The sequence below is a fragment of the Stenomitos frigidus ULC18 genome (genome assembly GCF_003003795.1).
Classification (GTDB): Bacteria; Cyanobacteriota; Cyanobacteriia; order Leptolyngbyales; family Leptolyngbyaceae; genus Stenomitos; species Stenomitos frigidus_A.
On record NZ_PVWK01000031.1, the window covers coordinates 115,343 to 157,123 of the forward strand.

The 41,781-nt window shown below is 50.9% G+C and carries 37 protein-coding genes; 18 read left to right on the top strand and 19 right to left on the bottom strand.

What is annotated here, in order from left to right; translation table 11 throughout:
* Positions 1 to 149 precede the first annotated feature (149 nt).
* The 7 genes from C7B82_RS06800 to C7B82_RS06830 all read right to left on the bottom strand — a co-directional run bounded on the left by C7B82_RS06800 (position 150) and on the right by C7B82_RS06830 (position 5,972).
* Positions 150 to 509 carry a thioredoxin family protein gene (locus tag C7B82_RS06800; protein ID WP_106255543.1) on the bottom strand — a complete coding sequence of 120 codons (360 nt, stop codon included), beginning with the start codon at positions 507 to 509 and terminating at the stop codon, positions 150 to 152.
* Between the two features lie 55 nt (positions 510 to 564).
* Positions 565 to 1,278 (bottom strand): NnrU family protein, encoded by a 714-nt coding sequence (locus C7B82_RS06805; protein WP_106255544.1) that lies wholly within the window; start codon positions 1,276 to 1,278, stop codon positions 565 to 567.
* A gap of 106 nt (positions 1,279 to 1,384) precedes the next feature.
* On the bottom strand, positions 1,385 to 3,397 hold the full coding sequence (locus tag C7B82_RS06810; protein ID WP_106255545.1) for a serine/threonine-protein kinase: 2,013 nt from the start codon (positions 3,395 to 3,397) through the stop codon (positions 1,385 to 1,387).
* A 156-nt stretch (positions 3,398 to 3,553) separates the two neighbouring features.
* The gene (locus C7B82_RS06815) at positions 3,554 to 4,210 is read right to left on the bottom strand and encodes a V4R domain-containing protein (protein WP_106255546.1); all 657 of its coding nucleotides are present in this window, start codon (positions 4,208 to 4,210) and stop codon (positions 3,554 to 3,556) included.
* A 227-nt stretch (positions 4,211 to 4,437) separates the two neighbouring features.
* Positions 4,438 to 4,923 (bottom strand): globin family protein, encoded by a 486-nt coding sequence (locus tag C7B82_RS06820; RefSeq protein WP_106255547.1) that lies wholly within the window; start codon positions 4,921 to 4,923, stop codon positions 4,438 to 4,440.
* Positions 4,924 to 4,980: 57 nt separating this feature from the next.
* Positions 4,981 to 5,292, bottom strand: coding sequence for a hypothetical protein (locus tag C7B82_RS06825; RefSeq protein WP_106255548.1), 312 nt, complete (start codon positions 5,290 to 5,292; stop codon positions 4,981 to 4,983).
* The gene (locus C7B82_RS06830) at positions 5,289 to 5,972 is read right to left on the bottom strand and encodes a V4R domain-containing protein (protein WP_106255549.1); all 684 of its coding nucleotides are present in this window, start codon (positions 5,970 to 5,972) and stop codon (positions 5,289 to 5,291) included. Before C7B82_RS06830 ends, C7B82_RS06825 begins: the two co-directional genes overlap by 4 nt.
* Positions 5,973 to 6,852: 880 nt before the next feature.
* Here C7B82_RS06830 and C7B82_RS06835 point away from each other — a divergent pair.
* Positions 6,853 to 8,646 (top strand): polysaccharide deacetylase family protein, encoded by a 1,794-nt coding sequence (locus tag C7B82_RS06835; protein ID WP_245939769.1) that lies wholly within the window; start codon positions 6,853 to 6,855, stop codon positions 8,644 to 8,646.
* Between the two features lie 231 nt (positions 8,647 to 8,877).
* Here C7B82_RS06835 and C7B82_RS06840 read toward each other — a convergent pair whose 3' ends face one another.
* Positions 8,878 to 9,864, bottom strand: a complete 987-nt coding sequence (locus C7B82_RS06840; RefSeq protein ID WP_106255551.1) for an Hpt domain-containing protein — start codon at positions 9,862 to 9,864, stop codon at positions 8,878 to 8,880.
* A gap of 139 nt (positions 9,865 to 10,003) precedes the next feature.
* Here C7B82_RS06840 and C7B82_RS32000 point away from each other — a divergent pair, with 139 nt between their 5' ends.
* The 4 genes from C7B82_RS32000 to C7B82_RS06855 all read left to right on the top strand — a co-directional run bounded on the left by C7B82_RS32000 (position 10,004) and on the right by C7B82_RS06855 (position 13,468).
* A complete protein-coding gene (locus tag C7B82_RS32000) occupies positions 10,004 to 10,165 on the top strand; it encodes a hypothetical protein (protein ID WP_181357373.1) in 162 nt (53 codons plus the stop codon).
* A gap of 165 nt (positions 10,166 to 10,330) precedes the next feature.
* Positions 10,331 to 11,629 (top strand): glucose-1-phosphate adenylyltransferase, encoded by a 1,299-nt coding sequence (locus C7B82_RS06845; protein WP_106255552.1) that lies wholly within the window; start codon positions 10,331 to 10,333, stop codon positions 11,627 to 11,629.
* A 116-nt stretch (positions 11,630 to 11,745) separates the two neighbouring features.
* The gene (locus C7B82_RS06850) at positions 11,746 to 12,219 is read left to right on the top strand and encodes an AAA family ATPase (protein WP_106255553.1); all 474 of its coding nucleotides are present in this window, start codon (positions 11,746 to 11,748) and stop codon (positions 12,217 to 12,219) included.
* A gap of 250 nt (positions 12,220 to 12,469) precedes the next feature.
* Positions 12,470 to 13,468 carry a DnaJ C-terminal domain-containing protein gene (locus C7B82_RS06855; RefSeq protein WP_106255554.1) on the top strand — a complete coding sequence of 333 codons (999 nt, stop codon included), beginning with the start codon at positions 12,470 to 12,472 and terminating at the stop codon, positions 13,466 to 13,468.
* Positions 13,469 to 13,511: 43 nt separating this feature from the next.
* Here C7B82_RS06855 and C7B82_RS06860 read toward each other — a convergent pair whose 3' ends face one another.
* The 5 genes from C7B82_RS06860 to C7B82_RS06880 all read right to left on the bottom strand — a co-directional run bounded on the left by C7B82_RS06860 (position 13,512) and on the right by C7B82_RS06880 (position 20,352).
* Positions 13,512 to 16,301, bottom strand: coding sequence for a toll/interleukin-1 receptor domain-containing protein (locus C7B82_RS06860; RefSeq protein ID WP_106255555.1), 2,790 nt, complete (start codon positions 16,299 to 16,301; stop codon positions 13,512 to 13,514).
* A gap of 148 nt (positions 16,302 to 16,449) precedes the next feature.
* The gene (biuH, locus tag C7B82_RS06865) at positions 16,450 to 17,130 is read right to left on the bottom strand and encodes a biuret amidohydrolase (protein ID WP_106255556.1); all 681 of its coding nucleotides are present in this window, start codon (positions 17,128 to 17,130) and stop codon (positions 16,450 to 16,452) included.
* 130 nt (positions 17,131 to 17,260) lie between these two features.
* Positions 17,261 to 18,280 (bottom strand): formamidase, encoded by a 1,020-nt coding sequence (locus tag C7B82_RS06870; protein WP_106255557.1) that lies wholly within the window; start codon positions 18,278 to 18,280, stop codon positions 17,261 to 17,263.
* A gap of 265 nt (positions 18,281 to 18,545) precedes the next feature.
* A complete protein-coding gene (locus tag C7B82_RS06875) occupies positions 18,546 to 19,019 on the bottom strand; it encodes a DUF4168 domain-containing protein (protein ID WP_146141073.1) in 474 nt (157 codons plus the stop codon).
* Between the two features lie 547 nt (positions 19,020 to 19,566).
* On the bottom strand, positions 19,567 to 20,352 hold the full coding sequence (locus C7B82_RS06880; protein ID WP_106255559.1) for a DUF1868 domain-containing protein: 786 nt from the start codon (positions 20,350 to 20,352) through the stop codon (positions 19,567 to 19,569).
* Between the two features lie 210 nt (positions 20,353 to 20,562).
* On the opposite strand from C7B82_RS06880, the gene holA reads away from it, so the two are divergent.
* Entirely contained in the window at positions 20,563 to 21,543 is a 981-nt protein-coding gene (gene holA / locus C7B82_RS06885; RefSeq protein ID WP_106255560.1) for a DNA polymerase III subunit delta, read from the top strand.
* A 267-nt stretch (positions 21,544 to 21,810) separates the two neighbouring features.
* The gene (locus C7B82_RS06890; RefSeq protein ID WP_106255561.1) at positions 21,811 to 22,134 is read left to right on the top strand and encodes a DUF1825 family protein; all 324 of its coding nucleotides are present in this window, start codon (positions 21,811 to 21,813) and stop codon (positions 22,132 to 22,134) included.
* 66 nt (positions 22,135 to 22,200) lie between these two features.
* On the opposite strand, the gene C7B82_RS06895 is transcribed toward C7B82_RS06890, so the two are convergent.
* The gene (locus C7B82_RS06895; protein ID WP_106255562.1) at positions 22,201 to 24,114 is read right to left on the bottom strand and encodes a transglycosylase domain-containing protein; all 1,914 of its coding nucleotides are present in this window, start codon (positions 24,112 to 24,114) and stop codon (positions 22,201 to 22,203) included.
* 451 nt (positions 24,115 to 24,565) lie between these two features.
* Between C7B82_RS06895 and tyrS the strand changes: the two genes are divergently transcribed.
* From tyrS to C7B82_RS06910, 4 genes are all read left to right on the top strand, one after another.
* The gene (gene tyrS, locus C7B82_RS06900; protein WP_339375231.1) at positions 24,566 to 25,771 is read left to right on the top strand and encodes a tyrosine--tRNA ligase; all 1,206 of its coding nucleotides are present in this window, start codon (positions 24,566 to 24,568) and stop codon (positions 25,769 to 25,771) included.
* A gap of 6 nt (positions 25,772 to 25,777) precedes the next feature.
* The gene (locus C7B82_RS34180) at positions 25,778 to 25,906 is read left to right on the top strand and encodes a hypothetical protein (RefSeq protein WP_281258935.1); all 129 of its coding nucleotides are present in this window, start codon (positions 25,778 to 25,780) and stop codon (positions 25,904 to 25,906) included.
* Between the two features lie 164 nt (positions 25,907 to 26,070).
* Entirely contained in the window at positions 26,071 to 26,463 is a 393-nt protein-coding gene (locus C7B82_RS06905) for a hypothetical protein (protein WP_106255564.1), read from the top strand.
* A gap of 361 nt (positions 26,464 to 26,824) precedes the next feature.
* A complete protein-coding gene (locus tag C7B82_RS06910) occupies positions 26,825 to 27,751 on the top strand; it encodes a branched-chain amino acid ABC transporter permease (protein WP_106255565.1) in 927 nt (308 codons plus the stop codon).
* A gap of 238 nt (positions 27,752 to 27,989) precedes the next feature.
* Here C7B82_RS06910 and C7B82_RS06915 read toward each other — a convergent pair whose 3' ends face one another.
* Positions 27,990 to 29,213, bottom strand: coding sequence for an acyltransferase family protein (locus tag C7B82_RS06915; protein WP_106255566.1), 1,224 nt, complete (start codon positions 29,211 to 29,213; stop codon positions 27,990 to 27,992).
* A 113-nt stretch (positions 29,214 to 29,326) separates the two neighbouring features.
* Here C7B82_RS06915 and C7B82_RS06920 point away from each other — a divergent pair, with 113 nt between their 5' ends.
* From C7B82_RS06920 to C7B82_RS06940, 4 genes are all read left to right on the top strand, one after another.
* Entirely contained in the window at positions 29,327 to 30,133 is an 807-nt protein-coding gene (locus C7B82_RS06920) for an ABC transporter ATP-binding protein (protein ID WP_106255567.1), read from the top strand.
* A 38-nt stretch (positions 30,134 to 30,171) separates the two neighbouring features.
* On the top strand, positions 30,172 to 30,885 hold the full coding sequence (locus tag C7B82_RS06925; protein WP_219904092.1) for an ABC transporter ATP-binding protein: 714 nt from the start codon (positions 30,172 to 30,174) through the stop codon (positions 30,883 to 30,885).
* A 781-nt stretch (positions 30,886 to 31,666) separates the two neighbouring features.
* Positions 31,667 to 32,554, top strand: a complete 888-nt coding sequence (locus tag C7B82_RS06935) for a hypothetical protein (protein WP_106255570.1) — start codon at positions 31,667 to 31,669, stop codon at positions 32,552 to 32,554.
* Positions 32,555 to 33,092: 538 nt separating this feature from the next.
* Positions 33,093 to 33,626: a phycobiliprotein lyase gene (locus C7B82_RS06940; RefSeq protein ID WP_106255571.1), complete on the top strand. Its 534-nt coding sequence runs from the start codon at positions 33,093 to 33,095 to the stop codon at positions 33,624 to 33,626.
* A gap of 81 nt (positions 33,627 to 33,707) precedes the next feature.
* Here C7B82_RS06940 and C7B82_RS06945 read toward each other — a convergent pair whose 3' ends face one another.
* The 3 genes from C7B82_RS06945 to C7B82_RS06955 form a co-directional block, all read right to left on the bottom strand.
* Complete coding sequence (locus C7B82_RS06945; protein WP_106255572.1) at positions 33,708 to 34,202, bottom strand: DUF427 domain-containing protein; 495 nt, start codon at positions 34,200 to 34,202, stop codon at positions 33,708 to 33,710.
* A 114-nt stretch (positions 34,203 to 34,316) separates the two neighbouring features.
* Positions 34,317 to 34,946 carry a ribonuclease H-like domain-containing protein gene (locus tag C7B82_RS06950; RefSeq protein ID WP_106255573.1) on the bottom strand — a complete coding sequence of 210 codons (630 nt, stop codon included), beginning with the start codon at positions 34,944 to 34,946 and terminating at the stop codon, positions 34,317 to 34,319.
* A gap of 241 nt (positions 34,947 to 35,187) precedes the next feature.
* Positions 35,188 to 35,727, bottom strand: a complete 540-nt coding sequence (locus C7B82_RS06955) for a CAP domain-containing protein (RefSeq protein WP_245939770.1) — start codon at positions 35,725 to 35,727, stop codon at positions 35,188 to 35,190.
* A gap of 358 nt (positions 35,728 to 36,085) precedes the next feature.
* Between C7B82_RS06955 and C7B82_RS06960 the strand changes: the two genes are divergently transcribed.
* Complete coding sequence (locus tag C7B82_RS06960; protein ID WP_106255575.1) at positions 36,086 to 36,427, top strand: hypothetical protein; 342 nt, start codon at positions 36,086 to 36,088, stop codon at positions 36,425 to 36,427.
* 231 nt (positions 36,428 to 36,658) lie between these two features.
* On the opposite strand, the gene C7B82_RS06965 is transcribed toward C7B82_RS06960, so the two are convergent.
* Positions 36,659 to 37,294 carry a peroxiredoxin gene (locus tag C7B82_RS06965; RefSeq protein ID WP_106255576.1) on the bottom strand — a complete coding sequence of 212 codons (636 nt, stop codon included), beginning with the start codon at positions 37,292 to 37,294 and terminating at the stop codon, positions 36,659 to 36,661.
* 660 nt (positions 37,295 to 37,954) lie between these two features.
* On the opposite strand from C7B82_RS06965, the gene C7B82_RS06970 reads away from it, so the two are divergent.
* Both C7B82_RS06970 and C7B82_RS06975 read left to right on the top strand, forming a co-directional pair.
* Complete coding sequence (locus C7B82_RS06970; protein ID WP_106255577.1) at positions 37,955 to 38,731, top strand: peptidylprolyl isomerase; 777 nt, start codon at positions 37,955 to 37,957, stop codon at positions 38,729 to 38,731.
* Positions 38,728 to 41,322, top strand: a complete 2,595-nt coding sequence (locus C7B82_RS06975; protein ID WP_106255578.1) for a type I secretion system permease/ATPase — start codon at positions 38,728 to 38,730, stop codon at positions 41,320 to 41,322. The genes C7B82_RS06970 and C7B82_RS06975 overlap by 4 nt, the downstream gene beginning before the upstream one ends.
* The last annotated feature ends 459 nt before the right edge of the window (positions 41,323 to 41,781 follow it).

Here is a 41,781-nt window from a genome sequence, read left to right on the forward strand (position 1 = left end):
TCTGAGTCTTGCAGAGACAGGGTCGTTTAGATGAGGAGCGACTTTTTGGAGGAGTAAAAATATAAAGCTTTGTCCAGAAAAAAGCCGTATACGAAAGTAGACGCGCCCCCAAGATCGACGCACCTTAATGGTTTCTAAAGCCCTCAGCGTTAGCTGCGCTCAGACGAAATCGTTTCAGGCTGAATCTTAGAGGAGGACGGATTGACCAGCACTCTCTGCAACTCTGCCCAGAGATCGTCTCGACGATGAAACCCTTCTAGCCGATGCAGCACCTCGCCCCCTTCAAAGAGAAGAATCGTGGGTAAAGTGGTGATGCGATAGCGGCTTGATAATTTAAGGTTTTCATCGGCATTGATCCCAACGAGCTTAAACTGCTTCCCCCATTCCGCTTGAAAGCGCGCTAAAAGGGGTTCAATCATCTTGCAAGGACCACACCAGGGTGCCCCAAAATGCACGACGACAGGCGTAGGAGATGCCAAAACTTCTTCTACAAAGGTTTGTTCGCCCATTGCAGGTTTATCATTCCTTAATGATTAGATGCTTAATATTTACCTTGGGATCATCCTACCAGCCAACGCTACTTGTTGCACGGATCAAAAAGGGATGTGCCCACCAAAAAAGTAGAACAAAACCAGCAACACCTAAATAGGCAGGACGAATAAATTCTTGTAGGTGGAGCGCTTGCTGACCCTCGATGATCGCCTGAAAGGGCACCAACGAGGTTCTCGCTTTGACAACTGCAAAGGCATCACCATAACGCGAAAGCAAGCGACGATCGCCATGCCAAACGCCAAACAAATGGTGCATGATTAACCCGATTGAGGTCACGACCATAAATGATGTTCCCAGCCATAGCGTATGGGCAACACACCAAATCACTTGACCCACCATTTGTGGATGCCGTGTAATGCGGATGATGCCAGTCTCGTAAAGATGGACTTCAGGCTTTTGGATCGCTGCCACTTCTAGCAGATTGAACGTAGCTGGATAAAGGAAGAGAAAGGAGATTGCCGATAAGATCCAAACCGTTGTCTGCACACCGGGTGCCCCTTGCAACTGCCACAGTTGCTTACCGTCGTAGCGGTGATTGAAAAAGTAAATAATCAGCACCACTGCCAGGCTTAAACTCACCAGCGCAAACAGAACCCGATAAAGCCGGGGACCGATCTGCTTTTCGCCCCAAGGACGCAACGCTGCCAGACCACTGTGGGCGATCGCAAAACTCAACAGCAACCCCAACATAATCCAATGGCTCGGTGTCAACCAGTCGAAAGACATAAGCACCAGTAGAGGAACAACGATCAAACGCTAATCTACCATCTTATCGCTTCTGCCCTTTCCATTTGCCCCATCGCTTTGCCGCCTCCCTTTCCCCTTGCCTGACTCAGAACACAAGGCCCACATCTAACTGTCGTAAGTCGATTGTATAGAGGGCTCCCTCACCATTGCCCCAGGTAGCAATGAGCAGCCCATAGGGTTCAAGCACGGCAATCGCTGTGGGACTGGCCGGTCCTGCAAAGCGTCCAGTAACCCGACCACAACGGTCTAACAGGACAATCTGCCCATCTGCCGCCATCAAAACGTAACCCCAAGACGCTGATGCTACAAAAATCGGCACAATGTCTACCCCAATGCGCAGGAGTTTGAGGGGCTTCAAACTAATGAGTAATACTGAGTGGGTATGTCCTGGTTCCAATGCCACTATGTGATATGGAGTTTCGCTGTCAACAACCTGGCGCAAAGGCACCGGTAAACTGAAGGCGCTAACAGCATCCCCTCGACGAGTAAAAATTTCTAGCAGTACGCCAGTGATGTACGAATGGGTGCCCTGATCGACAATGTGGGAGAAGGCAACAACATAGCGTGAGTCTGCGATCGCCAAATGAAATGGAGGCGCAGTCAGGCAGGGGGAATGAATGGCACTACCGCTGCGACTACCACTACTACTGCTGCGACTACCAGGTTTAAGCGCTTGCATCTGCGACAAATTCCAGAAGCCCAAAGCGCTGGTCACTTTGTCAGGCTCTAGCACTGCTACTGCCATCCAACGCCCTTGTGCGTCAATGGCAGCAAGGAAGTCTCGGCTAAATTCAGCAACCAGCTCAGGCACTGCATGTTGTAACGGCACGATCGTACTTGCTGCATGTTGCTGAGCCATCTGAGTGTGCTGCGCCACACCTTGCTGGAACAACTCGATCGGAAAACGATAGATCGAGCGTTGCGTCATCGCAAAGCAACCTTGAGAGCGGACTAGTAGCTTTTTGACCGCTTTGGGTAACCGCACGGAGGCTAAGCTCGATCGTCCCTCATTCTCCAAGGGAACCGCCCCAGCAGCCCAAAAACCTCCTGGATAAGTCCGGCAACCAATGTAGCGCCTGCAAACCTGATAGACCTGCTCATGCTTTTCACCCAAGCCACCTCCAGCCAAGGTTGATGGGTTAGTAGCCACAGTAAGTATAGGAACTGTAACTAACTGTTGCACTTCAGCCTGTAGCGCATCCTTTTGCACAGATCGGCACACACTACTGGGTAAGGTGAGGGGCGATCGCAGTAACCTCGAATCTGCCCATGTCTGCTCAAGTTCAAGCTGTGCAGCGTTTGCAGCCACTTGCACCGCTGCCACCATTTGTGCGGCAGATTGGAACCGTCGTGCTGGCAGTTTTTGTAAGGCCGTGAGAATCACCGCTTGAAGTGCAGTCGGAATCGTTGCAGGAATTTTAACCGGCTGATTGAGGTGCGCAGACATCATGGCGGCGGGCACGCCAGAAAACGGTCGATGACCTGCCAGCAATTCAAACAGCATAATCCCGACAGCATACAGATCCGATTTGACAGAGTACTGCCCATAAAACCGTTCGGGAGCCATGTAGGCAGGTGAACCCGTGTTACCACTAGCGTCGCCTAAGCTTTCTTGGTGTAAATGGGCAATACCAAAATCAGACACGCGAGCCGTCCAACCATCTGCTTGCAACGTCAGCAGAATATTTTCTGGTTTGATGTCGCAATGTACGATGCCACGGCTGTGAGCATGGTCTAGTCCCAACAGCACATCGACAGTTAATTTCAAGCACTGAACCGGATGTAACTGTATCTCTTCTTCCATCAAACCACGTAAGGTGCCACCCTCGCAGTAATCCATAACGAGATAGCGCCCCGTCGGCGTATGCTCTAGGGCGTGACAGGTCACAATGTTGGCATGCTGCAAACTCAGCAGAAAACGTAGTTCACGCAAGAACTTATGAGTGGGAAACCGATACTTATCGAGCTCTTTGAGCGCAACAAGGCGACCCGTTTTGCGATGACTGGCGCAGTAAACTCGTCCAAACTGCCCCTGCCCCACTAGTCCCAACAGTCGATATTTTGAACGCTTTAACTCTCTTACAAGAAGGTATGACACATCATGAAATTAATAGCTGACGTTTTTCTTCTTAGTAATTAATCACTATACTTTTGTTCTAAAAGCAAAAATAATAGAACACTCCTTATTTTTAGTTTGAAGCGAACTCACGCAACTGAACTTGAAGCTAATAACTGTCAGCATCAGCCTCCAACGCTAGGCACAAAGCTTCTGTAGAATAGAGTCGTGATCTAAGCGATTTTCAATCATCGTTTCTGCGGGCTGTAAGCGATTGGTTAAGCCTAATAGAAAGCGGTTGTGCTCTGCACCTAATGATTCGCAGGTTGTTTGTATACAGTGCAGCTCGCGCCCAGTTAACTGACTGAAAAACGCACTCAAAACGCCCGCTTCGAGGGAACAGGAAGGTGCTTCACCTTGAGGCGCTTGGCTAGCGAAAGGAGAGCCTGACGTTTTAATGGTGAGAAAGCCTCGGTGCTGGTGTGACTGGTCTAACTCGATTTTGCCCCAACCATAAGCGACCCAACAGGATTGCAGGCTGTTGAGAAACTCCAGCATTGACATGTCGGCTAGAGCCGTACCGTAGTAGTCAGTTAGCTCTTCACGAAAGCGTGTATAAAAGTTTTTGCCCCACCAGCGTCCACAGTTGAACAACACCAGTCGTGCGGCACAACCTGTTTCTTTTTGTAGCCCTGCATAGATTGCCTGGATGAGGGTTTCGGGAAGTGCGAGCAAGCGATCGCCGCGACGATTCTCCAACAAGCCCATTTCCAGGTCCCCCTGCACATAGGCATCGACGGCAAAGTAGTTACCAGGAACGCGGTTATTTGTTAATAAATCGGCGACAGAAATCATAGAGGAATACCAGGGAGTAATTTTGACTGGAAAGAGTTGAAGTGACTGTAGATCTTACAGCCGTTTGCAAATGGATCAGCCACAGTGCGAACTTCTTGCTCGCAGGTGTGAGCGAGACGCTCATACTCAGTTGATGTGGCTTATTCAAACGACAATTGCTGTAAGATATAGATCATGGGCTCTCATTCAACATCCTGATCGGTCATCTTTAGTCGAGAACTACATGTTTAGTTCCCAGCAGCAGCAAGCGTCGGTGATTGCAGGATTGCCGTTTGCACTTTTGCAATGTATGGACCCAGCAGGTTGATCTGCTTAGCTGTGAGCGCTTGCGTCAGGCGTTGGTTGAGCAGGCGGAAAAGCGAAGTATCGATTGCTTGGGTGTTGTGAATGCTGATCGTTGTCGTGAGCCAACTTAGTAGCCGCGACTGTACAAACGCTTCGTCGTTCAGCAACATGCCCATGGCAGAATAACGCAGCAGCAGGAGAGCATTTTTAAGGCTGCGCTCTAAATTTTCAACTGGTTCATTCGGTAGCGTTGCTTCTAGTTGGTCTGCTACCTGCTGCATGATTTCGAGTTCGCGATCGCGCAACGTGCGGTACGCATCCAGTCGCTCAGGCAGTGAGTTGACGTATTGATTGATCACGCCTAGCTCTTCAGGCTTGAGATAACGATGTTCAGCTTCGTCAAAGATCGTTTCGATTTGTGGGTGCATACACTTTATTAGGGATGAAGGATGAAGACTAAGTTGATTGAGACTTTAGCCTTTCCTTTAGAAAAGTCCAGAAAAGCCGTCTAGAGTGAGCTCGTCGGCAGCGGGCGGTGGCGTCGGTTGAACAGGCGTGGGAGCGGCGATCGCAATCCCGTCCCAATTGACTGCAGCGAAGAATTGACAGACGCTCAGCTTAAGCTTTAGAGGGGCGTTGCCACCTTCACCTAAGCCCAGCTTGATTTCTTGAACAGCAGGTGCATAGTCTTCCCAATTAACGCCCGTGAAAAAGGTTCTTACGGAGTCTCGTTGCCATGGCTGAGCGGCAGGAAACGCTTTGGAACCATTGGTTTGGGGCAGAGTCAGCGTACTCATCGCAATAAGTCTCCTGTCCGTAAGCGCTTCTCAATATCCCTAGCGGTTGCTCCTTCGTTAAGCCAGAAGGACGCTGCATCAATCCGGTCTTGACTGCCCAAAAGAAACTTGCAGTAGGTTTCGCCCATGGAGTAGCACTGAATTTCGATGCAACTCAGCTGCTTTTTCACCATTTCTGTAAAGAAGCCAGCGAATAGCCCGGCATATAGGAAACAGACAGGCTTGCCCACATCTCCCAAGCTGCGAGCGACAGCAGAGTCAAACACGTTGATGAACATAAAGCCTTGCTTGCGATCGCCCATATCTACTTCCCAGCGTCCCCAACCTTGAGAGGTGAAGGGCCACCACCACGTTTCAAGTAGAAACAGGAGATTGGTTTGCCGCAGATTGCGATCAAATTCTTTTTCAAACCACTTTTCAAAGAAGAACGCGTCTTTTTGTCCCCATTCGCAGCCGATTGTATACATCGTGGCGGCTGAGGCATCTCCAACCTCTTCTTCTAGCCCTTCAACCAGACCAATGATGAAATCTTCGGTTGTCAGCACATTTCTGCTGCCGTTCCAATCGACGATCGTGCCCTTGTCTTGGTCAAATTGGAAGAAATCTCGAAACCCATAATGATTGTGCTTCTTGGGATTTCTCAACTTGACAGAGTTTTCTTGAGGCGTTGCAATCACCATAGTCTTTTCTCAGCGGAATCTAAGTAGTAGGAATGAGGCACGCAAACGGCAAAGTGAGCTACCAGCGGCGCTGAAGGCTAAAAAGCTGAATCATGACCGTAGCAGATAGTATCCACTGCTGGGGCAAACTGACTGGCAGTAGTAGTAGTGAAGAAGGGTTGCCTTGAATCAGCTGTTATTCTGTTATTGTTGCTTCTGGTTTAATGTTCCCTGGGCTGGAAAGATCTAACCCATCACCATCAGCTGGTTGAAAATCTTCACAAAAAACAGTCGTTTGAGGGCGATGAGAACCGATCGTGACGTTGCGCTCACAATGTTAGAGAAGCCGTACAATTCGCCTCCAAAAACCCTTCACGAGCAAATTTTGCCTATAGCAAGCGATCATTTATACAGTTTTTGGACTCGACGATCGAACAGTATGGAATTGTCCTAGAGTCAAATCACCATAACTAAAGCCTTCCTTTGGGGAGGCTTTTATTTTTCTGGGTGTCTGGGCGGATGTTTGAAAAGTCCTCGCCCATGGCGACATCTGCGCGTCATTGAAAATCACAGACGGGATAGCAACAAAGTGACGAGGTTGTCAACTAATTGGACGGTAAGCAGTCGCGAAGTGGATGATCGGCTTTAAGGGCGATCGTGTCCAAATAAAGTCCGCTAAAACAGGTATGCTGAAAAACCTGACAAACGCTCAGAAATAGGGTAGATCTAGCAAGGGTATTTCGGGGTTATTGGCGCGGTGCTACTGCTAAGTAAAGGGTTGACAAGCGCTGAACTGAATCGATCTCGTCTACGAATGCTGGTGGCTGCCAATTCGTCTCGATCAACTTAGCTAAAAACGTGTGTGGTAGGTGGGGTCGTGCAAAACAAGCAAACATTGATGATGAGAGCTTTAATTAAAGCGCTAGCAAAGTACCAGGTTCGCAATTGCAAAGTGCTTTTGATCAGTGGTTTGGCAACACTGCTGCCACTCTACAGCGGGTTCTCTAACCTAGCGTGGGCTTATGAGCCCAGTACAGAAAACCCTACTGGCACACCAACTGAGGTTGCCCCAACACCCTGCCAGCCGATACGGTCTGCTCAAGCTGGCGGTTTAACCCGGTTTGTGAATGATGTCACTCAAACGGCAACGTTGATTGAACAACCGGCGATCGGCATGGGTACCTTGCTTGAACAGGTGGCGCCGCAAATGCTGGCGTATTTGAATGCGTCTCCCTTCCCCGAAATCAATCAACGCGCCCGGTTAGCTAGAGTGCCTGTGATCATGTATCACGACATCTTGCCGGAAAAGAAGGTGTTTTTTGATGTCACTCCTGAAGAGTTTGAGCAACGTCTCAAGCTGATTCAGCAGAAGGGTTTGACCCCGATCAGCATGGATCAGTTAGTCACCCATCTACGGACGGGCCTCCCCTTACCCGAAAAACCCATTCTATTGACCTTCGACGATGGCTACAGTGGACATTACGAATACGTTTACCCACTGCTAAAAAAATATAACTACCCTGCTCTCTTTGCGATTTACACGGCCAAAGTGGGCAAACAAATGGGTCGATCGAGCCTAACCTGGGAGCAACTACGGGAGATGGCAAAAGATCCGTTGATCACGATCTCATCTCACAGTGTTAGCCACAAAGTAATGGAAGGGCTGACACCTGATGAACTTGCGATCGAAACCCAAGAATCAAAACGCCTTTTGGAAATGGAGTTGGGCGTTCCGATCCGTTATTTCACCTATCCCGAAGGAAAGTATGACACTCAAGCAGTCGAGGCTGTGAAACAGGCAGGGTATGCTGCAGCTTTAACGATGGATGATAACAATGAAAAACTGGCAGGACAGTCAGATAACCTGTTTGCGATCGGCCGGGTTGGACAATCGCGACTGGCCGAAATGGTTGACGTTGTCTGGGGCGGCCCAAAGCTGCCAGCCTTTAGTCAGGCCTTTGACTTTTCGTCTCCCGTCGTCCGGACGAATACCACTGTTGACAATACACCGTTCATTTTTATTTCCGGTGGTAAACCGATGACGATTCATGCCAAAACGCGTGACCAGGTACCCAAGATTTTAGAGGGCACTGAGGCGATCGCGGCTGTCGACGGCGGTTTTTTCTCTCTGGAGTTTTTAGACTCTAACGCAATGCTGGGGCCTGTCTTGAGCCAGTCTGAGGGCGAATTTATCCCCGGTAAGCGGGGAGAGATCCCCTTCCTTGCCAAACGCCCACTGGTTTTGATTGGTCCCAAGTCCGTCAAATTCGTGCCTTTTGATTACATCAAGCACAATACCCTCGAAGGTATTCAGGCAGAAATGCCGGATGTCACGGATGCGTTTGTGGCGGCTGGTTGGCTGGTGGAAAACGAGCAGCCTCAACCCATTGAACGCTTTGGTCGTTTATATAGCGTCAACGAACTACGGCACCGCGCCTTTTGGGGCATTAATCAGGCTGGGCAACCTCAAATTGGGGTTTCTCAAGAACCGATCGGCTCCGTCGATTTGGGTGCGGCACTGGCAAAAGCTGGCTTTCGGGACGCTGTCATGCTTGACTCTGGTGCCAGTACCTCTCTCGCCTATAAAGGTGCTTCGTTAGTAGGCTATACCCCTCGCCCTGTACCCCATGTTGTGGCATTGGTTCCGCCTGCGGGTGCATTGAACGCAAGCTGTGCGTTGGTTTCCTCCCGTTAGGTTGAGTGCTGGGTGTTGATCGCGTCAGCTCTCGGCCATAGCGCGTCTCAACAAGTGCGGTACAAGCAACTGAGAAAGAGGTGTCAGGAGTCAGAATCCATCAGTCAGCAGTGGTCTACCATACTCACTTTTAAATCCTGAATACTTACGTCAAAATGTCCAGCACGTGAGTAAGAGCCGCTGATAGCTACAGCTAGCGATTGCTGCTGGTTACTGACTACTGACTTCTTGTTACTGGATCGCTTTCATCAAAAATTCTGCCAGCTCAATCAGTTGGGACTTGTTAAACGCCTCTAAAAGCGCTCTAGCAGCTGCTCTTGGCTCAGCAGGGATGATAATCTGATTGGCTTTAGCTGTGGTTACTTCTCGGACAGCGGGTTGGTGAGTTGCTTCGGGAAGTGGCAGCTTCGCAACGAGCTGAGGCGTAGGAGCAGGGTGTATCGTGAGCTGCTGTAGGGCAGTGCTGGGAATGATCTCGCTAGCTCGTCCGACCAGCAACAGATCGCCAGCTAACTTAAGCTCCTTAATGACCAGAGGCGCCATGATGGCATAGGTGTTACGAGGATGAGCCAGGGCGCTGTGCACTGCCTGTAGCAGTCTGCGCCATTCTGCTGAACTATTGAGTTGCACCATACGGCTGCAGAGGGTGGCCAGTTGCTGTCGGTTAGCGGGTGTATCTCCTTGCTTGAAGAGTTGCAACATCATCTTGAGAGCACCATGCAGCCGATTCGCCAATTCTGGGTTGGCAGGTACAGGCTGGACTACGGCGATCGCAGGTTTGCCAGCATTACGTTCTTCTTGCAGTAAACGGTTGAGATAATTTTGCAGCTCTGCAAAGGTTGGTTCTGCTGCCTGAACCCGCTGAGCGGCATCTTCTTCTTTGAGACCATACGGTGACTGCAGTTCTTCAACCAGCTCTTTGAGAATGTCAAACCCTTGTAAAAACAAGTTCTCGAGCGATTGGTCAATCTTGACGGGGTGATCGGTCAGAAGCTTAAAGCAATCTTCCAGATGATGGCCCACCTTGTGAATGCTGGTAAAGCCCAACATGGCAGCTCCCCCTTTAACCGAATGAGCAGCGCGAAACAGCTCATTGAGTCGCTCTGTATCTGCCATCGTGGCTTGTAAATCTAATAAGCCTCGCTCGATCGTATCGAGGTGCTCTTTAGCTTCCTCAATGAAGTAACCCAAGATTTGCTGCTGTTTCGTCGCCTGCACGAGCCTATCCCTCAGAGTGCTAACTTGTACGAGCTCAAGCGGTTCGTTATGATACCGCACCTTTTCTCAGTGTTCCCATTCTAATGAGGCTTTTATCTTGCTTTCTGAGGAATCGTTTTGCGTCATAAGCACCATTACGATGAAGATTGCGATGAAGGCAGTTACTGTTTTAAAGCGATCTGATTTCAAAGTAAGCTTGATGAGCCAGGAAAGAAAACGCCGAAAGGCTGTGGCCCAATATAGCGCCAAGAAGAAATGTTGCCGTCAAGAGGGGTTGCCTTTAATCCTGCTGTTCGGCTGACATCTTCATGTCTTATGTCAGCCAGAACACATGATCGTGCCTGTTGCAAAGCCTCTTCCCTTCAACAGATCCAAAATTTTGAGGCTTCTTTCTTTCAGCCCTTGCAAACTTAACCATACAGGCTCACACTAGACTTGAGCAGGCTGGGAAGATGAGAGGTTTGTTGTGAAAAAAGTTTTAGCCATTATTTTGGGAGGCGGTGCTGGCACTCGCCTTTATCCATTGACAAAGCTGCGAGCTAAGCCTGCTGTGCCGATCGCAGGCAAGTATCGTCTTATTGATATTCCAGTTAGTAATTGTATTAATTCAGACATTTTTAAGATCTACGTCTTGACTCAGTTCAATTCGGCTTCGTTAAATCGTCATATTTCCCGCGCTTACAATTTCACGACAGGCTTCACTGAGGGTTTTGTCGAGGTTCTGGCCGCTCAACAGACACCAGAAAATCCCAACTGGTTTCAGGGCACTGCTGATGCTGTACGACAGTATCTTTGGTTGTTTCAAGAATGGAACGCTGACGAGTATCTAATTTTATCAGGTGATCATCTTTACCGGATGGATTATGGAGACTTTGTCCGTCGTCATCGTGAAACGGGCGCGGATGTCACGATATCGGTAGTGCCGATGGATCACCGTCGGGCGTCTGACTTTGGTTTGATGAAGATTGACGGTTCTGGGCGCATTGTTGACTTTAGCGAAAAGCCAAAAGGAGATGCGCTGACTGCAATGTCAGTAGATACGACAGTCTTGGGGCTCACGCCAGAAGAGGCGAAGCAGAATCCCTACATTGCCTCAATGGGGATTTATGTCTTCAAGCGGGAGGCCTTGGTTAAACTGCTGAGAGATTTTCCTGAGCAGACTGATTTCGGTAAAGAAATCATTCCTGTCTCGTCCAAAGACTACAATCTCCAGGCATACCTCTTTAACGATTATTGGGAAGATATTGGGACGATCGAGGCCTTTTATGACGCGAATCTAGCGTTGACGCAGCAACCGCGTCCACCCTTTAGCTTCTACGATGAAGATGCACCGATTTATACCCGTCAACGCTATTTACCGCCCAGTAAGCTACTCGACTGCCACATACGGGAATCGATCATCAGCGAAGGCTGCATTTTAAAAAACTGCTCTGTGACCCATTCGGTGCTGGGTGTGCGATCGCGCCTTGAATCAGGTTGCACGATCGAAGACACCCTGATTATGGGAGCCGATTACTATCAGCCGTTTGCTGAACGCCAGTCTGAAGCATCTTCTCAGGGTGATCAGATTCCATTAGGTATTGGTTCTGACACCATTGTTCGCCGTGCCATTATTGACAAAAATGCCCGTATTGGCAGCAATGTGCAAATTGTCAACAAAGATCGCGTCGAAGAAGCCGAACGGGAGAACCAGGGCTTCTACATTCGTAGTGGCATTGTTGTCGTGTTGAAGAATGCGGTTATTCCTGACGGGACAGTCATCTAAAGGTTAGGGAACCAGGGTGACAGAGTGTTTTAGATTAAGCCTTTTACGACCCGTCAGCCTTAATCTAAACTCGTCTTGGCTCCAACTTCCGCGTTCCATCGCCGTAGCCTCCAGCAATGCGTCTGATTTTGTTGATTGGGTTACCTGGCAGCGGTAAGTCAACCTTTGCCGCGCTCCGTTTGCAGGCGTGCCCACAACGGCAACTGATTTCGACTGATGCCATTCGATCGTGCCTGTTTGGTGACGAAGCGGTACAAGAAAACTGGCTCAAGGTGTGGCGAGAAGTCGGTCGGCAGTTTCAGCAAACAGTCCAGCAAGGTAGGATGGAGCACACATCGGAGGCGATTTATGATGCGACCAATGCTGTTCGCCGCGATCGCCGTCGGGCGATCGGGCTTGCTCGTACCTGCGGCTTTACCGACATTACTGGCGTCTGGCTGAATACACCACTAGACATCTGCCTTCAACGCAATCAGCAGCGCTACCGACGGGTGCCTGATGCCGTCATTTTACGCATGCATCGTCGGTTAATGGGTGCTCCACCAAGTGTCAGCGATGGATGCGATCGTTTAATTGAAGTGAGTTGGTGACGTGAAACGTAGAGTACGGCCATTGCGCCTTCAGCCAGTGCAAGAGCCGGACCCGCGAAACTCGACGTTTTTGGTAGATTGAGCGCAAAGAGAACGGCAAAGTAACAGGAATTGGTTGGAATACGGGGTTAGAGTAGAGAGAATGCAAATGCTTCGTGCTTTGCTAGGAGCTATAAAGGACATCTCACCCTGAAAACGTTGCTAAGACGTTCTTAGAGAAATAAGCTGAATCCTCAGAGGAGAAGGATTAATGGCTGCAACTGACTTTAAAGACTACTACGCCATTCTGGGAGTGGATAAGACCGTCAGTGCTGATGAGCTGAAAAAAGCCTATCGCAAGCTAGCACGGAAGTATCATCCAGATATGAACCCCGGAGACAAAGCGGCCGAAGCTCGATTCAAGGAAGTCAGTGAAGCTTACGAGGTTTTGTCCGATCCAGAGAAGCGGCAGAAATACGACCAGTTTGGCCAATATTGGAAGCAGGCAGGGCCGGGGGGTTCCCCGTTTGGCTCTCAGTCTCGTGGCTCCAATACTGACTTTGAAAACTTTGAATTTGGGCAGTACCGCAACTTCGACGACTTTATCAATGAGCTACTGGGCCGCATGGGCAGTGACCCCGGTTTTGGACGGTCTGGAGCGGGCGCTCGTGCCTCTAGAAGTGCCCCTGGCGGCTTTAGCGATTTTTCTGGATATGACTCAGGTGGCGCCGGGCTGGATGCTGAAGCAACCATTACGTTGACGTTTGCGGATGCGTTTCGTGGGGTGCAAAAGCGCCTGATGTTAGGCAATGAGGAGTTTGAGGTTCGCATTCCTCCCGGTGCTAAACCAGGCAGTCGCATTCGGATTAAAGGGAAAGGGCGAAGCAGTCCATATGCCCCGAATCAACGTGGCGATTTGTATCTCATGGTGGCGATCGCGCCTCATCCCTTTTTCCAATTTGAGGGTGACAATCTCACCTGCGAAGTGGCGATCGCGCCGGACGAAGCCGTTTTAGGTGCCCAAATTGACGTACCGACACCGGATGGCAGCGTCACGGTGAATGTTCCTGCTGGCATCCGCTCTGGTCAATCGCTACGGCTAAAAGGCAAGGGCTGGCGGAATCCCAAGGGCGATCGCACCGATCAAATGGTTCGCATTGTGATTGCAACGCCAAAGGAAATTAGCGCGATCGAACGCGAATACTACGAAAAGATTCGCTCCAACCGCAGCTTCGACCCGCGCAGCAATCTAAAGGATGTGCGGCTGTAACACGTCACCTGAGTAGAGACGTTACATGTAACGTCTCTACGAATCAACCAGCCTCTAACTGCTGCAACAGTCGCTCGGCTGCGTCGTACGTCACTTTGTAGGTATACTCACCCCCGTCACAGGTCGCCAACGCCCGCGCCTGCCGCGCATACGCCAACGCCTGTGCCCGTTCTCCCCGCCCTAGCGCCCGCTCTGCCAGAAACAACTGCACATCTGCCCCTCGTAGCACATAGCCACTGCGCTCCGCAATCGCCTGCGCCTCCTCTGCCAGCCGCAGCGCTTCGTCTGGTTGCCCCTGGTCTACCCGCAACCGTGCCAGAGCCAGCAGAATATCGGCTTCGTGATCCACCACATTGATGGCGCGGCAACGGGTCAATGCCTCGCTCAGGTGATGGTCGCTCTCGGTCAGGTTGCCGTTGACCCGGTGGGCGGCTCCCAGCAGCCAGTGCGATCGCACATAGAAATGTTCAACTGGATAACTGGTACGAGCAAATTCATCCGCCAGTGCCAGCGATCGCTGAGCCGCTGTCAGCGCCATTGCTGCTGACTCAGTCTCCCCCATCCGCACTCTTAGCAGGGCACTCAATGATCGATAAAACCAGGTATTGCAGTTGATCTGGATCGCGTTTTGCTTCTCGGCTAGATCTAGAGCCTTATCCAATTCTACTTCTGCTTCTGTCCACACTCCCCGATACGCCAGCAGTCTCCCCAATTCCTGATGCCCGATCGCCTCTTTGAACTCACCCTCAAGCTCCTGGCAGAGGGCGATCCGGCGGCGCAGGTTGGCTTCAGCCGCTTGCAGGGCACCGATCGGGAGTTGTGCCATGTAAGCCAGGTTTCCCAGAGTGATCGCCAGGTTTTTCTTATCCCCCTGCCTTTCTCGAATCGCATTCTGTCGCTCATACAACGGTACGGCTTGCGCGGGCTGACCGTTGAGGCTGTAGCTATTTGCCAGCTCGTTCAGCGTCCAGGCTTGAGCACTCTCATTCTGGAGCTGCGGGGGCTGGTCTTCGCCACGGGGGAAGAGGGCGCGCAGCAGTTCAATCTGGAGCTGGTAAGCACCGAGTTGGTAGTAAAGGGGCGTAGAGAGGCGATCTTGAAACAACTGCTGCGCCTCGTCATACTGCTCTGCCCGCACCATGTGGTGATACAGCTCAATCACTGGGGTCAGGTCGGCAAGGGTCTGCACCGTCTCTACGGCAGGCACGGCGGCGAAGTAGTCGCGCAGTTGCTCGTGGGCGCGGGTGCGTTCCGGGGTGCCCATGCGGTCATAGGCATAGCGGCGCACAATGGGGTGCAGGTCAAAACGCTGGGTGCGGCGGTCATGGTGCAGCAGTCCGCGATTGATCAGGTCGCGCAGGTCTGCCTCTAGCTCACGGGTTGAGTAGGCTGTATCACGAATCGCCTCCAAAATGCCCACATCCACCGGGCTGCGAAAACAGGCGATGCGGCTGAGCAACTGTTGTCGAGCGTCCGCCAAATCCAGGTACGACTGCTCCAGCACATGGTGCTGCCGCTGCACCAGATCTCCCGTCACATCCAGCCGCTGAGCCGCTTTAATATCCCCCGCCTGCCGCAAGTCATTCACCACCAGCCCAGACAGCAACCGCAGGCTGAGGGGATGATAGCCATACGCCGCACACGCCTGCTCAATCTCACTCCGATTCCCCCGAATGCCCTGACTGCGAAAAAACGCCACCGCATCAGCAGGCTGCATCTGGGTCAACTCCTCCTCCCGACAGCCCTGCAGCAAGTCTCCCCCTCTCACTTCCACCGGGCGCGGTCGCAGGCGCGTCGTCATCAGCACCTTGCCCCGCAGGTTGGGCAGGCTCGACAGGCTGCGAAGAAAGGCTTCGGCGTAAGGGTTCACGCAATCCCGCTCTTGATCACCTCTCTGGCTAAAACTCGCCTCGCCTCGCGGGAGAGGGGCTGGGGGTGAGGGGTCATCCCCCTGATACGCCGCACCCAGACTGCTGTAGGCGCGCAGCTCCCGCTCAAACCCATCCAGCACCAGCAGCACGGGCAGTTGTTGCAACAGCGCCAACACGTGCTCTAGCTGCTCTCGGAGTGACACGTCGCCCGGTTCACGTCCACTCAAATACGCCCACGTCACCCGCAAAAAGTTGTTGAAATTCGCCTGCTCCTCATAAAAGCTCCACCACACCACCAGTGGGCGTTGCTGGGGTGTCACATCATGCAGCAACCAGTGCCAGGTGAGGGCGCTTTTGCCAAACCCACCCAATGCCCGCAGCACAAACAGGGGCTGAGTGCCCTGATTTAGCCAGTCGCTCAGCCTCTGCCGTTCGGCTACCCGTCCGGTGAAGTGGGGCGGCATCCCGTAGGGGTGAGCCAGCAACCATTGCCTCGGTGCAGTCTCCTGGGGTGGGGTAACTAATGGTTTACTTAGTTCCTTCAACAGCTTCGCCCAATCAGACTCTAAGTCATCTGAGGCAGCAAAGTTGAGATAGGTCAAATAGCTAATGCTGCGAGGTAGTTCACACAGCTCTTTTAGCAGGGGAATAAGTCGCCGCTCCTCGTTGAGTGGATCGGCAGTTTGAGGCATATACCGTTCAAATTCTGTCCACTTGCTTTTTAAGTAATGCGGGGTTAGCACCATTAAGGTTTTGCGGCTCGTGGTAGATGCCCGCTCCAGTTCCTTAATGGCAGGTGCCCCCAGGCGAAAGTCGCGATAGTCGATGCAGCACCTCAACCCGGCAGCTTCCAGGCGTTGCACCAGTTCACCTCGCACCCACTCACTATCCTTAGTGCTGTAGGAGATGAACACATCGTAGTCGTAGGGGACAGAAGCGGGTGGCTCAGCGGGTTGGCTCATTATGCAGCGGGCAAAGGGCGCAGGCTCTCCTAAATTCTATTCGACGACCAATTAAGTCTGCCAGGAAAAGACCTCGGAGGTTTTGGAAACCTCCGAGGTCTAAGCCACGATCGCTGCCTCCCCTCTTTGTCTGGCGAAGCGATGCCCCCTACGCGATCGCCGCCAGCAGTGCCTTCGAGTCTGCCACCGCGCCAAACACGCCGCCCTGCATTTTGACTATGTTGAGAGCTGCCAGATGATTGCTATAGTCCGTAGCCGCTGTGCAGTCGGAGAGTAGGAGACATTCGTAGCCGCGATCGTTGGCATCGCGCATAGTGGTATGCACACACACATCGGTGGTAATGCCTGCCAGCAGGATGTTTTGAATGCCTTGACGCTTCAGCAGCAAGTCTAGATCGGTGGCGTAGAAAGAGCCTTTGCCCGGTTTGTCGATGATCGGTTCGCCCGGTAGCGGAGCCAGGTCGGGGATGATTTCCCAGCCTGCTTCGCCGCGCACCAGCACTTTACCGCACGGTCCCGGATCGCCGATGCCTGCACCAATCTGGCGCGATCGCCATTGTTTGTTTTCTGGCAAGTCGGCTAAGTCAGGACGATGCCCTTCGCGAGTGTGCATGACATGGAAGCCTTTAGCTCGCATCACGTCCAGCACGGCTTTAATAGGGGCGATCGGTGCCCGCGTCAACGATAAGTCGTAGCCCATCTGATCCACATAGCCGCCGATGCCGCAGAAATCAGTTTGCATATCAATAATGAGGAAAACTGTATTTTCTGGACGCAGATCGCCATTGAACGGGTAGGGATACGGCTCAGATTTAACGTAGCAGCCCATGATGAATCTCCAAAGGTCGTTAGGAAGGAAGCGCGTGCAGCCAGTCGATCGCCTTTCGAGATGGCTGGCTGCCTTTCACTACTGATGGATCAGCGGGAGTCGAACGAATGACGCCATCAAAGGCGGACGCTTATTTCACCACAGAATCCTTCAGTGGTATTCCCTCATACGATCGGGTAGGGGCAGGGAAACCGCAAGATGTCCCGTCTGTATGTACAACGTCATCCTCCCAGGGCAAGCGATAAGCGTTGTTAACCAAATCCTGCATATACGTGTAGGGGCAATCTTGTGCGCCCCCTTTAACGGCAACATAGCCTCGATGCCCAAACTGGTAGATGTTGTTTTCGACCGACCAATGGCGGCGGGCTTCCTGAAGTAGTTTCGGGCGCACCTCTCCGGTGATGATTTCATTCGGGCGACCAGTCCCAGTGACCAAAGGCACACCATCATAGTTGACGATCATCCCTTCGCCCATCGAGTCGAAGGAGCCGTCCGAACCACACATACAAACTGATGCTGTATAGATCAAGTTGCAGAAGGCATTTGCCTGATTAGTGATTTGCCAGGAGTGGCGAATGGGTGCCGTGTAGCCAGCGGTGCGCAGCATAATGTCAGCCCCTTTGTAAGTACATTCACGCGCCATCTCTGGAAACATGCCGTCGTGGCAGATAATGAGCGCCAACGTGCTGCCGTTGGGCCCTTCGCAAACAGGGATACCCAAGTTACCGGGTTCCCAAGGTTCTACAGGCACCCAGGGGTGAAGTTTGCGATAGTAGAGCTTCAGTTCGCCCTTGTCATCCAGAATAATGCCACTGTTATAGGGATTACCGTGGGGGTTGTACTCCATGATAGAAAAACAGCCCCAAATTTTGTGCTCTCGACAAGCCGTGCTAAAGGCCTGCACCTCTGGCCCATCTAAGCGGCACATAATCTCTGGATTGGTGTCCATTGAGAGACCGTGCAGGGCATATTCTGGGAAAATAACCAGATCCATCGTGGACATATTGCGCCGTGCTTTGGCAACCATGTCCACCAACCGCTGCGTTTGCGCTGACAGGTCATCAGGAGTGACGACGGTGGGCAGTTGCAATTGCACCAAGCCGAGGACGACGCCATCCGGTGACTTATTTAAACCGCCGAGTCCACTCATGCAAACCTCCTACTGATTGCGTTGTTGCCAGAACACATCCAAGCACGCTGGGCTTTCAACCTTAGATACTGGAGGCAGACGCGATCGCAGGCTCAAACCATACCAACCAACGTCCAAAGTCTTTAGTCAAACGCCTCACCAACTGCTGTGCTCCCAATAAGGGTTTACAGAATCCTGGGCACTCAGTGAGTATCAGGCATCACTTTTTATGACTTTGGGTGCCAATTTACATCAATACAGCCTGTCTACTCTAGAGTGTTGTCTCTTACGGCGTTGTCTTTTGTAGCTTGAGCAACTCGCTCTGAATTTGCTGCTGGAGGCTGGGATCGCCTTCTTTACGACGTGTGATGTCGTTGAATTGGGAGATAGTCAAGCCGTTTTCTTTGATAATCTCGGCAGAGCGTTTAAGGAAGCGACCACAAATATCATGCACAGCCGAAGGAATGTTTTGCTGCCGACAGACATCCTCAGGAACATTGCCGCTCATGAGTTTCTTGGCTTCGGCGTAGTCTTGCTGGCGCTGCTGCTCAATGTAAAATGCAGCACGAGCATACTGGCTTACCTGCGGCGGATTAGCTTGGGCGTAAGCAGCATCGCCTAAACTCCAAGTTGTCGATCGCAGCATCGACTGTGGAGCATAGCTAACAACTAAGCCCACTGTAGAGAGCGCGCTCACCAGAAAAAGTCGCGTAACGGTATTGAGAGAGGGTCGCAGAAGGCTGATAGAAAATTGCATCATGGTTGTGTGTGACACTGCAAAAACTAGCACACGAAAGGTTTCAATAAGCTTTGAATTATTTTAGGCGCGATAAGTTCCAGTAACGAGAAAGGATTTAAAAAATTAGCGGGTTAAGGTGAAGAAGCAAAAGATTTTACACCGCACTGTAGTTTTGCACTGCACTGTGGTGTAAAGTGCCAGCAAGCTTCTAGCCGTCTCTCAGTTCGCCGCGTTTGAGAACGCCCTTAAGAGAGGCAACTCCTCTCCTCATCAGTTTGCTATTCTGTGCCGTTGACACAAGCCAGCCTAAGCTCCAGTCAGATTTGAGGCCATAACAGAGACAAGATCTGCTTATAGACGACGTCTAGCCTCTGATTCAGATCAGGCATTTGTTCTGAGTAGCAAGCACTTGCACCCATATTGATACCGAATGAGCCATGAGGCTGCATTGATGCAGTATGGGATTTTTAATTGTAGTGACGGAAATAAAGCTGAGGTGTGCCCCAAAAACGAAACCAGTCTTCCTTGTACTGCAGCTGAGGAACGATCGCCCCTCAGCTGAAAGGAATCAAAACTCGAACGTTGCCCAATCCGGCTTGCGGTAATAATGCGTCATGTCGTCAAATTTGCGTAGCTCAGCACGATTGACCCAAAATTCTTTCGCCTCCAAATCCAGCCACTGCTGGTTTAATTGCATAAAACTATCGCCTAGTTCAACCAAGACTTCGGGCGCTGGAATAGTACCGAAGTAACCCAGAGTGATGTGAGGCGTAAAGTAATACTGTTGCTCAATGCCTAAGCCAATGAGGTCAGAATTTTGGAAAACAGCGCGACGGAGCTTCAGTACACGATCGTACGATTGTTCGTCTGTCGGCGCTAAACAGACAGCGATCGCCCTCGGCATGATCATGAGCCCTAACGCCTGAAACTGCAGTGGTCTACCTTCAGCCATCGCCTGGGATTGGCGAAAGATCGTTGCAATCTGGTCTTGAAGCTGCACCTCAAACTCAGGATTTTCTTGACTTGCATCACGATAGGCGTTGTCCCAGATTAAGTCTGCTAGCGTCAGATGCAAGCTTTCGGGTGGCACTGGTACCAACAGTGACGCACCAAGTGTCTGCAAAAGTTGCTGCTGATACTGCGTCAGGGCCTCGTGCAGCGTAGCGTTTTTCGCATCTTCGCTGCCTGGTGGTGTCACAATCGTATAGCCCGGAAACGGGGCAGGCTGTCGTTTGTTTGCCGCCTCTAGCTGAAATTTGGGGGATTCCTGAATATGCTGCACCTGGGAGCGATACGTTTCCGGTAACGTCAAACGTACGGCTCGATTCAGGTAAGTCTGGTAGTTCTCGTCCAATGTCGATCGCCTCGCAAGGTTACTTAATCATATCTACGACTGGCTGCGTCAGACCCCCCTGCTTGATCTGACTGAATCACGGTCGATCGCGGGAGAGTTTGCTGATGATACCTGACCTTCAGGATCACCTGATCCCCACCATAATCTAAATTCAGTCTGACAGGATTGCTAGGACAATACAATTACGGGCGGTAGCAGGAGGTATTCTACATGCCAATTTACCTTTACTGGGGCGAGAATGATTTTGCGATCGCCCAGGCAGCAACAGCACTGCATCAACGGTTGCTCGATCCCGTTTGGAGTAGTTTCAATTATGACAAAATTACTGCCGACCAACCCGATGGCATCAGGCAAGGCTTAAATCAGGCCATGACCCCTCCCTTTGGTGCTGCGAACCGTCTCGTCTGGCTCGCAGACACGTCCCTTTGTCAGCGTTGCCCTGAAGCACTCTTGACCGAACTGGAGCGAACCTTGCCGGAGCTACCGGAATCAACAACGCTGCTGTTGACAGCGACCAGTAAACCCGACAGTCGCTTGAAAGCTACGAAGCTGCTGCAAAAGCATGCCACCATTCAGGAGTTTGCGCTCATTCCAACCTGGAAAGCCGATCTTCTAGTCAAGCAGGTGAAGCAAGCCGCTCAAGATGGTGGGGTGAAGCTTACAGCGCATGGAGCAGAACTACTTGCCGATCTGGTGGGTAACGATACTCGCCGCTTGTACAGCGAGTTAGAAAAACTGCGGCTTTATGTCGGCGAGGCCAGGCAACCCCTTGATGAGGCTGCGATCGCCGCGCTGGTAACCGCTAGCAGCCAAAGCACCATCCAACTAGCCGCTGCCATTCGTCAGGGGCAAACGGCTCAAGCGCTTGACCTGGTCGCCGATTTGCTACGTCAGAACGAACCCGCGCTGCGCATCGTTAGTAGCCTCGTCACGCAGTTTCGCACCTGGGTCTGGATTAAAGTGCTGCGGGAAGCAGGCGAACGGAGTGAACAAGAAATTGCGAAAGCCGCAGAGTTGAGAAATCCGAAGCGCCTCTACTTCTTGCAAAAAGAGGTTGAGTCACTGTCATCCCAGACGCTTTTGCAAACATTACCCTTACTGTTAGACCTCGAAGCCAGCCTCAAACGGGGAGCCGATGAGCTACTCACACTACAGACGAAGATCATTGAGCTCTGTGAACTTTGTCGCTAAAGAAACAGTGTCCGCAGATCCCTCAGCCTTTTCTAGCCCCGCTACGATCGCTTCCCACTCCTAACACGAGAGTCTGGCCGTTTGATAGATTACGCGTCAGTCTTCAGGTAGTGGAACCCCTACTTACTGACGATTTAAATGCACCAGGTCATTGAATTAGAATGGTAGTGTTTAGCAAACCTTGTGTTTAGAAGACCTGCAAGCAGTACTCGCTCTACTACTAGCAGTGCTTGCTCTACTAACAGTCATTAGCGAAGATTTAAAGCGATGGGATTTTTTGATTCTGAAATCGTACAGCAAGAAGCGAAACAGCTCTTTGAAGACTATCAATCGCTGATGGGGCTTGGATCTGACTATGGCAAGTTTGACCGTGAGGGTAAAAAGCTCTTCATTGAGCAGATGGAAGCAATCATGGATCGCTACCGCGTCTTTATGAAGCGCTTTGAGCTGTCTGAAGACTTTATGGCTCAAATGACGGTAGAACAGCTCCGCACGCAGCTAGGTCAGTTTGGCATGACGCCCCAGCAAATGTTCGAGCAGATGAATAAGACCCTGGAGCGGATGAAAGCTGACGTTGAAAGAACGCTCTAACGTTTCTAGTGTCTCGTTTTCAGAGAGTGTTTCTAACCACCAGCCACTAAAAACTGACCGCTGGCTTTACGGGCGGTTAAACTCGGAGGGCGGGCGGAACCTCTCGATCGGAACACCCTGTAATGCCTGCTGCATAAAATCGCGCCACACTGGAGCAACGTAGCCTCCTCCAGTCGCACCTTTACCGATCGGGCGATAATCATCATTGCCAACCCACACAGCTGTCGCTAGCTGCGGCACATAGCCCACAAACCAGATATCCCGCTCAGAGGAGGTCGTGCCTGTTTTGCCCGCTGCGGGACGATCGAGCCTTGCCGCTACACCTGTCCCACCGTTGATGACGCCTTGCAGCGCATCGTTAAGAGCTGCAGTTGCCCACGGATCGAGCACCAGCTGAGGCTTAGGCGTATTGTCGAGCAAGACATTACCGGCGCTGTCAGTCACCTGCACAATCAGCGTCGTTTCGGAATACCAACCGTTACTGGCAAAAGTAGCAAAAGCTCCCGCCATTTCCAGTGGTGTGAGATCAACCGAGCCTAGAGGCAATGAGACAACCGGTTCGATCGGGCTACGGATGCCGATCGTACGCACTACGTCAATCACCTTATTCAACCCAACGTCTTGCCCCAGTCGTACAGCTGGAACGTTGCGTGATTGCGCTAACGCAGTGCGAATGGTCATGGCACCATGAAACGAACCATCGTAGTTTTGGGGCGTGTAATATTCATAGCCATCTGGATAGCTCACAGGGCTATCAGAAACCGTAGAGTCAGGCGTGTAACGACCAGACGCAAACGCCGTGTAGTAGACAAACGGTTTAAACGCAGATCCCGGCTGCCGCAGCGACTGCATTGCCCGGTTATACTGGCTCTTGCGGTAATCAACCCCACCCACCATTGCCTTCACAAAATGAGTGCGCGGATCAACCGCAACCAGCGCCATTTGGTCGGCATAGATGCCCTGATTCAAAAGGCTTTCGTGCCCCCGTTTGACCACATCTTCGGCAAGACGCTGTAGCTTGGTGTCCACTGTTGTCTGCACCCGCATACCGCCTTTGAGTACCGCATCCTTGCCAAACCGCTTCGTTAGCTCCTGTACTGCGGCTTCAGTCACGTAGGGAATGGTACTACCTTGAAAGGACGTGATTTTTCCTAATTTGATGGTTTGTTTGCGGGCAACAGCTTCCTGCTGAGGCGTAATCCAGTTCAGCTCTCTCATACGGCGGAGCACGGTTGCCTGCCGCCGCTTTGCAGCTTTATAGTCAATAAACGGACTCAAGCTTTCAGGCGCCTGAATCAGCCCTGCCATCATGGCAGATTCCGCCAGCGTCAAATCGGCGGACGACTTACCAAAATAGCTCTCAGCAGCCGTTTCAGCTCCATAGGTGTTATGTCCCCAGTAAACCTGGTTCATATACATCTCAAACACCTGGTTCTTCGAGAAAATCTGCTCGATCCGTAAAGCCAGCACCGATTCTGCGACTTTGCGGCTGAACGCGCGTTTGGGGGTGAGGAACAGGTTTTTGACTAACTGCATCGTCAGGGTAGAGCCGCCTTCTACCGTTTCGCCCTTATGCCAGTTTGCTAAGAACGCTCGCAGGACAGCACCTGGATTCACGCCGTGATGGGAGTAAAAATAGCTATCTTCGATCGCTAGTACCGCCCGCTTCAAGTCTGGAGAAATCTTATCTAACGGTACGACTTCCCGGTTGGCTTCACCATGAATGCTAGTTAGCAGCGCACCTTTAACGTCGTAAATATGAGTGGTTTCGCTGGGTACATAGCTGCGAAGAATACGAACGTCTGGCAAATTGCGAAAGCTAATGGCTAAACCGACCAGGCCACCTGCAACCACAGAACTCGTCAGCATCGTCATGCCAAGCACCATGCCGCCTGTTACTTTGCCAACGGTTTTGATGACCTGATAAACGGTATCGGGTGCGCCAGGCTGCTTACGTTGGTGAAGGGTGTTGGATGCCACGACGACTTTAGTCCTTACAAAGGTTGAACAAGCTCAAGTTTGAACAAGCTAGAGAGTAGCGAAGGCAGGTGCTCAGAACGATCGCTCGGTAGTCAATCATACTATTCATCCCTCAAGTGGGACTATCAGCATGGCTTTAGCAGCAAGGTTAACATCATAACTACGGGTTGAATGACAAACCAAGTTAGATTAGTGGCAGGCGTGTGCTACCAACGATCGCGCCAGTCCCCCTGTTGGAAGGCTGCCATTCATAGTAGTCTGTGCTCTGAGCAACGAAACTTAGCGCTTGTTAAGAAAATAAGCTCATGCTAGGAAAGAGCACTCAGCCATCAGTCAGCAGTAGCCATCCCTGGATTCAGCGCTGCATGCTGATAGGTGATAGCTAACTACCAGTATCGCTCCAACGCCCATTGCTTTGTACCTTGTGATTTCCAGTCAACCCTTGAACATGATGTCTACTCTTTCCTGGCTGCGGCGCGGCATCAGCGAAATTTTTCCCGATCAGCCAGACTCCAGCAGCGCTGACGAAAACTTAGTGCAGCGATTGGCTCAGAGCGATCGCCCCCTTCGCATCAAGCTGGGCATTGACCCGACAGGAGCCGATATCCATCTGGGGCACAGTATTCCGATGCGAAAGCTGCGATCGTTCCAGGATGCTGGACACACTGCTGTCCTGATTATCGGCGACTTCACTGCTCGCATTGGCGACCCTACGGGAAAGTCGGAAGTCCGTCGCCAGTTGACCGAAGACGAGGTTCGCGCCAACGCTCAGACCTATCTCAATCAAGTGCGCCCGATTCTGGATTTCGATACACCGGGACGCCTGGAAATCCGTTACAACTCAGAGTGGCTGTCTAGCTTAGATCTCAGCAAGATTTTACAGCTCCTGGCAACCACAACTGTTGGACAAATGTTGGCTAAAGAGGGCTTCTCGGAGCGCTACGACAAGGGTGACCCCATTTATTTACATGAATTCCTGTACCCGCTCATGCAGGGCTACGACTCCGTTGCCGTGGAAGCCGATGTCGAACTAGGCGGCACCGATCAGAAATTTAACATCGCGATCGGTCGAGATTTGCAGCGCCACTTTAGTTTGCGTCCTCAATTTGGGCTACTGGTACCAATCTTGCTCGGCACCGATGGCGTACAAAAGATGTCAAAATCCCTTGGCAACTATGTGGCACTGTCAGAAGATGCCCTGACGATGTACTCCAAACTGGAGAAAACGCCTGATACGCTACTGAAGTCGTATTTTGAGTTGCTGACCGATGTCCCGCTCGATCAGCTACCCGAAAATCCTCGTGAGGCTCAAAAGCTTCTGGCACTGACGATCGTCACCCAATATCGTGGTGAAGCAGCGGCAAAACACGCACAACAAGACGCGATTGCCCTTGTCCAGGGCAACACCACTCAGGCGGATACCGTCCCCGAATTCTCCCTAGCCTCGGTGCAGTTTCCCGCCAAGCTCTTTTTTCTGGTCAGCGCCAGCGGGCTCTGCAAAAGCAGTTCCGACGCACGACGGCAGCTTCAAGGTGGTGCCGTGAAGCTTGATGGTGAAAAGGTCGATGACGTCGATCTCACCTTTGAGACCCCGGAATCTCTCATTGGCAAAGTTCTGCAACTGGGCAAAAACAAATTTGTCCGCTTCATCGCTTGAGCCACCTTGTTTTTGCGGTCAGTCGCGTTGATGGCACTCACCGCCGCTAAAGAAACTGGCGATCGCGGCTGTCCATCCATTGCAGCATACCTCACAGTGGTTGTAGCGGCTGACTGCATGACGCGCCTTATCTAATCCAGGCAATCTAGGCGCTGCGAATCTAGGCACTATGCGTAAGCGCAACGAAACAGTCGCCACCTCAGGAAACACTTCATTTTGTATCAAAATGTACTGAAATCACTAGAGATTTGCAGTAGAGCGCTAGATTTATGAATGGTGATACTTATGAATAAGCCGCTATGACTACATCGACGCTGGTTAACGACCCTGAACTGAAACTGAAGCATCTGACCAATATGGTCACCTCTTTATCGCACCGCTTAGAGGTTGCTAAAGCTTGCCAAAATGATCAACTGACTGCTCTGTTAGAACAAGAGTACGAGCAGCTGATGATCGAGCGTAAAACCGTCCTCTTTGGTTCGTCTAACCCTATTAGAGTCTGGTTCCAGCGCCTGTGGAACAATTTTGCGGACACGGTACCTGGCCTATATCAGCTGCAAATCAAGCAGACGATCGATGCTAGAGGGCAAAAAAGCTGGAGCGCTTATTACCCCAAAACAGGGCAACAACTGGTTACAGAATCTGAGGCAGACCTACAGGACTGGATCAAGAAGACGTATTGGGCGGCTTAAGCTATCGCGTGTCGCTAGTTTAACGCCTTCGATTTTGTGCTTAGGACTTGTCAAAAAATAACTGCACATTTTGGCTGAGCTATCAGCGTTCAGCGTTCAGCGTTCAGCGTTCAGCAATTAGAGAAAAGCTGAAAGCTGAAAGCTGACGGCTGACAGCTTGAAACCATGACGTTATTTCTTTGCAGCCACTTAGCGTGAAGACAGCAACCAAAACTCTGTGCCGTGGGCGATCGCCCACGGCACATGATGTTTAAAAATCACGTCTGGAGCAGAAAACGAGCAGTGTAAGATACTCAAAATCGAGTTGGTTTTTAGTTCCCAGGCAAACGAACCACAGAAACTGGCAACACGCACTACTCAAATGTCTGATTTCCTCTCTACTTATGGCTTTCTCATTGTCTCCATGCTGCTAGGAGCAATGCTAGGGCTTTCGCTCTACCTGCCCTTGATGGCAGGGCAACTATCATTAGCAAGCCCTGGCTTCTATGCCTTGGGCGGCTACATTGCCGCGATTTTGTCCACGCAGGTCTTTAAAGCGGAGGGGAATTTTCCCGTGCCCTTGCTGCTGTTGGAGATGCTGATCGCTGGAGTGCTTTGTGGACTTCTGGGCATTGCTGTGGGCATTCCAGCATTGCGGTTACGGGGCATTTATTTGGCGATCGCGACCATTGCCTTTGTCGAAATCCTCCGCATTCTGGCGCTGAATCTAGAGATTACTGGCGGTGCCGTTGGTATTTTTGGCATTCCGCAACCGTTTCAGACTGCGATCGAGTATTTGTGGATCGTCATCCCGCTCCTAGCAATCAGCATCGCCTTTGTCTATCGGCTCGAACGTATCCGCGTCGGTCGCGCGCTCATTGCCATTCGTGAAGATGAACTAGCCGCCGACGCAATGGGTATCAATCCCACTTACTACAAAGTCTTGGCCTTTGCATTAGGTGCCATGCTGGCAGGTGTAGTCGGTGCCATCAGCGCTCACTTCCTCAACACCTGGAATGCTCGCCAGGGTACCTTTGATGCCAGCATTATCTACCTCACCTTCGTGCTTATTGGTGGCTCCAGAACGGTTGCAGGCCCCGTTTTAGGCGGCATGATTTTTACGGCCTTGCCAGAGGTGCTGCGTGCTGCTGCCGATACCCCTGGCCTGCCCCTCTGGTTGGCTCAATTCTTGCGTGATGGTCGCCTTATCTTGTTTGGTTTACTGATTGTCATTGGCTCCGTCTTCTTTCCACAGGGGCTTGTCACGCCCAGCCTGTTTAAACGACGCAAGCACCAGCAGAGAGCCTAGATGCATCCCCTTGCCACGACCGCATCAGATGCCGACATCGATCGCTGCTTTGCCGCCCATCGCTTCTACCGACGATAACGTATGGAAATTAGCAGCCACCACTTTGCACTTAAACTTGAACGAGTGATCGCTGGGGCTCACACCCAATTAAATTGCGATCATGGCAGATCGTTGGTAGAAGCATTTCGCGAAACGCCCCTACGACAGCTAATTGCCCTGAAGCCCGTTTAAATTGGCATCACTTTTCAACTGGATAGCGATCTTCTTGCGTAATGGTTGCTCTTTCCACCACACCGGATGCTGGCTTCAAGCGCAGAAAGGGGTACTCAATAAAGCGATAAGACAGGCTCGAAAGGCCGATCACAAGTAGACCACAGACGCCCATTAGCATCCAGAAATGGAGCGGGTTCATGCCCTTAATGGGATATACCAGATTGGCGAGACGTAAGACGCAAAAAAGCACAATGCCATGCAGCAAATAAACGCTGTAGCTAATGGTGCCAAGGTATTTAGAGGCTGATGTAGTCAGCAAACCAAACAGATCATTACCGCTGGCAATGCAAACAAAGGCACAAAAAATAAGCGCGATCGCCCACATATTTTCGATATAGGGTGGCGATAGCAAAAGGGGGATTGCCAACAAAAGAAAAATAATTCCTAGCGAAACCCGTTTATCTAAAAAGATCTTTTTGGACTCAAATCGCTGCACCAAATAAGCTGCTGTCATACCAAACAGAAAGTTCATTACTGTTAGTAGTAGTAAAGAGTGTGTTAGTAGACTGCAGGTCAACCACGTAAGAAACAACCCGATAAATCTCAACGGCTTTACAAACCAGGCAAGCAGTGGCAGCAAAAGATAGAACTGTAGCTCATAGGTCAGTGTCCATTGCACTGAGGCGTTAATCAAGCCAACGGAACCATAATTGATATCAGGAAAGAGCTCCTTATCCACGTTAGAAATGCCGTAAATACCACAGACGATCCAACTGCCAATCTGCATCAAAAATCTTGGCAGGCTCACTTTTAACGAGAAGTTAGACATGATCAGAACAATGAGAATCATGAGGGCAAGTGAAACCCAATAAGCTGGTAACACTCGTAATGCCCGTTTGCTATAAAAACGCTTAAGGTCAAATCTCGGTTCAACTATCAGCTTCGACCAGAACAAGAAGCCGGTAATCATAAAAAAGAAGGCAACCGCTCCCTGTCCCAAAAAGGCATAGACATTTGACGGTGCTGTTTGCCAACTGCCAAGCTGAAAATACTGGTAATTCACAACGGCATGATGAAAAAACACTCCCAGCGCTAAGAACCCCCTTAAACCATCTAACGCTTTGTAATGTGTTTTGTTCGATGCTTGAACCGCTGCTTGATAAAAGGTTGAGCGACTGACGATTAATTTGGCAGCTCCAAAAAACAAGATGCTAAGACCGATCGCGGGGAAGATGCTGGTAAGTGTCATAACGAGGAGTCGTGAACTATTTTCAGGTCAGGATCAAAAATTAGACAGCGAAAATTTGGCACGATCGGAGACAATGAAGGCATCAACCATTCATCTTTTTTGCCCTTTACTCCATGCCCCCAGTGGAACCTGTCAATGCTAGCCCAGAATCTAATACTGGCTCGACGCTAGAGGCAAAAGGACTCACTCGCCGCTTTGGTGGGCTTACTGCAGTCAATAACGTGTCCTTTGCCGTCAAAAGAGGCGAAATTTTTGGGCTGATTGGCCCCAACGGAGCAGGCAAAACCACACTCTTCAACCTCATTACAGGCTTGATTCCACCTTCTAGCGGGCAAATGCTCTATGAAGGAGCAGATCTTTCTCGCCTGCGTCCGCATCAGGTCGCGACAAAGGGCGTTGCCCGTACCTTCCAGAATATTCGGCTATTTGGCAATCTTTCCGCGCTGGAGAATGTGATGATTGCCCAGCACGTGCATGGCCGGAGTGGTGTCTTTCTAGGTGTGTTAGGGTTACCACCTGCGCCTCAAGAGGAGCGGACTATTCGCCAGAGGGCAATGGAACTGTTGGAACTGGTTGGCTTGAGCGATCGCGCCGACGAGCAAGCCCAAAACTTTGCATATGGCAACCAACGTCGTTTAGAAATCGCCCGTGCCCTGGCACTGCAACCACAGGTTTTGCTACTCGACGAACCTGCTGCTGGCATGAACCCTAACGAAAAGCATCAACTCAGCGACTTCATCCGACAAATTCGTGACCAGTTTGATCTGACCGTACTGCTCATCGAACACCATGTACCGCTTGTGATGGGCTTGTGCGATCGCATCGCCGTTCTAGACTTCGGACAGCTCATTGCCTTAGGCAACCCAGCCCAAGTCAAAACCGATCCGGCTGTGATCGAAGCCTATCTAGGAGCTGAGTAACCCCCTTTTTTCGACTCCCACTCTCTACTCCCATTCCAATGTCTTCCCCTTTGCTCGAAATCCAAAAGCTCAGCGTAAATTATGGCGGCATCCAGGCGTTACAGGCGATCGACCTAGAAATTAACTCGGGAGAGATTGTCACGCTCATTGGCGCAAATGGCGCAGGCAAAACCACCACACTCAAAGCCATTTCCCGCCTCCTTACCATTCGTGACGGCTTAATTATTTACAAAGAGCGGAATATTACCCGTGAACCTGCCCATGCAGTTGTTGGGCTAGGCATCGCTCACAGCCCAGAAGGGCGACGAATTTTGGCGCGCCAAACTGTACTCGATAACTTGCAGTTAGGCGCTTATACCCGCTCCGATCGCCTCGGCATCAAAGCGGATATCGAGCAGCAGTTCCTTACCTTTCCCCGTTTAGCGGAACGTCGCGATCAACTCGCAGGCACTCTTAGCGGCGGTGAACAGCAAATGTTGGCGATCGCCCGTGCGCTCATGAGTCGCCCCCAGCTATTGCTACTGGATGAACCCAGCTTAGGACTCGCACCCGCGATCGTGCGCGAGATTTTTACCATTATTCAGAAACTCCATGATGCAGGCGTTACTATTCTATTGGTAGAGCAAAACGCTACGCTTGCTTTGCAGTATGCCGATCGTGGGTACGTTTTAGAAGCTGGACGTATCACCCTTACTGGCGCTGCTGGCCAACTATTGAGCAACGATCAGGTCAGAAAAGCCTATCTAGGCTAAAACGCTGGGAGGCTAAAATGACAGCTTTCTTGATGTCTCAAGTCTCAGCTTCGCCGAGTTAGCAGTGAGCTCCAACTTCATCCCTTGCTTAGAAAGCCATCGTTTTCTTCAAAGACTCGATAAAGCTGCTCCTGACAATTCTAGGAACCTCTATGATTTTAGATAAGGGAATAAGTTGGTCTTAAGTGCTGCATCTACTAGCATTGAAAGCTTCTCAAAAGAACGAGTCGGTAGCAACTCAGCAAGCATGGTGCCCCCACCAGGCAAGCTACAAGAACGTTCAAACGTCTTTTTCAGACGCTCTATAAGTTGTGATGCTGGCGATCGCAAACTTATTAAACGATTGCCTTAAAGCAGTTTTTATACCAGGCGAGTTTGTAAAACTCAGGTCGTTTTCAAGCGATGGCGTTGCCGTACCATTGTCTCAATACGGCCTCAAGCAAACCAACTCAAAAACGGTTAAGAACTGGCTTTATCTACACTGCTTTTGGCGACCTCTTGACTGTGAGGCACCTGAAGAAACCAATGCAGTCATGTAGCTGCATGCTTAAGCCTCTGCAGCCATGCCTTAAACAGCAGTATTACATGGTCATTCTGAGTACCAGATTGCTCAGTTACGCTATTTAGTTCTTGCTCTGCGCCCCCATTGCAATGTGTCATCCTTTGCACAATGACACATTGTCTTACTCAGTATTTATCTTCTGTAAAGCGGTTTGCTGCAATGAACCAGTTCACTAGAGCCACCCGTAATGCATCTACTATTCACAGCCTCTTTTGAGCCATGCATATACTTGATGACGTTACCTTAATTCAGCAATTTATCAGCGGCGAAGCGACCCTGTTGGCCAACCAAAAGCTGAGAATTGAACCTGCGTTCAACAGCGTTCAATTGTTAGCCAACAGGGGAGGTTTAATTGCCACTATGAAGCAGGTTGGCAGTCGTCAAACCATCTTGCTGCGGCAAGCATCCGATTACAGCAACATCGTGCGACAAATCTTGATTGCCCGTCAGTTTGTGCCAGTAGCAGGAGCTGTTGACCAACCGGGCTTTGAGCAGTATTGTGCCGATGAAATTCCGGCAGGCTACGAAGCCAACCACACCAGCGCTATAGCGCTGTGGAAAGAGTGGTGGAGAACGGCTCGCCAGCAAAGCGCGCATGGCATTCATATGGATATACTCATTTTTGCCCGCGACACCTGGTACCCTATCCGCAATATTGTCTGCAGTCAAGGCGTCCTTTTTATTACGACGCTTGTGAGCGAAGTGTCGTTTCAGAGCCACGAGCAGTTTACCTGGTTGCGTCGGTTACCAGCTTCACGACCGGGTGATCCCCCTCCCCTAGCTTCACCAGTGCCAGCCCGATCGCTGCAACCGTTAAGCCGATCGCCACAACCCACCATTGCCCACCAAGAGCGACCGACCGCCTCTACTTCGCCAGACTTTTTGAGCAAACGAGACGCTTTGGGCAGTAGCGCTCGTTCTGATCTAAAGCAAGTGCTCCGATTTCGCCAGGGCAAATTGTACGTCACTACCGCTTTGGGTGACATTGTGGTGGAAGGCAGCCATCTGAAATTCCGTTTGGAGGACGAGCCGCTAGCACTCGATTCGCAGAAGCCGATCAAGCTCAATGGTTATCGCGATCGTGAAGGTCAGGCAGTCAATCAGTAATGTCAGCACAGCTGCTTCAGCATCCAATCAGACCTGTCTTGCTATTGCATTCTCTGCGGTTCGAGCTGTGTTGGTGCTGGCTGCTGTCAGCGTCATCAACTGTTGCCTGAAACGCTCCGCTGATCGCTATGCCACAGCTTACTCACGCTGCTGTGGTATCTAGAGCGGCACTACCTGCAATTACCGAGTGAGCTTGTAGAGGTAGTCACTCTAAGAATTTCTCAGGTGACGTTGGCTCAATAGTACCCTTTGGGGGGTAGTGCATCCTTATTGCAACTTGTTAGAACAGTAAGAAGTCTGATGGTGAAATGATCACAAGCAAGACTGGTATGGATGAAAGAGCGACTCCGTGTACTGCCCAAAGCAAGTGTATCTTTAGCCACAGACTACGCCTTCTAGCTACAAGATGATGCGGCTACTGCATATGCGGCTGCATCTGGCGCAAATGTTATATTAAGAAAATTAACAAGTTAGGAGCACTGAGCAGCTTGAGATCGGACACAACCATTGTTTATGCTTTGAGTGAGGATTAAACGAAGTGACTTCTTTATTGCATGTAACCCCTACGGCTGAAGGATCTCTCATTGCTGAGTTTTTTCAGCAATCAGAAGGACGCTGGAAATCAGAGCGACGCTATTACACTCTCCCAGACGGGGAAACGAAAGAAGTCGTTAGCTTCATTAGCATTCATTTTTTGGAGAAAAATAGTGCTGAGCTCTCTCATTTAGCAGAGTTACATGGGATCGACGGATCGTTGCTGAGCTGTGGTGCTGAAGTTCTTTGGGACAGCCATGATTCGGCAACAGGCAAGCCACAATCAGAGGGCTCTACGATATTCGGTGCTTCCGGTGCAACGCTGTATCGCGATCGTGGATTTGCTACAACCAAGCCAGTTTCAGCTGCCTTCTATTTTTCGAACCCCACCACTCTATGCTTACGTACGGAGTACAAAGGGTCTGTATTTGAGGAAGAGTTGAAGCTAGTCGGTCAACAGTACCGTACTCGCCAGACGATTATTTCACGGGCTGGAGAACAGCAAATGATTGGTCAGTACCTGGAAAAACGGCTTTAGAGAAGAATTGTGGTTCATGGGGAATCGGTGGGAGTTGATCATGCGAGAAAGGAGCGCTGCCATGCACTTCTACCGATCTTTTCACCATCCCCACGTTCCCAATGAGCCTTTGAAGGGACCCACAATGTCACTGGTGATCCAACCACCGTAGAAATTGCCAGGTTGCGGCTCTACTTTTTCGCCATCGACATAACAGACATCCATTGGTGCTGGATAGAACGCTACATAGTGTGCGATCGAGGCAACAGCAGGCGTTGGTTCAGGATAGTACCAGGCAACATCATCAACGCGCTTGTCGTTTACCACAAGGTGATAGTAAGCACCATGACCTTTCCACTCGCAGTAGGTCGATCGCGGGCTTTTAATCAGGTATTCCTGCTTGATGTCCTCAAGTGGAATGTAGTAGACCGGAGGATGACTGGTCTCCAGTACTCGCTTTGCCTGCTGCGTATCAGCAATAGTGACACCGTTGAAGATGATCTGAATGTGCTTGCTGGTATCTTCCAAGCGCGGTGGACGCGGATAGTCCCAGACGGATTCCTGTCCAGGTTGGGGTTCAATGCGTTGTTGGCTCATAGAGCTATTTTAACAGCGGAATAGCGGTGTTTTAAGACAGCAAGACCTTGGCCAACAGTTATGGCATATTGACTGGAAGACAACGCGATGCACATGATCATTCGCTGATCTGTATCAATGCTCGAACAAAGCCTGATATTGCAGCAGATCGAGTTGGGCGATCGTGGGGATGCACTGAAAGCACTGCAGCGCTAACTCCCACCGTTCTTCGCGCTGCAGCATGGTGATCAACTTTTGACGAGCGCTCAGTAAATAGCGGACATCATTCGCGGCATAGCGGAGTTGTTCGGGTGACAAATTGGCTGCGTTACCCCAGTCTGAGCTTTGAGCGCTTTTGTCGAGTTCAACGTGCTCAAGCTCCTGCACTAGATCTTTCAGTCCATGCTTGGGTGTGTAAGTGCGAGCAAGTTTGCTGGCAACTTTAGTACAAAAAAGCGGGTTGACGTTGATTGCCAGATGATAGTGCAGCGTCGCCACATCAAAGCGAGCAAAGTGAAAGACTTTAACGCTATTTTCAGCTTCTAGTAACCGCTTGAGGTTGGGCGCATCGGTCTGCCCACGCGCGATTTGCACGACAGCCACATGATCAAGAGGGTCGCAGAGTTGTACCAAGCAAAGCCGATCGCGTTGAGGCAGCAATCCCATCGTCTCTGTATCAACCGCGATCGCCTCTGCTTGCAAATAGGCGGCAAGCTGTGCTTCAGACAGGTCGCGATCACAAATCTGGAAATCTACCAATGCCATCGTGAGTCAGGGAGTAAGGTACAAGCACTAGAGTACAGGGTATTCGAGAGGTACTTGTACCCGCTGACTCGCGTTGGAAGAGCAGTTTTCCAATTTCAGGAGCAAATTAGCGCTTTACCCGAACATGCTGGGGATCGTGGATGAAATAAAATCGACAAATTGCCTGCTGGCAGGGGCTTACGGGCGTAAGCCCCTACGGAACATGTGGAAGTTATGTCTTGGGGTCGCTTAAGACGTCTGATTAACGACGGCGAATAAAAATTTGAGTGAAGTAATACTCTCCCTTGGCATTTTGCGCAACGCCGATGCCTGTCAGGTCAAACGAGCCTTCAATGTTTTGGCGATGACCAGTGCTCTGCAACCAGCCCTGCACTGCTTGACTAACCGGATCGCTATACCCCTGATTGTAGGCAACGTTTTCGGCGGCACGACTGTAAGGAATCGTCCGACCGATCGTGGTGACTCGCTGCTGAAAACCATTATGGCTAAACGGCACCTTACCGCTTGCCATCGCCTGACTGTGGTTTCTTGCTTGTTCGCTGATGGTTTCATTTAGCGTTAAGGGAGGCAGCTTACGGCTGGCTCGATGTTGGTTGATTTGGGTCAAAACTGTTTGCTCTAGCGTTTGCAAGGATGCAGGCGTTTGAGCCAGTTTCTTTTGCAGTGTTGGTGCTGGCACCGTTGCCGCCAAACTACTGCCTGGAGCTACGACAGCACACCCTAGACTGCTAGCGATCGCCATTACGCCAACAGCACTAATTTTGAACATTGTAGAAAGCATCGGCAAAACCTTGAATCAAAATCACCAAGGTGATAGACCCACTGAGCGTCCAGGAGTTCCACAGACGCCGAAGAGGCTATTGCTTGCTCATGCATCCAAACAATGCCCGATCCAGACAACGGCTGCAGATGAGGATTTTACGGTCGCGCTGGTTGCCACTGTTCTTTAAACTTGAGATCACAAGACTGCGCTTATCGACAACGTTGGAGTCTACAGCTTCAATGCGTCAACCCTCAAACAGAAGAGTCCGATCGTGATCGCCGACAACTTGATTAGCGATGGCATCACTCTTAATAGATAGCCGTTGTCAAGCCCCTCGCTACTCCACACTACAGTATTCTTTGGTTGAAAGTTACCTATGCTCTATTCCAATGCCGTCGTGGGCGCCGCTATCTTTGACCTGAATGGTCTACCCAAGGAGTACTTTACGACTCCTGAAGATGACGATATGAGTTGGGTGCAGACGATTTTTCAAGCACTCGGTCTGCGATCGCTGCTGATGTCCTCCCTGCAACTAGAAGGCTTTCATCATGCAACCATTCTTGGCACCAATTATTCCGCAGTGGTGATCAAGCAAAAAGCTCACTACGTTGCGTTGCTCATTCAGCCGCAAACTGCCATTGACGCCTCTTTTATTGAGTGGACACAAACCTTTGAGTCCGGGGAGTTACAAAGCAATCCTCGGTTTCATCTTGCGTAATTCGTGATAACAAAGGTCACGCTGGTTAGGAATTTGCGACCCAATCATCATTGATGTAATACACGTCTCAAGCATGATCGTGACAGATCACTGATTGGGTAGAGTCGCGGCAATACCGTGCCCCTACAGGATGTACCGTACTTTCAATTTCAATTGGGACAAGATACAGTGGCAAATAAAAAAGGTGGGCAGTGCCCACCTTTTCAATCAAAAATCAAGACGAACGTCTGCTTATTTGTTCGGCTGAGGCGTTAACCGTAGATAAGGCTTAACCTCGGTTAGCCCCTTCGAGAACTTCTGTTTTGCCTCTTCCGTGGAAATCGACGGCACTACGACGACATCATCGCCATCTTTCCAGTTCACAGGGGTTGCCACACCGTAGTTATCGGTTAACTGCAAGGAGTCAATCACCCGCAAGATTTCATCAAAGTTACGTCCGGTACTGGGGGGATAGGTCAGGGTGAGGCGCAGCTTCTTCTGAGGATCGATCACAAACACGGTGCGAACGGTCACCTTGGCGTTGGCGTTGGGATGGACCATGCCGTACAAGTCAGACACTTTGCGATCGGCATCAGCCAGCAAGGGATAATTGACGGTCGTTTTTTGCGTTTCGTTGATATCAGCAATCCAACCCGCATGGGAATCATTAGGATCGACACTGAGCGCCAAAACTTTAACGTTGCGCTTATCGAATTCAGGCTTGAGCTTTGCAACTTCGCCCAATTCGGTGGTGCAAACAGGCGTATAGTCAGCCGGATGAGAGAAGAGAACAACCCAGCTATCCCCTGCCCATGCATAAAAATCAATGGGTCCCTCGCTGGACTCTTGAGTAAAGTTGGGGGCTGTATCGCCTAGTTGAAGAGTCATAAGCGTCTTTCCTGTTTAAGTTACATTAGCTACATTTTGCCAGTTTACCATCATCCCATAGAAACTCCGGTTATCCGGTCGGAGTTTAGATCTATTTAACAATCTTAGCTTAGATATTTAAAGGTCGCGTAAAGGAAAGAGCGAAATTTAAATATTACTATGGTCGAAGTAAGAATATAGCCAGAGTAAGGGTAGGTGTGAGCGGGTTTAAGCAGTGACTGTAACCATTGCCTCAAGCGGTTAGCCGCTCGGGAGACTGAGCTGTATCACTGCTTAGAGAATGATCCAATACTTACCATTGAACCGATCCGCCATCAAGTTAATGGCCGTTAGCGTTGATCGCGCTCAAACGTTGACGCTCAACTGGAAAACGCTGCAAGGATTGGGGCTTCCGTGTTGTGGTGGACCGTCGCAAGCAGTCGTAGCTTTATGATTCTTAATAGCCCTCAGTTGTTTTGCCTGCGGCCTCTAGAGGATGGATGCCAGTGGAGTGTGCAATGTGACTCTGAAGTGAAATGACTCGTTGTTCCAGAAATGTACGGATACGACGACGATCGCTCTACGGGATATCCGTAAAAATTTGCTCGAATTTTCGGTATTGCTACTGTAAAGTCGGGCAAGATAACAACAGACTCTAGACCTTACAGACATTCGTTACTCATGGAAGCTAAAGCAGCGGAAGCAAAAGCCTTATTAGTTGTTGATGAAAAGCCCCTTTCTGTGCGGCAATGTCTGCGTTATCTGCAAGCAGCGGGTAAATTGCAAGCTTTTGTTGGCGATATTCTGCGGCAGTATGTTCTGGAACAAGCGCTGGAGACCAGACAAGATATCGAGATTGGCCCAGCGATCGTTGAGCAAGCGGTGATTGATTTTCGGTTGCAGCAACAACTGACAGAGAGCAAGGTTTTTCAAGAGTGGCTCAGCCGTAACGGCTTATCGTATGAGCAGTTTCATAATCAGATTGTCGGCAGCTTTAAGCTTGAAAAGCTTAAAGCTCAGGTAACGCAAGAGCGCCTGCAAGAGCATTTCATTGAACGCAAGGTCTTTTTTGATCGCGTCGTGCTGTCTCGCATTGTGGTTGCCAGCCAAGAACTGGCAGAAGAACTGCATAGTCAGATTGGTGAAGGGGCAAATTTTGAGCAGTTGGCGCGAGAATATTCGACGGCTGATGAACGGATCGCCAATGGCATGATGGGTCCGGTCAGTCGGGGAACGCTGCCTGATGCGCTGAGAGCTGCGATCGATGCTGCAAGTCCGGGTGAAATGGTGGGGCCGATCGCGCTTGAAACCGTTTGGGCAATTTTTCGCGTCGAGCAATTTTTGCCCGCAACACTGGAAGATAACCAGTTGCAACAGGCCATGCAGAATGAGTTGTTTGAGAAATGGCTGTCAGAAAAAATTCAGACCATGACCGTTAAGCTACAGGTGAACGAATGATCGCTAATGAGCTAACCACCGATTTACCCTGGGATGCACCGCCTCTGTCGTTCCTTAACGCTGACCAGCAGGTGCAGTTTAAACAAGCCGCCACTATCCGTCGCTTTAGTCTGGGCGATATGCTCTGGTCTACGGATAACCCCGGTCGCCAAATTCTAGTCGTGAGTGGCAAGGTGCGCCTGGTGCCTGAAGAGGGGCAATCAATCATGCTCAAAACAGGCGATTGGTTAGGCGATCGCCTGGATCTCCCCGGTTTTTGGAAAGCGAGAGCCACCGACAAAGATGTGGTGATCGCAGAGTGGGCCGTTGACCTTTGGGATCAGGTTTTCTCAGCCGAATTGGAACGGTTCTGGGCACTGCAACGCAGTCGCTGCTTACCGAAAACGGCAGATTCGCCTCAGCCAGTCTCGGGTTTCCCCTTTGTTGCAGGTGTCAACACGGCAGCGGCCTGCTTAACGATGGCCGCCAGCCACCTGGAAATTCCCGCACAGATGGAGTGGGTTCAGCGGCAGCTTCGAGGGCAGCGATCGGCTGAAGTGGTAGAAGCCGCTGAAAAATTAGGACTACAGCTACGGCGTCTTGACACTGCCTGGAATAATTTGCGGCAGCTTGGGTTGCCAGCGCTCATGCAGTGGCAGGATGATAACAGCAATGGCACTACAAGCGCCTCGAGTTTAGTGTTGCCATCGACTCGTTCAACAGACTCCTCAACCACACACTGGGTGATCGCCTATGCCGTCAAGGGCGATCGTCTCATTGTGGCCGATCCGCTCAACCCCAGTCGCACCTGCGAAAGTGTGCCGCGTGCTTTAGTCGAGAGCGTCTGGGACGGGCAACTTTGGCAAATTGAGCCGATCCAGAAGCAAGAAACATTTAGCCTCGCCTGGTTTTTACCGGCAATTTGGAACTACCGTAAGTTATTGGGGGAGGTGCTATTGGCCTCCTTTACGCTACAAATTTTGGGACTGGCGACGCCTGTGATCACTCAGGTGGTGATCGATCGCGTGATGGTTCAAGGTAGCCTCTCCACGCTGGATGTCATGGCGTTTGCCCTCTTTGGTGTGGCATTCTTTGAGGCTGGGCTGGGCATTTTACGCCTGTTCATTTTTACGCATACGGCGCGACGATTGGATCTTAGCCTTTCTGCCCAGCTTTTCCGGCATCTGATGCGCCTACCGCTGTCTTACTTCGAGGCGCGTCGTGTGGGCGACACGGTTGCTCGTGTGCAAGAACTTGAAAATATTCGCCAATTTCTGACCGGAACGGCGTTAACCGTCATTCTGGATGCCGTTTTTGCGGTGGTGTATTTGGTGATCATGTTTGCCTACAGCGTGCCGCTGACCTTCGTATCGCTTGGTATGGTGCCGTTCTTTGCGCTGCTGACGTTGACGGTCACCCCAGTTTTACGGAAGTGGCTCAATGAAACCTTCAACCGCAGTGCAGACAGCCAATCGTTCCTGGTAGAGACCATTACTGGGATTCAGGCGGTGAAAGCGCATACAGCCGAGCGAGTAGCCCGCGATCGTTGGGAAGGTCTGTTTGCTCGCTTCATCCGTACGGGCTTTAAAGCCTCTACCACCTCTAATATCAGCAACAATATTGCGGACTTTCTGACCAACTTGTCGTACCTGCTGATTCTTTGGGTGGGTGCCAAGCTGGTCATTGAGCAGAAGTTGACGATCGGTCAGTTGGTCGCCTTTCAAATGCTTTCCGGCAGAATGACAGGACCGTTGCTGCGCTTAGTGCAGCTTTGGCAGAACCTACAGCAGGTGCTACTTTCGGTCGATCGCATTGGCGATATCTTAAATACGGCTCCCGAAGCAGAGTCGGGTTCTGGCTTAGTGCTACCACCCCTTCAGGGACAGGTCGCATTCGATCAAGTGTTTTTTCGCTACTATCCAACGCAAGAACCTGTCTTACGGGGTATTTCCTTCAGCGTCCAACCAGGGATGCTAGTCGGTGTGGTTGGACGCAGCGGTTCCGGGAAAAGTACGCTCTCCAAACTGATTCAGCGCTTGTATTCAGTGGAGTCAGGCCGCATTCTAATTGATGGGTTTGATATTAAGAGCGCTGACCTCGCATCGCTCCGCCAGCAGGTGGCTGTGGTCTTGCAAGAAGACTTTCTCTTCAATGGGTCAGTCTTAGAAAACATCAGTCTTGGCAATCCAGATATTAGTGCCGAGCAGGTAGTAGAAGCCGCAAGACTTGCAGTAGCCCATGATTTTATTAGTGACTTGCAGCACGGCTACGAAACCAGCGTCGGTGAGCGTGGCACAGCGTTATCGGGTGGACAGCGCCAGCGCATTGCACTGGCTCGGTTGTTTCTTTCCAAAGCGCCTCTTTTGGTGCTGGATGAGGCAACGAGCGCTCTTGATGCAGAAACCGAGCAACAGGTTTTGCAGAACATTCAAAAAGTGTCGCAAGACCGCACGGTTTTCTTAATCGCTCACCGCTTCGCACCTTTAAAGAAAGCTGATTTGATTGTGGTGTTAGAAAAAGGAGTGCTGGTCGAGAAGGGCACTCACGATGAACTGCTGCGCAGTAAGGGCTTGTATTGGTCTCTCTACCAGCGACAGCAAGCAGCGATCTAAGCGAATGGTTGAAAAGTATAGCTATAGGCAGGTTAGGACGGGGTGCAGGGGTAGAATCCCTGGCTGGGGGCAACGCCCCCACACCCTTTTTAATCCCAATGTCCTAATCTTTATGGCGACAGCTATATCAAAAGCCTTCTCACGATGTCGTCATGCCGCCCATGATTGGCAAGCCGGATTCATGGTTTGAAGCCGTTGAAGCGGGTTAAAGGCTCTTTAGCACAATACCTCTCGGTTAAGCCCCCAAGCCCCAATTCTGGAGGAGCTAGATTGCTTAAAGTCTCCCAGGATTCGGGGCTTAAAGCCCGGCGAGCGTCAAGAAAAGGGGGCGAAGGCAATTGCTTAATCGACTAACCGAGAAGGATTGCTCTCTAGCAGGCTTCTTATACCAATTAAATATGAAGTTGCGCCAAACTAAAGGAGTCCCCTTTGAGGTCATGGGTCATGCCAGGACGCCCC

Excerpts from the sequence above, each read along its gene's own strand:
- C7B82_RS06800 (WP_106255543.1), bottom strand. The coding sequence starts at position 509 with ATGGGCGAACAAACCTTTGTAGAAGAAGTTTTGGCATCTCCTACGCCT.
- C7B82_RS06805 (WP_106255544.1), bottom strand. The coding sequence starts at position 1,278 with ATGTCTTTCGACTGGTTGACACCGAGCCATTGGATTATGTTGGGGTTG.
- C7B82_RS06815 (WP_106255546.1), bottom strand. The coding sequence starts at position 4,210 with ATGATTTCTGTCGCCGATTTATTAACAAATAACCGCGTTCCTGGTAAC.
- C7B82_RS06820 (WP_106255547.1), bottom strand. The coding sequence starts at position 4,923 with ATGCACCCACAAATCGAAACGATCTTTGACGAAGCTGAACATCGTTAT.
- C7B82_RS06825 (WP_106255548.1), bottom strand. The coding sequence starts at position 5,292 with ATGAGTACGCTGACTCTGCCCCAAACCAATGGTTCCAAAGCGTTTCCT.
- C7B82_RS06830 (WP_106255549.1), bottom strand. The coding sequence starts at position 5,972 with ATGGTGATTGCAACGCCTCAAGAAAACTCTGTCAAGTTGAGAAATCCC.
- C7B82_RS06835 (WP_245939769.1), top strand. The coding sequence starts at position 6,853 with ATGAGAGCTTTAATTAAAGCGCTAGCAAAGTACCAGGTTCGCAATTGC.
- C7B82_RS32000 (WP_181357373.1), top strand. The coding sequence starts at position 10,004 with ATGAAGATTGCGATGAAGGCAGTTACTGTTTTAAAGCGATCTGATTTC.
- C7B82_RS06850 (WP_106255553.1), top strand. The coding sequence starts at position 11,746 with ATGCGTCTGATTTTGTTGATTGGGTTACCTGGCAGCGGTAAGTCAACC.
- C7B82_RS06855 (WP_106255554.1), top strand. The coding sequence starts at position 12,470 with ATGGCTGCAACTGACTTTAAAGACTACTACGCCATTCTGGGAGTGGAT.
- C7B82_RS06860 (WP_106255555.1), bottom strand. The coding sequence starts at position 16,301 with ATGAGCCAACCCGCTGAGCCACCCGCTTCTGTCCCCTACGACTACGAT.
- biuH (WP_106255556.1), bottom strand. The coding sequence starts at position 17,130 with ATGGGCTGCTACGTTAAATCTGAGCCGTATCCCTACCCGTTCAATGGC.
- C7B82_RS06870 (WP_106255557.1), bottom strand. The coding sequence starts at position 18,280 with ATGAGTGGACTCGGCGGTTTAAATAAGTCACCGGATGGCGTCGTCCTC.
- C7B82_RS06875 (WP_146141073.1), bottom strand. The coding sequence starts at position 19,019 with ATGATGCAATTTTCTATCAGCCTTCTGCGACCCTCTCTCAATACCGTT.
- holA (WP_106255560.1), top strand. The coding sequence starts at position 20,563 with ATGCCAATTTACCTTTACTGGGGCGAGAATGATTTTGCGATCGCCCAG.
- C7B82_RS06890 (WP_106255561.1), top strand. The coding sequence starts at position 21,811 with ATGGGATTTTTTGATTCTGAAATCGTACAGCAAGAAGCGAAACAGCTC.
- tyrS (WP_339375231.1), top strand. The coding sequence starts at position 24,566 with ATGTCTACTCTTTCCTGGCTGCGGCGCGGCATCAGCGAAATTTTTCCC.
- C7B82_RS06905 (WP_106255564.1), top strand. The coding sequence starts at position 26,071 with ATGACTACATCGACGCTGGTTAACGACCCTGAACTGAAACTGAAGCAT.
- C7B82_RS06910 (WP_106255565.1), top strand. The coding sequence starts at position 26,825 with ATGTCTGATTTCCTCTCTACTTATGGCTTTCTCATTGTCTCCATGCTG.
- C7B82_RS06915 (WP_106255566.1), bottom strand. The coding sequence starts at position 29,213 with ATGACACTTACCAGCATCTTCCCCGCGATCGGTCTTAGCATCTTGTTT.
- C7B82_RS06920 (WP_106255567.1), top strand. The coding sequence starts at position 29,327 with ATGCCCCCAGTGGAACCTGTCAATGCTAGCCCAGAATCTAATACTGGC.
- C7B82_RS06925 (WP_219904092.1), top strand. The coding sequence starts at position 30,172 with ATGTCTTCCCCTTTGCTCGAAATCCAAAAGCTCAGCGTAAATTATGGC.
- C7B82_RS06935 (WP_106255570.1), top strand. The coding sequence starts at position 31,667 with ATGCATATACTTGATGACGTTACCTTAATTCAGCAATTTATCAGCGGC.
- C7B82_RS06945 (WP_106255572.1), bottom strand. The coding sequence starts at position 34,202 with ATGAGCCAACAACGCATTGAACCCCAACCTGGACAGGAATCCGTCTGG.
- C7B82_RS06950 (WP_106255573.1), bottom strand. The coding sequence starts at position 34,946 with ATGGCATTGGTAGATTTCCAGATTTGTGATCGCGACCTGTCTGAAGCA.
- C7B82_RS06955 (WP_245939770.1), bottom strand. The coding sequence starts at position 35,727 with ATGCTTTCTACAATGTTCAAAATTAGTGCTGTTGGCGTAATGGCGATC.
- C7B82_RS06960 (WP_106255575.1), top strand. The coding sequence starts at position 36,086 with ATGCTCTATTCCAATGCCGTCGTGGGCGCCGCTATCTTTGACCTGAAT.
- C7B82_RS06965 (WP_106255576.1), bottom strand. The coding sequence starts at position 37,294 with ATGACTCTTCAACTAGGCGATACAGCCCCCAACTTTACTCAAGAGTCC.
- C7B82_RS06970 (WP_106255577.1), top strand. The coding sequence starts at position 37,955 with ATGGAAGCTAAAGCAGCGGAAGCAAAAGCCTTATTAGTTGTTGATGAA.
- C7B82_RS06975 (WP_106255578.1), top strand. The coding sequence starts at position 38,728 with ATGATCGCTAATGAGCTAACCACCGATTTACCCTGGGATGCACCGCCT.